Annotated in this window: 58 protein-coding genes and 5 tRNA genes (2 of these 63 cut by a window edge); 40 read left to right on the forward strand and 23 right to left on the reverse strand. The window is 30.9% G+C overall.

Annotated elements, in window-relative coordinates; translation table 11 throughout:
* The 11 genes from CCUN_RS00310 to CCUN_RS00360 form a co-directional block, all read right to left on the reverse strand.
* Positions 1-156 carry the 5' end (the start) of a GspE/PulE family protein gene (locus tag CCUN_RS00310; protein WP_035175584.1) on the reverse strand. It extends 1,455 nt beyond the left edge of the window, so the window shows 156 of its 1,611 coding nt (coding positions 1-156); it begins with the start codon at positions 154-156; its stop codon lies beyond the left edge, outside the window.
* Positions 153-743 (reverse strand): CDC27 family protein, encoded by a 591-nt coding sequence (locus tag CCUN_RS00315; RefSeq protein ID WP_027304965.1) that lies wholly within the window; start codon positions 741-743, stop codon positions 153-155. The genes CCUN_RS00310 and CCUN_RS00315 overlap by 4 nt, the downstream gene beginning before the upstream one ends.
* A gap of 2 nt (positions 744-745) precedes the next feature.
* Positions 746-1,360 carry an ATP-binding protein gene (locus tag CCUN_RS00320; protein WP_027304966.1) on the reverse strand — a complete coding sequence of 205 codons (615 nt, stop codon included), beginning with the start codon at positions 1,358-1,360 and terminating at the stop codon, positions 746-748.
* The gene (mshL, locus tag CCUN_RS00325) at positions 1,353-2,768 is read right to left on the reverse strand and encodes a pilus (MSHA type) biogenesis protein MshL (protein WP_027304967.1); all 1,416 of its coding nucleotides are present in this window, start codon (positions 2,766-2,768) and stop codon (positions 1,353-1,355) included. The genes CCUN_RS00320 and mshL overlap by 8 nt, the downstream gene beginning before the upstream one ends.
* On the reverse strand, positions 2,746-3,081 hold the full coding sequence (locus CCUN_RS00330) for a hypothetical protein (protein WP_051521659.1): 336 nt from the start codon (positions 3,079-3,081) through the stop codon (positions 2,746-2,748). Before CCUN_RS00330 ends, mshL begins: the two co-directional genes overlap by 23 nt.
* Positions 3,082-3,084: 3 nt before the next feature.
* Positions 3,085-6,645: a pyruvate:ferredoxin (flavodoxin) oxidoreductase gene (gene nifJ / locus CCUN_RS00335; RefSeq protein ID WP_027304969.1), complete on the reverse strand. Its 3,561-nt coding sequence runs from the start codon at positions 6,643-6,645 to the stop codon at positions 3,085-3,087.
* A 108-nt stretch (positions 6,646-6,753) separates the two neighbouring features.
* A complete protein-coding gene (locus CCUN_RS00340; protein ID WP_027304970.1) occupies positions 6,754-7,395 on the reverse strand; it encodes an HAD family hydrolase in 642 nt (213 codons plus the stop codon).
* 6 nt (positions 7,396-7,401) lie between these two features.
* Positions 7,402-8,364, reverse strand: a complete 963-nt coding sequence (locus CCUN_RS00345; protein ID WP_027304971.1) for an OmpA family protein — start codon at positions 8,362-8,364, stop codon at positions 7,402-7,404.
* An 88-nt stretch (positions 8,365-8,452) separates the two neighbouring features.
* Complete coding sequence (rpsI, locus tag CCUN_RS00350) at positions 8,453-8,842, reverse strand: 30S ribosomal protein S9 (RefSeq protein WP_035175585.1); 390 nt, start codon at positions 8,840-8,842, stop codon at positions 8,453-8,455.
* Positions 8,843-8,844: 2 nt separating this feature from the next.
* Positions 8,845-9,270, reverse strand: coding sequence for a 50S ribosomal protein L13 (gene rplM / locus CCUN_RS00355; RefSeq protein ID WP_035175586.1), 426 nt, complete (start codon positions 9,268-9,270; stop codon positions 8,845-8,847).
* 496 nt (positions 9,271-9,766) lie between these two features.
* Positions 9,767-10,363 carry a peroxiredoxin gene (locus tag CCUN_RS00360; RefSeq protein ID WP_027304974.1) on the reverse strand — a complete coding sequence of 199 codons (597 nt, stop codon included), beginning with the start codon at positions 10,361-10,363 and terminating at the stop codon, positions 9,767-9,769.
* Between the two features lie 300 nt (positions 10,364-10,663).
* On the opposite strand from CCUN_RS00360, the gene CCUN_RS00365 reads away from it, so the two are divergent.
* The 6 genes from CCUN_RS00365 to CCUN_RS00390 all read left to right on the forward strand — a co-directional run bounded on the left by CCUN_RS00365 (position 10,664) and on the right by CCUN_RS00390 (position 13,987).
* A complete protein-coding gene (locus CCUN_RS00365) occupies positions 10,664-10,948 on the forward strand; it encodes a DUF362 domain-containing protein (protein ID WP_027304975.1) in 285 nt (94 codons plus the stop codon).
* A gap of 135 nt (positions 10,949-11,083) precedes the next feature.
* Positions 11,084-11,497, forward strand: coding sequence for a nucleoside-diphosphate kinase (ndk, locus tag CCUN_RS00370; protein ID WP_027304976.1), 414 nt, complete (start codon positions 11,084-11,086; stop codon positions 11,495-11,497).
* Positions 11,498-11,854 (forward strand): hypothetical protein, encoded by a 357-nt coding sequence (locus CCUN_RS00375; protein WP_027304977.1) that lies wholly within the window; start codon positions 11,498-11,500, stop codon positions 11,852-11,854.
* 20 nt (positions 11,855-11,874) lie between these two features.
* Complete coding sequence (rpmF, locus tag CCUN_RS00380) at positions 11,875-12,021, forward strand: 50S ribosomal protein L32 (RefSeq protein ID WP_027304978.1); 147 nt, start codon at positions 11,875-11,877, stop codon at positions 12,019-12,021.
* Positions 12,022-12,024: 3 nt separating this feature from the next.
* Positions 12,025-13,011, forward strand: coding sequence for a phosphate acyltransferase PlsX (plsX, locus tag CCUN_RS00385; RefSeq protein WP_027304979.1), 987 nt, complete (start codon positions 12,025-12,027; stop codon positions 13,009-13,011).
* Entirely contained in the window at positions 12,986-13,987 is a 1,002-nt protein-coding gene (locus CCUN_RS00390; protein ID WP_027304980.1) for a beta-ketoacyl-ACP synthase III, read from the forward strand. Before plsX ends, CCUN_RS00390 begins: the two co-directional genes overlap by 26 nt.
* Before the next feature lie 527 nt (positions 13,988-14,514).
* On the opposite strand, the gene map is transcribed toward CCUN_RS00390, so the two are convergent.
* The 8 genes from map to folE all read right to left on the reverse strand — a co-directional run bounded on the left by map (position 14,515) and on the right by folE (position 21,169).
* Positions 14,515-15,273: a type I methionyl aminopeptidase gene (gene map, locus CCUN_RS00400; protein WP_027304982.1), complete on the reverse strand. Its 759-nt coding sequence runs from the start codon at positions 15,271-15,273 to the stop codon at positions 14,515-14,517.
* A complete protein-coding gene (gene murI / locus CCUN_RS00405) occupies positions 15,270-16,031 on the reverse strand; it encodes a glutamate racemase (RefSeq protein ID WP_027304983.1) in 762 nt (253 codons plus the stop codon). Before murI ends, map begins: the two co-directional genes overlap by 4 nt.
* A 12-nt stretch (positions 16,032-16,043) precedes the next feature.
* Complete coding sequence (locus CCUN_RS00410; protein ID WP_027304984.1) at positions 16,044-16,517, reverse strand: C40 family peptidase; 474 nt, start codon at positions 16,515-16,517, stop codon at positions 16,044-16,046.
* 9 nt (positions 16,518-16,526) lie between these two features.
* A complete protein-coding gene (gene nhaA, locus CCUN_RS00415; RefSeq protein ID WP_027304985.1) occupies positions 16,527-17,690 on the reverse strand; it encodes a Na+/H+ antiporter NhaA in 1,164 nt (387 codons plus the stop codon).
* Positions 17,687-18,835, reverse strand: coding sequence for a Na+/H+ antiporter NhaA (gene nhaA / locus CCUN_RS00420; RefSeq protein ID WP_027304986.1), 1,149 nt, complete (start codon positions 18,833-18,835; stop codon positions 17,687-17,689). Before nhaA (CCUN_RS00420) ends, nhaA (CCUN_RS00415) begins: the two co-directional genes overlap by 4 nt.
* 126 nt (positions 18,836-18,961) lie before the next feature.
* Entirely contained in the window at positions 18,962-19,156 is a 195-nt protein-coding gene (locus CCUN_RS00425) for a putative motility protein (protein WP_027304987.1), read from the reverse strand.
* Positions 19,157-19,229: 73 nt separating this feature from the next.
* The gene (gene fliI / locus CCUN_RS00430; protein ID WP_027304988.1) at positions 19,230-20,597 is read right to left on the reverse strand and encodes a flagellar protein export ATPase FliI; all 1,368 of its coding nucleotides are present in this window, start codon (positions 20,595-20,597) and stop codon (positions 19,230-19,232) included.
* Positions 20,597-21,169 carry a GTP cyclohydrolase I FolE gene (gene folE / locus CCUN_RS00435; RefSeq protein ID WP_027304989.1) on the reverse strand — a complete coding sequence of 191 codons (573 nt, stop codon included), beginning with the start codon at positions 21,167-21,169 and terminating at the stop codon, positions 20,597-20,599. Before folE ends, fliI begins: the two co-directional genes overlap by 1 nt.
* Before the next feature lie 131 nt (positions 21,170-21,300).
* Here folE and tig point away from each other — a divergent pair, with 131 nt between their 5' ends.
* The 7 genes from tig to purN are packed head-to-tail and all read left to right on the forward strand — an operon-like array spanning position 21,301 to position 28,522.
* Complete coding sequence (gene tig / locus CCUN_RS00440) at positions 21,301-22,614, forward strand: trigger factor (protein ID WP_027304990.1); 1,314 nt, start codon at positions 21,301-21,303, stop codon at positions 22,612-22,614.
* Positions 22,614-23,204, forward strand: coding sequence for an ATP-dependent Clp endopeptidase proteolytic subunit ClpP (gene clpP / locus CCUN_RS00445; protein ID WP_027304991.1), 591 nt, complete (start codon positions 22,614-22,616; stop codon positions 23,202-23,204). The genes tig and clpP overlap by 1 nt, the downstream gene beginning before the upstream one ends.
* A gap of 14 nt (positions 23,205-23,218) precedes the next feature.
* Positions 23,219-23,755: a peptide deformylase gene (gene def, locus CCUN_RS00450; protein ID WP_027304992.1), complete on the forward strand. Its 537-nt coding sequence runs from the start codon at positions 23,219-23,221 to the stop codon at positions 23,753-23,755.
* Positions 23,742-25,256, forward strand: coding sequence for a YifB family Mg chelatase-like AAA ATPase (locus CCUN_RS00455; protein WP_027304993.1), 1,515 nt, complete (start codon positions 23,742-23,744; stop codon positions 25,254-25,256). The genes def and CCUN_RS00455 overlap by 14 nt, the downstream gene beginning before the upstream one ends.
* The gene (locus CCUN_RS00460; RefSeq protein WP_027304994.1) at positions 25,243-26,553 is read left to right on the forward strand and encodes a DNA recombination protein RmuC; all 1,311 of its coding nucleotides are present in this window, start codon (positions 25,243-25,245) and stop codon (positions 26,551-26,553) included. The genes CCUN_RS00455 and CCUN_RS00460 overlap by 14 nt, the downstream gene beginning before the upstream one ends.
* Complete coding sequence (locus tag CCUN_RS00465; protein WP_027304995.1) at positions 26,550-27,923, forward strand: bifunctional ADP-dependent NAD(P)H-hydrate dehydratase/NAD(P)H-hydrate epimerase; 1,374 nt, start codon at positions 26,550-26,552, stop codon at positions 27,921-27,923. The genes CCUN_RS00460 and CCUN_RS00465 overlap by 4 nt, the downstream gene beginning before the upstream one ends.
* Positions 27,914-28,522: a phosphoribosylglycinamide formyltransferase gene (purN, locus tag CCUN_RS00470; RefSeq protein ID WP_051521660.1), complete on the forward strand. Its 609-nt coding sequence runs from the start codon at positions 27,914-27,916 to the stop codon at positions 28,520-28,522. Before CCUN_RS00465 ends, purN begins: the two co-directional genes overlap by 10 nt.
* Positions 28,523-28,781: 259 nt before the next feature.
* Here purN and CCUN_RS00475 read toward each other — a convergent pair whose 3' ends face one another.
* Together CCUN_RS00475 and CCUN_RS00480 are read right to left on the reverse strand one after the other, a co-directional pair.
* Complete coding sequence (locus tag CCUN_RS00475) at positions 28,782-29,156, reverse strand: hypothetical protein (RefSeq protein ID WP_051521661.1); 375 nt, start codon at positions 29,154-29,156, stop codon at positions 28,782-28,784.
* A 281-nt stretch (positions 29,157-29,437) separates the two neighbouring features.
* Complete coding sequence (locus tag CCUN_RS00480; RefSeq protein WP_035175589.1) at positions 29,438-30,013, reverse strand: molybdenum cofactor guanylyltransferase; 576 nt, start codon at positions 30,011-30,013, stop codon at positions 29,438-29,440.
* A gap of 68 nt (positions 30,014-30,081) precedes the next feature.
* Here CCUN_RS00480 and CCUN_RS00485 point away from each other — a divergent pair, with 68 nt between their 5' ends.
* The 27 genes from CCUN_RS00485 (at position 30,082) to CCUN_RS00630 (ending at position 54,440) form a co-directional block, all read left to right on the forward strand.
* The gene (locus CCUN_RS00485) at positions 30,082-31,392 is read left to right on the forward strand and encodes an NFACT RNA binding domain-containing protein (protein WP_027304997.1); all 1,311 of its coding nucleotides are present in this window, start codon (positions 30,082-30,084) and stop codon (positions 31,390-31,392) included.
* Between the two features lie 2 nt (positions 31,393-31,394).
* The gene (locus CCUN_RS00490) at positions 31,395-31,730 is read left to right on the forward strand and encodes a hypothetical protein (RefSeq protein ID WP_027304998.1); all 336 of its coding nucleotides are present in this window, start codon (positions 31,395-31,397) and stop codon (positions 31,728-31,730) included.
* Positions 31,731-31,739: 9 nt separating this feature from the next.
* Entirely contained in the window at positions 31,740-32,468 is a 729-nt protein-coding gene (locus tag CCUN_RS00495) for a phosphatidate cytidylyltransferase (protein ID WP_027304999.1), read from the forward strand.
* Positions 32,465-33,532: a 1-deoxy-D-xylulose-5-phosphate reductoisomerase gene (dxr, locus tag CCUN_RS00500; RefSeq protein WP_027305000.1), complete on the forward strand. Its 1,068-nt coding sequence runs from the start codon at positions 32,465-32,467 to the stop codon at positions 33,530-33,532. Before CCUN_RS00495 ends, dxr begins: the two co-directional genes overlap by 4 nt.
* A complete protein-coding gene (pgp1, locus tag CCUN_RS00505) occupies positions 33,529-34,923 on the forward strand; it encodes a peptidoglycan D,L-carboxypeptidase Pgp1 (protein ID WP_027305001.1) in 1,395 nt (464 codons plus the stop codon). The genes dxr and pgp1 overlap by 4 nt, the downstream gene beginning before the upstream one ends.
* Positions 34,920-35,927 carry a tRNA (adenosine(37)-N6)-threonylcarbamoyltransferase complex transferase subunit TsaD gene (gene tsaD, locus CCUN_RS00510; protein WP_027305002.1) on the forward strand — a complete coding sequence of 336 codons (1,008 nt, stop codon included), beginning with the start codon at positions 34,920-34,922 and terminating at the stop codon, positions 35,925-35,927. Before pgp1 ends, tsaD begins: the two co-directional genes overlap by 4 nt.
* Positions 35,928-35,929: 2 nt before the next feature.
* On the forward strand, positions 35,930-36,445 hold the full coding sequence (locus CCUN_RS00515) for a prepilin-type N-terminal cleavage/methylation domain-containing protein (protein ID WP_027305003.1): 516 nt from the start codon (positions 35,930-35,932) through the stop codon (positions 36,443-36,445).
* Positions 36,442-37,725, forward strand: coding sequence for a DUF2920 family protein (locus tag CCUN_RS00520; RefSeq protein WP_085296594.1), 1,284 nt, complete (start codon positions 36,442-36,444; stop codon positions 37,723-37,725). The genes CCUN_RS00515 and CCUN_RS00520 overlap by 4 nt, the downstream gene beginning before the upstream one ends.
* A gap of 134 nt (positions 37,726-37,859) precedes the next feature.
* Positions 37,860-38,909: an alginate O-acetyltransferase AlgX-related protein gene (locus CCUN_RS00525; RefSeq protein WP_164502900.1), complete on the forward strand. Its 1,050-nt coding sequence runs from the start codon at positions 37,860-37,862 to the stop codon at positions 38,907-38,909.
* A 129-nt stretch (positions 38,910-39,038) separates the two neighbouring features.
* Positions 39,039-39,116: transfer RNA gene (locus CCUN_RS00530), tRNA-Pro, on the forward strand.
* A 14-nt stretch (positions 39,117-39,130) separates the two neighbouring features.
* Positions 39,131-39,207, forward strand: a tRNA-His gene (locus CCUN_RS00535).
* Between the two features lie 4 nt (positions 39,208-39,211).
* Positions 39,212-39,288 (forward strand) — tRNA-Arg (locus tag CCUN_RS00540).
* Between the two features lie 9 nt (positions 39,289-39,297).
* Positions 39,298-39,374: transfer RNA gene (locus CCUN_RS00545), tRNA-Arg, on the forward strand.
* 2 nt (positions 39,375-39,376) lie between these two features.
* Positions 39,377-39,461, forward strand: a tRNA-Leu gene (locus tag CCUN_RS00550).
* 704 nt (positions 39,462-40,165) lie between these two features.
* Positions 40,166-40,600 carry a flagellar basal body rod protein FlgB gene (flgB, locus tag CCUN_RS00555; RefSeq protein ID WP_027306041.1) on the forward strand — a complete coding sequence of 145 codons (435 nt, stop codon included), beginning with the start codon at positions 40,166-40,168 and terminating at the stop codon, positions 40,598-40,600.
* Positions 40,601-40,609: 9 nt separating this feature from the next.
* The gene (gene flgC, locus CCUN_RS00560) at positions 40,610-41,140 is read left to right on the forward strand and encodes a flagellar basal body rod protein FlgC (RefSeq protein ID WP_027306042.1); all 531 of its coding nucleotides are present in this window, start codon (positions 40,610-40,612) and stop codon (positions 41,138-41,140) included.
* Positions 41,141-41,145: 5 nt separating this feature from the next.
* Positions 41,146-41,451 carry a flagellar hook-basal body complex protein FliE gene (gene fliE, locus CCUN_RS00565; protein WP_027306043.1) on the forward strand — a complete coding sequence of 102 codons (306 nt, stop codon included), beginning with the start codon at positions 41,146-41,148 and terminating at the stop codon, positions 41,449-41,451.
* 6 nt (positions 41,452-41,457) lie between these two features.
* Positions 41,458-43,245 carry a peptidoglycan D,D-transpeptidase FtsI family protein gene (locus CCUN_RS00570; RefSeq protein ID WP_027306044.1) on the forward strand — a complete coding sequence of 596 codons (1,788 nt, stop codon included), beginning with the start codon at positions 41,458-41,460 and terminating at the stop codon, positions 43,243-43,245.
* Between the two features lie 351 nt (positions 43,246-43,596).
* Complete coding sequence (locus CCUN_RS00580; protein WP_085296596.1) at positions 43,597-44,055, forward strand: hypothetical protein; 459 nt, start codon at positions 43,597-43,599, stop codon at positions 44,053-44,055.
* Positions 44,055-44,528 (forward strand): hypothetical protein, encoded by a 474-nt coding sequence (locus CCUN_RS00585; protein WP_051521731.1) that lies wholly within the window; start codon positions 44,055-44,057, stop codon positions 44,526-44,528. Before CCUN_RS00580 ends, CCUN_RS00585 begins: the two co-directional genes overlap by 1 nt.
* The gene (locus tag CCUN_RS00590) at positions 44,518-44,982 is read left to right on the forward strand and encodes a hypothetical protein (RefSeq protein WP_027306046.1); all 465 of its coding nucleotides are present in this window, start codon (positions 44,518-44,520) and stop codon (positions 44,980-44,982) included. Before CCUN_RS00585 ends, CCUN_RS00590 begins: the two co-directional genes overlap by 11 nt.
* Positions 44,983-45,002: 20 nt before the next feature.
* The gene (locus CCUN_RS00595; RefSeq protein WP_027306047.1) at positions 45,003-45,563 is read left to right on the forward strand and encodes a hypothetical protein; all 561 of its coding nucleotides are present in this window, start codon (positions 45,003-45,005) and stop codon (positions 45,561-45,563) included.
* Between the two features lie 3 nt (positions 45,564-45,566).
* The gene (locus tag CCUN_RS09940) at positions 45,567-47,561 is read left to right on the forward strand and encodes a lipase family protein (protein ID WP_232087693.1); all 1,995 of its coding nucleotides are present in this window, start codon (positions 45,567-45,569) and stop codon (positions 47,559-47,561) included.
* Between the two features lie 7 nt (positions 47,562-47,568).
* The gene (locus CCUN_RS00615) at positions 47,569-48,972 is read left to right on the forward strand and encodes a hypothetical protein (RefSeq protein WP_085296597.1); all 1,404 of its coding nucleotides are present in this window, start codon (positions 47,569-47,571) and stop codon (positions 48,970-48,972) included.
* 3 nt (positions 48,973-48,975) lie between these two features.
* Positions 48,976-51,198, forward strand: a complete 2,223-nt coding sequence (locus tag CCUN_RS00620) for a hypothetical protein (RefSeq protein ID WP_027306076.1) — start codon at positions 48,976-48,978, stop codon at positions 51,196-51,198.
* Between the two features lie 51 nt (positions 51,199-51,249).
* Positions 51,250-52,698, forward strand: a complete 1,449-nt coding sequence (locus tag CCUN_RS00625) for a hypothetical protein (RefSeq protein WP_027306075.1) — start codon at positions 51,250-51,252, stop codon at positions 52,696-52,698.
* Positions 52,698-54,440 (forward strand): hypothetical protein, encoded by a 1,743-nt coding sequence (locus CCUN_RS00630; RefSeq protein WP_085296598.1) that lies wholly within the window; start codon positions 52,698-52,700, stop codon positions 54,438-54,440. The genes CCUN_RS00625 and CCUN_RS00630 overlap by 1 nt, the downstream gene beginning before the upstream one ends.
* Before the next feature lie 4 nt (positions 54,441-54,444).
* Here CCUN_RS00630 and CCUN_RS00635 read toward each other — a convergent pair whose 3' ends face one another.
* Positions 54,445-55,344, reverse strand: a complete 900-nt coding sequence (locus CCUN_RS00635; protein WP_085296599.1) for an FHA domain-containing protein — start codon at positions 55,342-55,344, stop codon at positions 54,445-54,447.
* Positions 55,341-57,671 carry the 3' portion of a type VI secretion system membrane subunit TssM gene (gene tssM / locus CCUN_RS00640; protein ID WP_027305845.1) on the reverse strand. The gene runs 1,197 nt beyond the window's last position, so the window shows 2,331 of its 3,528 coding nt (coding positions 1,198-3,528); its start codon lies beyond the right edge, outside the window — the gene reads right to left on this strand; its stop codon occupies positions 55,341-55,343. Before tssM ends, CCUN_RS00635 begins: the two co-directional genes overlap by 4 nt.

A 57,671-nucleotide genomic window follows, 5' to 3' on the forward strand; every position in this document is an offset into this window, starting at 1 on the left:
TAAAAATTCCTCACTCTCTAAACCTAATTTTAAATAAAGCTCATCTAAACTAAGCTTGTCTTTAAGATACAAATCAAATAAAAACTCTTGACATTTTACATCCTTAAAATCAAAATTTCCACCACTAAAACCAAGTTTGGATAAAAATTCTCTCATCCCTCTTTATCCTCTAAAAATCCATAATATTCTTCCCAAAATTGCATTGCTTGCTCGGCTTCTTGTATCTCACCCAAAGCCTCTTTAGCCTTAGCAAATAAAAACCACGATTCTTTTAAGCTTTTATCCAACTCATTTGCCTTTAATGCCCAAAAAACAGATTTTTTATAATCTTTATTTTCATAATACATTTTAGACATAAACAAAGCCTTTTCATAACTCGGATTTTCATAAAAAGCCTTTTTTAAAAGCCCTATATTTAAGGAGATTGAAGTGATTTGAATTTTATTTAATGATTTTAGCTCCTCTTCATTTTGTTTTAAAGTTTCTAATTCTTTTTTCATTTTTTCTTTAGAAATTTTATTTTTTTCTTGTGCGATTTTAAGGTCTTCTAACTTCTTTTCTAAACTCTTCTTTTCTTCTAAAGCCTTTGCAAAAAGTTGCTTTTTTCTTTCATAAAAATCAAAGCCAAAATAAGCTCCTGATAAAATAAAAAACAAACAAATTCCTAAAAATAAAGCTTTCACACGTTTTTTTATCAAATATTTTTGATAATTTAATTCTAATTCTCTCACCCGCTCTTGCATTTTTATCCTAACAAAGCATTTTCAAAAGCACTTAAATTTAAAATATATTTTACACTTTTTTGCCCCTTGTAAAAGCTGTGAAGCTCTTTAAAACTCTTAAGCATTTTGTCGATATTTCTTAGATTTCCTTGATAAATTTTATAAATTAATTTCAATTCTTTTGGAAAAAAATCAAGCCCATGTTTAATTTTTATATAATCCTTAAGCTCCCCAAAGTCCAAATTCTTAAGTTTAAATTCTGCTTGAAAGCGGCTTTTAAAATGCTCCTTGTTAAAGATTTTAGGTTTTTTATGAGAACTTAAAACAAAACTTAAGTCATCACTATAAATTCTTATGCTTTCAAGAGTTCTTTCATCATACATTCCCACTTCATCGAGTAAAACAATAGGTTTGCTTTCACTTTGTAAAACGGGCTCTATAAAATTTTGAAATTCTTTTTGATTTTTAAAAATTTGAGTCTTATGCAAGGCTTTAAATTCCTTGCAAAGCTGTCTAAGAAGTGCGGTTTTACCACTTCCACTTTGACCTAAAAGCAAAATGAAACTCTTTTGCTTTAAAAGCTCTTTAATCCTTGATAAAACCCTTTCTTGACTTTGTATGCTTACAAATTCACTCATAATATCTAAATCCTAAATCCTTAAGAGAGGGAGTATTTTTGATATTATCAATAATGCTTGGAGTGATGATAAAAACAATTTCAGTTGCTTGAGATAATTCATTTGAGCCTTTGAAAAATAAGCCAAGAAGCGGAATTTTAGACAAGAAATTCACAGAAGAATCGTCTTGAGTTTGGTTATGAGAGATGAGACCTCCTAAGATTAGAGTTTGGTTGTTTTCAACCTGCACGACGGTGGAAAGCTTTTTTTGTATGGTATCTGGTGCTATAGTGCGAGGCTCTTTTTGTTTGACATTGTCTTCGGGATATTTAAAATCACTCAAACTAGGATTAATTCTTAGCATAATTTTATCATCATCCGAAATTTCAGGCAGGATATTGAGTAAAATTCCTATGAAAATAGAATAATTATTAAAACTTTCGCTCACTGTTGAGCCGTTTTCAGTGCCTTTAGAACTTTCTTTGATTTGATAGTTGATTGTATCTCCAACAGAAATAATGGCTTGTTGGTTATTCAGTGCCATAAGCTTAGGATTAGATAAAACCTTAGTTTTTCCACTTTGTGAAAGAAAATTAAGAACAGAATCAAAATTTAAATCCGCCCTTAAGCCTAGATTTTTTACAAAACCTTGTCCGCTTTGAAGTTGAATGAAAGAACCACTTCCGTCTGAATTTGTAGAATTTAAACCTAAGTTAAAATTTTGCCAATTAATCCCACTAGAATGCTTTTTATTTAAAGATACCGCGATAATACTCACATCGATAATGGCTTGTTTTTTAAGTCTGTATTCAAGTTTTTGGAGATAGTTTTTAACTTTTTGAAGTTGAGAATTTGTGCCTATTATTGTGATGATACCTGCATTTGGATTGATGATGGCTTTACTTTCATAACCCTTTGTGGAGATTAAAAGAGCATTGATTTCATTTTCTATATTTTGCCAAAAATCGAATTTTTCCATACTCTTAATCATATTATCCTCTATATCTTCGTTTTGACTGAATTCATTTTGCTTAGGTTTTGCATCGACTGAAGCCTTTGTGATGCTTTGTCCTTCACGTACTGAAGTGATATAGCTGATTTTAAAAATCTTTGTTTGAAGGGCTGAAATTTTAAGAACCTTGCCATCAAATTCATAGCCAAGGTCATTTTCTGTGATAAAAAGCTTAAAAATTTCATCAAGATTCATTTGGTGGATATGGATATTGTTTTGATTTGTTAAAAGTTTTTCTCTAGCAAATTCGTCCTTGATGACTATGCTAAAAGAGCAATAATTCGCCAATTCTCCTAAGCTTTCTTCTATGCTTAAATTTTCGTTGATATTAATATTAAAAAGCTTTTTTTGACAATCTTCTATGCCATAAAGAAAAATCGTAAAAAAACAAAGCTTAATCAATATAAATTTTATCATTTGACTTCAATTTTAAAGGAATGATAATGTTATCATATTCAAGTATAATTTGCTTTGATTCTATGGATTTAATCTGTGCTTGATTGATCCAATCATCTTGTTGATACCAAGCATTATTAATCTTGACTTTATCTGGAAAAATCGCTTGAATTTTAAGTGTGTAAATTTGCTCTAAGTGAGGATTAGAAAAAGGGTTATGAAGCTTTGAAAACTCTATATCAAACCTTTTTTCTAAATGCGAAAAATATTCTTTAAAATCACTTTGTGCGTTCAAAATACCAAAGCATAAAAACGCACAAAGAATTTTTTTCAAAATTTATCCTTGTTTTTCATTGCTATAATCTGCTGCGGCAATTCTTACAAGCTGTCTGTATCGATGTTGAGCGTCTTTTTTATTGCGTTCAAAAAGCTCTGCAGCATGTTTAGGATTTGATTTTTTCAAAGAATTATAACGCACTTCATTCATCAAAAATTGCTCATAAAGCTCCCATTGCGGTTCTTTACTAACAATATTTAAAGGATTTTTTCCCTCCACTTCAAGACGAGGGTCGTAAGTATAAAGAGGCCAATACCCGCATTTTGTCGCCAACTCTCCTTGAGTTCCAGAATACCCCAATCCACCCTTAATGCCATGTGCAATACAAGGAGAATAGCAAATCACTAAAGAAGGTCCATTATAAGCTTCAGCAGCAATTAAAGTTTTAATCAAATGACTATAATTTGCATTTGAATTCACTTGTGCAACAAAAATATAGCCATAGGTCATAGCAATCTGCCCTAAATCTTTTTTCTGTATAGGCTTACCTGCTGAAGCAAATTGTGCCACGGCACCTGTTCTTGAAGATTTCGAGCTTTGTCCCCCTGTATTAGAATAAACCTCCGTATCCAGCACTAAGATATTCACATTTTCCCCACTCGCTAGAACATGATCAAGTCCGCCATAACCTATATCATAAGCCCAACCATCGCCACCAAAAATCCAATGCGATTTTTTACTTAAAAAGCTTTTTAAATTTAAAATATCTTGCACAGCTTTTATGGATTTATTTTGTTCTAAAATCGGCAACATTCTGTCTTTAATCTCAACCGATTCCACGCCTTTGTCTTTATTTGCAAGCCATTCTTTAAAGAGTGCTGATAAAGAATTTGGCACTAAGTCCATATTTTCATTCATAATATTTTCGATTCTGTGTCTTGTATTTTCGGTTGCAACTTTCATCCCAAGACCAAATTCAGCATTATCTTCAAATAAAGAATTTGCCCAAGCAGGTCCGTGTCCATTTTTCACGCTTTTTCTATAAGGAGTAGAAGGTGCTGAACCACCATAAATCGAGCTGCAACCTGTAGCATTTGCAACAATCATTCTTTCTCCAAAAAGCCTTGTTACAAGAGTGATATAAGGGGTTTCTCCACAACCCGGACAAGCTCCGTGAAATTCAAAAAGAGGTTGAGAAAACTGCACACCTTTAACATTTTCTTTGCTTAAAATATCATCTTTGTAGCTTATCTTTTTAAACAAATAATCCGCATTTTCTTGCTCTCCAAAGTCCATTTCTTCTTGCAAAGGAACCATAACTAAGGATTTTTCCTTTGTTGGACACTCTTGAACACAAAGCTCACAGCCTGTGCAATCAAGCGGAGAAACTTGTATTTTGAAATTTAATTTTTGTCCCTTCGTGCCTTTAGCTTCTAAGAAATGTTCTTTAACACCTCTTGGAGCATTGTTTAATTCTTCTTCATTGATTAAAAATGGGCGGATGACAGCGTGCGGACAAACTGAAGCACATTGATTGCATTGAATACAATTTTCTTCTATCCATCTTGGCACCATAATCCCTACGCCTCTTTTTTCATATTCTGTCGTTCCGTGTTCAAAACTTCCATCTTCATATCCTAAAAATGCAGAAACAGGTAAATCATCACCTTTAGCAGCATTCATAGGTTTGACAATTTTTTCTACAAATTCTGTGCCTTTATAAACATTGCTTTGTTCTTTTTCTTTGATTTCTAAATTTTTCCACGCAGGATCAACCTCTACTTTTATGAGTCCTTGTGCTCCTACATCAATGGCTTTATAATTCATTTCAACTATAGCATCACCTTTTTTGCTATAAGATTTGTAGGCAAGTTCTTTCATGTATTTTTGTGCATCTTCGTAAGGTATGATTTGAGCAAGTTTGAAAAAAGCAGATTGCATAATGGTATTTGTGCGGTTTCCAAGCCCTATATCTCTTGCGAGTTTGGTTGCATTGATGATATAAAAATTCACTTCTTTTTCTGCTAAGGTTTTTTTAACAAAATCAGGAAGCTGCCTTATGGTCTCTTTTTCATTCCAAATGCTGTTTAAAAGGAAGGTTCCGCCCTTGCGAATTCCATTTAAAACATCATAAATTTCCAAATATGCTGCCACAGAACAAGCGATAAAATGCGGAGTAGAAACAAGATAAGTTGATCTTATAGGTTTTTTAGAAAATCTTAAATGGCTTCTTGTGTAACCTCCGGATTTCTTAGAATCATAAGCGAAATAAGCCTGTGCGTAAAAATCTGTTTTATCACCGATGATTTTAATGGAATTTTTGTTTGCTCCTACAGTCCCATCAGCACCAAGTCCATAAAATAGACATTCTATGGTGCTCTCATCACTTAAAGAAATTTTTTCTCCCGTTTCTAAAGAAGTATGAGTTACATCATCGACAATACCAATGGTAAAGCCGTTTTTAGGTTTATCGCGTTTAAGATTTTCAAATACAGCAATCATTTGGGCAGGATCAACATCTTTAGATGAAAGTCCATAGCGTCCGCCCACGATAATAGGAGAAATTTCACTATCATAAAAAGCCGCTCTTACATCTAAATAAAGTGGCTCTCCAAGACTTCCGGGCTCCTTAGTCCTATCCAAAACAGCAATCTTTTTCACAGATTTTGGCATAACTTCAAAAAAGTATTTTAAGCTAAAAGGGCGGTAAAGATAAACTTTGAAGACGCCGACTTTTTCACCCTTTGAATTAAGATAATCCACAACCTCTTCAAGAGTTTGAGTCACAGAACCCATTGCAATGATGATTCTATCCGGCTCTTCATGTCCATAATAAACAAAGGGCTTATAGGTCCTGCCTGTAATTTTAGAAATTTCTTGCATGTATTCATTGACAACATCAGGTAAGGCATTATAAAAAGAATTTGTAAGTTCTCGGGTTTGAAAATAAATATCATCATTTTGAGCTGTGCCTCTTGTTTTAGGATTTTCAGGACTTAACGAGGAATTTCTAAAGGCTAAAACAGCTTCTTTGTCAAGCAAACGACTAAAATGTGCATAATCCATCACTTCAATCTTTTGAATTTCATGGCTTGTCCTAAAGCCATCAAAAAAATGTAAAAAAGGAATGCGTCCTTTAATTGCGGCTAAATGTGCAACTCCAGCTAAATCCATAGTTTCTTGCACAGAATGAGAGCAAAGCATTGCAAAACCGATTTGTCTTGCAGCATAAATATCTTGATGGTCTCCAAAAATAGAAAGGGCTTGAGCAGCTAAGGATCTTGCTGCAACATGGATAACACAAGGGAGAAGTTGTCCCGCAATTTTATACATATTCGGAATTTTAAGCAACAATCCTTGAGAGGCGGTGTAAGTTGTTGTTAAAGCTCCTGTTTGAAGTGAGCCATGAACTGAACCCGCAGCTCCAGCTTCGCTTTGCATTTCGACGATTTTAACAGGCATTCCAAATAAATTTTTCTTCCCTGCAGCTGCCCACATATCTGTATAATCAGCCATAGGAGAACTAGGGGTAATAGGATAAATTCCAGCCACTTCAGTAAAAGCATATGCTGCGTATGCAGCTGCTTCGTTTCCATCCATAGTTTTCATAATCTTATTCACTATTTTATCCTTAAAAATTTTACATAAATCTTAAAAAATATAATATATATACTATACTTAAAAAATTATTAATAAACAAAAAATAAAACCCAAATATTTGGGTAAATCCTATAAATATTTTATATAGCATACAGCTTCATAGGCATTTTGCTTAATAAGCTCACTATAATTTTTCAAACTTTCTTTACTCTCATAGCCACAATTTAGTGCTATGTAAGATATTTCAGCCGCCTTTGCTGCCAAAATGTCAAGTTTTGTATCTCCTATCATAAAGGCGTTTTTTCTGTCTTTATTAAGAATCGATAAAGCTTTAAAAATAGATTCCGGATGAGGTTTAGCAAATCGAACATCATCATAGCAAACTAAAGCCTTGAAAAAATGATTGATTTTTAAAAATTCAAGCAAAGGCTTAGTAAAACAAGAATGCTTTGTGGTTACGACGGCTAAGTCAGCAAATCCATTTGCTAATTCCAAAGCTTCTTTTACTTGAGGTAAAAGATGAGTTTGCTCAAGATAAATTTGATGATATTTTTTACGATACTCTTCGATAAAATCCCCAGCGAGTTCTTCTTTGTCTTTATAAAGTTTTATAAAAATTTCATCTAGAGTAAAACCTATTAATTTTTTAATATCATTATCTAAAGCAGGTTTTAAACCCAAAATTTTAAAGGCACTTTTGCAAGAATCTAAAATGGCAGTGGTAGAATCTACCAAAGTGCCATCTAAATCAAACAAAAGCGTCTTTTTCATAGAAGCTTATTGTAAAAAGAATTTAGCTTCAACCCTTCTATTATCGGCTCTACCTTCTTTAGTAGCATTGCTTGATCTTGGTTTATCTGGTCCATAGCCCTTAGTTTGAATACGACTTTTTTCTACCCCAAATTTTTCAAGTTCTTTAGCCACGCTTTCAGCTCTACGTTCAGAAAGTTTTTGATTGTAAGCTCTTGCACCTGTATTATCAGTGTGTCCTTCTAAAATTGTATTGTATTTTTCGTTTTCATCTAAAATTTTAGCAATCTCTTTGATTCTTTCTTCAAAAACCGGATTAATATTAGTTTTATCAAAACCGAAATGTCCCTCTAAATGAATGGTTTTTTCGCAACCATTTTCGTCAAGCAAAGCTCCATCTCTTGGAGGAGTAGGGCAGATTGGTTTTTGAATCGCTTGAGTTGTTGGAGCAACAGCTTCTTGTTTGCCTCCAAATCCAAAACTAATTCCTACGCTAGAAATCCATTGATGATGTGCATCGTTAAAACCAATTTGGTCTCTTGTTTCAAGTCTTAAGGCTACAGAATCAGTTAATCTGTATTTTAAACCCGCACCATAATGACCAAAACCACCATCTTTATTATCTCTTGAAGTATCTAAATCCGGATTAGAAAAATTCTCATAACCTGCACCTATTAAGCCATAGAGATAAAAACTTTGTCCCAAATCAATACCTTTAATAACACTTAAATAAGTCTTAGTTAAGTCTGTATCTTGAGCAACATTATTGTATTTTATCCCTGAATAATGCTCAAGTCCAAGCTCAATTTGATCAAGGAAAAAATCATCAAAATGATACCCAAATCTTATGCCCGGAGCCCCTCTATCATCAAGGTCTAAATTTCCTTCAAAAACTCCATAACTAAAAGTTGGAGTGATTTCAAATTTAACATTAGAGTCTGCTCCAAATAAAACACCTGCCAAACCTAAACATAAAAACACCTTTTTCATTAAAGAATACTCCTTGTAAAAATTTAAATGTAAAAACATGCCACAATTATAGCATAAAAAATAAAAATTAAAGTAAAAAACTGAAAAATTATCGTTTAGAAAATTGCGGACTTCTCCTTGCTTTTCTACGACCATATTTCTTACGTTCAACGCTTCTGCTGTCTCGAGTGAGCAATCCTACAGGTTTAAGTAAAGCTCTAAAATCTGCATCTATAGCTGCTAAAGCTCTTGAAATTCCATGTCTTAAAGCTTCAGCTTGAGCACTATAACCACCGCCTAAAGTTGTCGCTTTAATGTCTATAGAATTTTCTTGTTTGGTGACGAGCAGAGGTTGAATCACTTTAAGCTTAATTGCTTCATGCCCTCCAAGCCAAGTGTTTAAATCAACACCATTGACACTGATTTTACCACTACCTGATTTTATCCAAACTTTCGCAATAGCGGTTTTCCTTTTACCTGTTGCGTATGTTGTTGCCATAATCATTTTCCTTCTTTAGCAAGTTGTGCAGTGTGTGGATGCTCACTGCCTGAATAAATTTTAAGTTTTTTAAGCATTGCCCTGCCTAAATTTGTTTTAGGAAGCATACCCCTGACAGCTAATTTATATAATTTTACGGGATTTTTTTCAAGTAAATCTCCAAATTTTTCACTTTTAACACTCCCAAAATACCCTGAATGTCTATGATAAAGTTTATTTTGAGCCTTATTAATTCCTGTAAAGATAGCTTTTGAAGCATTGATGATGATGACATAATCTCCGCAATCAACATTAGGAGTGAAATAAGGTTTGTTTTTACCTCTTAAAATTGCTGCAACTTCAGTTAAAAGACGCCCGAAAATTTTACCTTCAGCATCTAAAACAATCCATTCTCGTTTTATTTCGTTTGGCTTTGCTATTTTTGTCATAATTTTACCTTTGCCAAAAAATTTTTTAGAAATGTGATTATATTTATTTTTTCTTATATTAAACTTAAATTAAGTATATTTTAAGATATTTTTGTATTAAAGCTTTTACTTTATTTAAGACCATGATTTTTATATTTTTAAAATCAGCAGGAATTTATGTCATTAAGCCGTATTTAGTCCATTTTTTGATTTTTCAATCAACGATTTCAATGTATAATTATAACCTAAAATAATATAAAAATCGATTTTCTAAAATTTTAAATAAACCAGACATAAAAAAGGGCGATGAAATGATAAATAAGTCTTTATTTTCTCGCTTTTGTTTTTAAAATTTAACATTATTAAAATAAGATTTTTAAAAAATATTATTTTTTAACATTTTAATACAAACTTCTAAACTTTTTTAAAAAAATTCTTAAATAAATTATAGAAAAATAATAATCACAGCCTCTCTAATCTAAAAAGCTGTGATTTAAATGTGATTTAAATTTAAAAATTATAATTTTCCTTCATTTTTACCAAGATAATCAGCCACTCCCTTAGGATTAGCCTTCATTCCTTCATCGCCCTTGTGCCAGCCTGCTGGACAAACTTCTCCATGTTCATTAGTGAAGAGCATAGTATCAACCATTCTGATCATTTCATCAATATTTCTACCAAGAGGCAAGTCATTGATAACTGCATGACGCACAGTGCCGTCTGCATCTAAAAGGAAAGACCCGCGAAGTGCAACAGCCTCACCATACAATACATCAAAATTTCTTGCAATTTGTTTGGTTAAATCTGCAACCAAAGGAAATTTGACTTGTCCTATACCCCCTTGATTTACCGGAGTATTTTTCCAAGCAAAGTGTGAAAATTCATTGTCTCCAGAAATTCCTATAACTTCAATCCCTCTATTTTTAAATTCTTGATATCTTTTATCAAAAGCTATAATTTCTGAAGGACATACAAAAGTAAAATCTTTTGGATAGAAAAATACCACAGCACCTTTTGGACCTATATTTTTGTAAAGATTGAAATCCCCAACGATTTCATTGTTTCCTAATACTGCTGGAGCAGTAAAATCTAAAGCTTTTTTTGTAACAATCATTCTTGTTTCTCCTAAATAATAAATTTTATTGATGGCGAAATTATATCGTTTAAAACTTTAAAAACTTTTAAACAAGAAAAATAATGTTGATTTTTTGTGTTGTATATTTTTTTAAAAAAATATTTTTTGAATTTTTTGATAAATTATCTTTAAACAAAGCCTAAATTTTGAGAAATATTTGGCTTAAGAATTTAAATATTATCAAAATATTATTTTTTTGATTATCAAAATTTAAGAATTGATATATTAAAATATATCTTCAACAATAAAAATTTAAATTTTGCTAAATAAGGAGAAAAAATGGCGGTAAAGATTACAGATATTTGTATAGCTTGTGGTTCTTGTATTGATGAGTGTCCGGTTTCTGCTATTGTAGATGATAGCAATAACCCTGAAGGTGCAGACAGATATTATGTCTATGCAGACAAATGCGTTGAATGTGTAGGGCACAATGACCAACCAGCCTGTGCAAGTGCTTGTCCAACAGATGGTTGTATCGTTTGGAGTGAGGTTGTATCAGGACAACCAAGTCGCGATAATATAGGTGCTGATATGAGAAAAGGAGACACTCCGGTTTTTGCTTAATCTCAAAAATCAAAATAAAGCTAGTTTTTATACTAGCTTTATCCTCGATTTTAAAATCAAATTTTAACTTCTTTTAAAACAAAATTAATTATAATCCAAATTTTAGTTTAAAATATTAAGGAGTATGATTTAATCATGGAAAGAACTCTATCGATTATTAAACCTGATGCTGTAAAAAAAGGAGTGATAGGAAAAATCTTAGATCGTTTTGAAAGCAATGGACTAAGAATAGTAGCGATGAAAAAAATTCAATTGAGCAAAGAGCAGGCTCAAAATTTTTACGCTGTGCATAAAGACAGACCTTTTTTTAATGATTTGGTAAAATTTATGATTAGCGGTCCCGTCGTTGTTTCGGTTTTGGAAGGCGATAATGCTGTGCTTAAAAACAGAGATTTAATGGGAGCAACAAATCCAAAAGAAGCTAAAGCCGGGACAATAAGGGCTGATTTTGCTGAAAACATCGATGCAAATGCTGTGCATGGAAGCGATAGTTTGGAAAATGCAAAGATTGAGATTGAATTCTTTTTCAAAGCTGATGAACTTTCTTAAATGAAAATTGCTTTTTCTAAGCTCAATAATACACCTTATCCTTTCAAACTCGACCTTGAAAATATAGTTTTTGAAGGGAATATGGTTAAAATAAATCCTAAGCTTGTTAAAATCAATGCTACAATGAAAGGATTTGTTTATAGACCTTGCGATCGATGTGGAGAGGAGTTGGAGCTTGATATTGATGAAGAGTTAGAAATTTTTGCAAGTGATGGTTTATTTAAAGATATACAAAATGAATTGAGCAATACCATTGAATTTTTTGATTCTCAAATCGATTTAATGGAAATTGCTGTCAGTGAATTTGAAGCTTATTTGAGCGATTATTTTTATTGCAAGAATTGCAGTGAAGACTAAATTGACAAAAAGGAGAAAAAATGGCAGTGCCTAAAAGAAGAGTGAGCAAAACTCGTGCAGCTAAACGGAGAACTCATTATAAAATCACCCTTGTTAAGCCTGTGAAAGATAAAGATGGAAGCTATAAAATGCCACATCGTATCAATCCTGTAACTAAGGAATATTAATCGATGATAAACATTGCCATCGATGCAATGGGAGGAGATTTTGGAGAAAAGCCTATTATACAAGGTGTTGTGGAGGCTTTAAATCAAAAGCCTTTTCATGCTATCTTAGTTGGAAATTCTAAGCTTTTGCAAAGTCAAATTCCAAAACATTTGGAGCAATACATTAAATACGAAGAGGCTGATGAAGTTTTTCTTATGAACGAAAATGCTACCGATGTTTTAAAACGCAAAGAAACAACGATTTATAAAGCTATAGAGCTTGTAAAAACCGGAAAAGCTCAAGCTGTGGTTTCAGCCGGGCATAGTGGTGCAAGTATGTCTTTAGCGACCTTGAAACTTGGACGGCTCAAAAATGTTTTAAGACCAGCGATTGCGACCTTAATGCCAAATATTTCGGGTAAGACTTTGCTTTTAGATGTGGGGGCAAACGCGGATTGTAAGAGTGAAAATTTATTTCAATTCGCGGTTATGGGAGAAACTTATGCAAAAGAAGTGATGAAAATCACAAAGCCGAGATTGGCTTTGCTTTCAAATGGAGAAGAAGATTGCAAAGGCAATGAATTGACTAAGGAAACACATCGGTTAATGAAAAAACTTACAAATTTTGTAGGAAATGCTGAAGGCAGAGATATTTTTAATGGAAATATTGATGTATTAATATGCGATGGTTTTAGCGGAAATATCATTTTAAAATCTTGTGAAGGGGTTGCAGGTGCAATTTTTCAAATTTTAAAGGATGAAATCAAACAATCTTTGCTTTCAAAAATCGGAGCAATTCTTCTTAAGCCTTGTTTTTACAGACTTAAAAAACACATAGATTGGCAAGAATATGGCGGAGCACCTTTGCTTGGAGTTAAAGGCTGTGTGATTATCTCTCATGGCAAAAGCGATTCAAGAGCTATTAAAAATGCTATTTTTCAAGCTATAAATTTTAGTCAATCCCAAATCAATGAAGTTATAGAAAATGAACTCGAAAAATTTAACACCTAAAGCTTCGCTCAAAAGTATAGCTTCTTATATCCCTGAAAAAATTTTAAGCAATAAAGACTTTGAACAATTTATCGATACAAGTGATGAATGGATAGTGCGTCGCACGGGTATTAAAGAGAGAAGAATCGCTAAAGATGATGAAACAAATAGCGATCTTGGCACTAAGGCTGCGATTAAAGCCATTCAAAGAGCTCACTTAACTCCAAAAGATATTGATGCTATCGTTGTAGCAACTCTTAGTCCTGATTATTTTACTATGCCTTCAACAGCTTGTAAGATTGCTGCAAATTTAGGTTTAACAAATATCACAGCTTTTGATATTTCTGCAGCTTGCTCGGGTTTTATTTATTTGCTTGAAGTTTCTAAGGCTCTTGTAGAGAGCGGGGCAAAAAAAAATGTTTTGATTGTAGGAAGTGAAAAAGCAAGTTCGATTATGGATTATACTGATAGAAGCATTTGCATACTCTTTGGAGATGGTGCTGGAGCAGGTGTGGTGAGCTTAGACACTCAAAATCCTATCATTGATGTGCATACAGCAAGCAATGGGGAATTTGGAGAACTTTTAATGACCAAACGCTCTCCTAAGGCAAAGCTCTGTGAGCCTCTTGCAATGAAAATGAAAGGAAATGAGGTTTTTAAAATCGCTGTAAATACCTTGTGCAACGATGTCATTGAGCTTTTAAACAAAAACAATATAGACTCAAATCAAATCGATCTTTTTATCCCTCATCAAGCAAATCTTCGCATCATCAAAGCTGTGCAGGAAAAATTGCAATTAAGCGATGAAAAATGCGTCATCACTGTAGAAAAATTTGGGAATACTTCAGCCGCTTCTATCCCTATGGCGATGAATGAGGCTTACGAGGAAGGCAGACTTAAAAAAGGGAGTTTAATTTTGCTTGATGCTTTTGGTGGAGGATTTACTTGGGGGAGTGCTTTACTTCAATTTGGTGGAGAAAATTTTACTCGTTTTTAAGAGCAGTAAAATAAATTTTTAAAAAGTATATATAAAAACTAAAAAATAAATTCTTAAATTTTTTCTTATAAATTGATTTTTATCTTTTTAAAAGAATGAGAATTTTACGAATTTTTATTTTTGAAAATCGAGTTTAAAATCCTTATCATACAGACTTTAAAGCATTTTTTTGAAAATACTCAACCCCTATAAATTGCTACCACGTAGATATTTCAAAGGTAATAACCCTTTCAACATATGGAAAAAAGAGCAAAAAATTCACTTAAATAAGACACTAAAGAAGAAATCCATTAAACAATGGCAAAAATCAAAAAATTTAAATTTTAAGTTTAAAAAGCCTAAAATTTAGATATAATACCATCTTAATATATACTTACTATGTTTTTTCATAGTCAGCCTTTTATAGAGTTTTTGTCCCTAAATTAATAGGGACAATTTATTAAAGTTAAAATAACTCAAAATTTTTTAAACGTTTGCTTAATTTTTAAGAATTTAGAATGATTTATCTTCAACCTTTTTTTAAAAAATTAAGCCAAAGAAAGAATTTCAGCCTTTCCTCCTATAATGGCAACACAATGCTCATAATGAGCTGTATTCAGTCCATCAGCACTTCCTGCATCCCATTTACCATTATAATGCTTAGGTGTGCCGTCCTTTTGACAAATCATAGGTTCAATACAAAAAACCATACCATTTTTGATTTTAGGTCCGCTTTTTGCATTCACACCCTTTTCGAGATAATTAAGAATTTCAGGTTCATTGTGTGGCTTGTTTCCTATACCATGTCCGCAATATCCCTTTAAAGGCACAAAACCTCTATGCGTTATAAATTCACCTAAAATTGCAGAAAGTTCTTTAAAACGCATACCCTCGCGTATAGAAGCTATGGCATGATAGAGTGCGTCTTTAGCACAAGCGATTAAATGTTTATCTGTGTTTGAAATTTCACCTATGCCTATCGTTCTGGCTGCATCACCATAATATCCCTCCACCAAAGTTCCTACATCAAGCCCTAAAACATCACCTTCTTTGAGAATTTTATCATCAGGGATTCCATGAATGCAAACTTGATTTAAAGAAGTGCAAATGGCTCCGGGAAAACCATAAAGCCCTTTAAATGAAGGTTTAGCCTTGCAAGTTAGGATGAAATCTTCAGCCATTTTATCAATTTGCTTAAGACTCATCCCAATTTTAATTTCTTTTTCTAAATAATCCAAAGTTTGAGCAACGATTTGATTTGCAATTCTTAATTTTTCAATTTCTGCGGGTTTTTTAAGTTCTATCATTGAATGTCCTTTGTATTTAAACCAAGCCAAATTTTAGCTGTATTTTTTAAGCTTTGCACATCACTTGAAGCATAAAATTCAAGTTTGGCTTTTGTTTTTAAAGATTTTAATTGAGAATGCGTTTTTAAAAAATTCACAATCGCATCACCTGAATGTATGAGTTTGGTTTTAGCTCCAAAATACTCACTCAAAGACTTAGCAAGAAGAGGGAAATGGGTGCAAGCTAAGATGAGAGCATCGGGGCTTTGTAAGCCTTTAAAATAATAGTTAAAAGCGCTTTGCAAAAATTCTCCCTCAAAAATTTCCTCTTCAACCATAGGCACAAAAAGTCCGGTGGCTAAGGCTTTAACATTTTTAAAACCTTCTTTTTTTAAACGCAATTCATATTCTTTAGATTTTATCGTAGCCTTTGTCGCTATGACTAAAATTTCTTTATTTTTATCTAAAATTTCTCTTTTTGTAGCCTCAACTCCTGCATCAATAACCCCATAAATAGGAAAATTCGCTTTTGAACGCAAAATATCTAAGGCATAAGCACTTGCAGTATTGCAAGCAATGATGAGCATATCAATCTTAATGTTTTTAAAAAATTCCAAAGCTTCAAGACAAAATTTAATGATAGTGTCCTTATCTTTCACTCCATAAGGCACACGAGCTGTATCTCCGTAATAAACCACCTCTTCAAAAAGTCTTGCTTCATAAAGAGCTTTTAAAACACTAAGTCCGCCCACTCCGCTATCAAAAACACCGATTTTCATTGCTTTTTTCTTTTATAAACCATACCTTGCAGCTCCTATATATTTGCTTTTCCAGTAAGAATCATTTAAAGAAACCTCTTTCACTCCGCCTTTTGTTGATAAATGAATGAAATGATTATTACTCAAATAAATTCCTACATGCATTGCATTAGGACCACGACCTGTTTTAAAAAAGACTAAATCTCCGGTTTGAAGGTATTTTTTAGAAATTTTTTTACCTGAATGAAGCTGTGCCTTTGTGGTACGTGGAATTTTGGTATGAAATTGTGCAAAAACATTTTGAGTAAAACCTGAACAATCTGAACCTTTTTTATTTGTGCCACCTAAAACATAAGGGGTATTTTTCCATTCTCTTGCTATACTTCTAAGTTTTTCTTGAGAAAAATTCTTACTTTGATAATTTGTGGATTTGAAATTTTGCTGATAAAAACTACAACCTGAAATTAAGAACATTATCATAAAAACTAAAAAAATATGAATTCTCATTCCACTCCTTTATTTTGTAAAAAATTTCAAATAAATAAAACCAAAAATTCCCGAACAAAAAGAGGCTGCAAGTATGGCAAGATTATCCACATAATGAAAAATATCACTCACTTCATAGGCTAATCCATCGATAAATAAACTCATTGTAAAGCCTATACCCGTTAAAATGCAAACCCCATAGAGTTGCTTGAGATTTGAATCTTGTGGTAAAGAAGAGAGTTTAAATTTAATGGCTAAAAAAGAAAACAAAAATACGCCCACTTGTTTGCCCAGAAAAAGCCCTAAAAAGATTCCTATACTCACACCTGAAAAAATTAAATCAAGATTGATATGAGATAAATTCACACCCGCATTTGCAAAAGCAAATAAGGGCAGGATTACAAAGCTTATCCAAAATTTTAAACCTTCATTGATTTCTTCTAAAAAGGCTACTCCTTCTTTAGTATGCATAGGGATAAAAATTGCTGTGATGATACCTGCTAAAGTCGCATGGACTCCACTTTTTAAAACACTCACCCAAAGCACAAGAGAGCAAACAAAATAAACAGATTTTTTAGTAATTCTTAGTAAATTAAGTATAAGCATTGCAAAAATTGCAAGTGAAGCTATTACAAATGCGGCTGTGGAAAGCTCTGTGGTATAGAAAATTGCAATGATTAAAATCGCACCCACATCATCAAAAATGGCTAGGGATAGTAAAAAAATCTTAAGAGAATGCGGGATATGTTTTCCTGCCATTATCAAAATCGCCAAAGCAAAAGCCGTGTCTGTTGCTGTAGGAATCGCCCAACCTTTAAGAGTGTAAGCATCACCTATATTTACGAGTGCAAAAATCAAAGCGGGGATTAAAATTCCTCCTAAAGCTGCAGAAAAAGGCAAGATAATGTTTTTAGGATTTCTAAAATCACCTTCAATAAATTCTTTCTTAAGCTCAAGTCCTATGCAAAAAAAGAAAATTGCTATCAAACCATCATTAATCCAAAGTAAAAAAGGTTTATTAAGCTCAAATTCATTAATGCTGATTCCAATTTTTAAATCTAAAAAATTCTCATAATAAACACTAAAAGAGCTGTTTTGAACAAGCAAAGCAAGGAGGGTAAAAAATATGAGTAAAATTCCACCAAATGCTTCATTGTGCGATAGGGTTTTAAGTTTTAAGAGAAAATCATTCATTTTATGAATTTCAGATATAAATAGCCAATGATAGCACTTAAAAAACTTGCTATCAAGATGGCAAGTTTATCAGAGTATTGGATAAAATCGCTATTTTTATAAGCAAGAGTATCGATAAATAAACTCATCGTAAAGCCTATACCTGTTAGAATGCAAATTCCATAAAATTGCCTGTATTTAACATTTTCTGGAAATTTTGCGAGTTTAAATTTAATGGCTAAAAAAGAAAACAAAAATACGCCCACTTGTTTGCCCAGAAAAAGCCCTAAAATAATGCCAAGACTTGTAGGTGAAAGAATAAAAGAAAAATCCATATTTCTTAAATCCACGCCGGCATTTGCAAATGCAAATAAAGGCAGGATAAAATAAACCACCCAAGGTTCTAAATCCTTATAAACCTTATGCAAATAAGGCTGATTTTTTTTTGTATCCAAAGGGATAAAAAGGGCGATAATCACTCCCGCTAAAGTCGCATGGACTCCGCTTTTTAGCATTGCAATCCAAAATATCACTCCCACTAAAACATACAAAGAAAGATGAGTCACATGAGAGCGGTTGAGTAAAAATAAAGCAAAAATACAAATCAAACAAAGCACGATGGCTAGTGTTGAAAGTTCAGCTGTGTAAAATAAAGCGATAATGACGATGGCACCCAAATCATCAAAAATGGCTAAAGATAGTAAAAAAAGCTTAAGACTCGTTGGGATTTTTTTACCCAAGAGCATTAAAATTCCTACAGCAAATGCAATATCTGTTGCTGTAGGAATCGCCCAACCTTGCATAGCAAAAGCATTGTTAAAATTGATAAGAGTAAAAATCAATGCAGGAGCTATCATCCCACCAAGAGCACCAAAAATCGGTAAAGAAACTGACTTGATATTTTTAAGCTGCCCTCTTAAAATTTCGTATTTAAGCTCAAGCCCTATATAAAGGAAAAAAATTGCTATCAAACCATCATTAATCCAGAGATTTAATTTCTTTGTAAGATGAAAATCATCAAAGCCTATTGTAAAATTTGCATGAAAAAAATTTGTATAAATCATATCCAAAGAAGAATTTTGAAAAACCAAAGCGAGAAAAGTAAAAAATATCAGTAAAATGCCCGGAAAAACTTCACTTAAAATTATTTTTTTTATAAATTGCATGGATAAAACCCTTGATTTAATATTATTTTTAAATTATATTATAACGAAAAATACTTAAAAATAGGGTTTGTTTTTATAAAATTTCTTTAAAGATACAAGGAAAAACCTTGTATCTTACTTCAAAATTTAAGCGTAAATGTCTAAGCCTCTTGAGTCTGAAGTTTGCACCGGAGCTTCTACTGGAGCATTACTAGAAGGAGTTTGTAAAGTGGCACCTTCTATAAGATTTGTCATTAAAGCCTCGTTAGTATCCATTGTTTTTTTAAGCAAAGAAGTATTTACGCTTAGCATTAACGAAGCATTTGTTGCATCTGATATCATTATATCTCCTTTATCTCAAGATATTTAGTATATCGACATTCTTTTAAAAATTTAAATAAAAATTCTAAAAAATTTAATGCTGATTCGGATTTGGCAAGATGGCAACACTTGCAGGAGGAGGTGGAGGAGGTAAATTGACATCAATTTGACTTAAAGTTTGTATTGTTTCTTCAAATTCAAAATTTTCTTCGGGATTTTGTGCTAAAAATTTTTCCATAAAATCTTTTTTATTAATCGCTTCATCGAGTTCTTTATCACTTCCTTTTTGATACGCTCCTATACGAAGTAAAACTTCATTTTCTTTCAGTAAAGAATTCAATCTCTTGAATTTGCGTGCCCAAAGTTTATGTTCAGGGCTGATAATATCATTCATCACCCTCGAAGCAGAATTTTGTATATTGATAGGAGGATAAATTCCCAAATCAGTTAAATCTCTGCTTAAAACAATATGCCCATCAAGGATGGAGCGACTTTGGTCTGCAATAGGATCACTCATATCATCTCCATCAACTAAAACCGTGAAAAATGCTGTGATTGTCCCTTTTCCCTCTTCTTTACCCGCTCGTTCCATTAATTGAGGTAAAAGACTTAAAACGCTTGGCGGATAGCCTTTTGTCGTTGGTGGTTCGCCGAGTGCAAGTCCTATTTCTCTTTGTGCCATAGCAAAACGCGTGATACTATCCATAATAAAAAGCACATCTTTACCTTGTTCTTTAAAATATTCTGCAACACTCATTGCACAAAAGGCTCCGTATTTTCTCATCAAAGCACTATCATCACTTGTTGCGACAATCAAAACTGTGTTATCAAGTTTGCCCCCTAAATTTTTTTGAATGAATTCAGGAATTTCTCTGCCCCTTTCACCGATGAGTGCTACAACTTTTATATCAGCCTTAGAATTTTTAACAATCATTCCCATTAGAGTGGATTTTCCAACCCCACTTCCTGCAAAAATTCCAAGTTTTTGCCCCACTCCACAAGTTAAGAGGGCATCAATGCTTTTAATCCCAACGGGAAAGACTTTATCAATGAGTCCTCTTTTCATCGCATCAATAGGGGGACGCATAATGGGTATAAATTTACTCACTTCAATGGTTCCTTTTCCATCTTTTGGGTGCATAAAAGGATTCACAACGCGACCTAAAAGTTCATCACTAACACCTATATGCATTCCAGAATCTGTCATAAAAGCTTTATCGCCGATTTTAAAACCTTCGATGAAAGAAAAAGGGCTAAGATAGCTTAATTGTTCTTTAACTTCAATCACCATTGCTAAAGTTTGTAAATTTTCATCTTCATTTGAAACGAGCTTAATAATATCTCCCACCCCTGTTTTTAACCCGCGAATTTCTATATTTGTGGCTGAAATTCGTGTAATTTCTCCAAAAATTGAAGTGAGATTTTCTTTGCTAACTTTTTGTCTTAATTTTTCTAAATTCATTAAAAACGAACCTGTTTGGGGGAATTAATCAATGTAAAAAATTCTTCACGTGTTTTTTCATTTTTTAAAAAAAGTCCGCGTAAGGCTGAAGTGCTAGTTGTGGAATTAGCCTTTTGTATCCCTCGCATTTCAATGCACATATGTCTTGCTTCAATCACCACTCCAACGCCTTTTGCACCAACATTTTGCATTAAAGCATCTGCGATTTGCTCGGTAAGCTGTTCTTGAATTTGAAGTCTTCGAGCAAAGACCTCAACAAGTCGTGGAATTTTACTCAATCCCACGACTTTAGAATTTGGGATATAAGCAACATGGACTCTGCCAAAAAAAGGCAAAAGATGATGCTCACAAAGGCTATAAAATTCAATATCTCTGACCAAAATCATTTCATTATTTGAACTTTCAAATAAAGCACCATTTAAAATTTCATCAATATCTTGTTTATAACCGCTTGTAAGGAATTCATAGGTTTTAAAAATTCTTGTTGGAGTTTTTAAAAGTCCCTCGCGTTGAGGATTTTCTCCTATAAGTTCAAGTATGGTTTTGACGCAATTTTCAAATTTTTTTTGCAATATAAACCCCGCTTTATTATAAATTTAACTTTTTGAATCATTTTAGCATAAAATGCTTTAAATTTTTATGCAAGCAATAAGGAAAAATTTGCTATGATTATAAAAATTTTATTTTTTTAAGGAAATAAACAATGGAAATAAAAGCAAAGCAACTAGATTCTGTTAATGCAAGTGCTCATATAAAAATCCCTTCACAAGAGCTTAAAAACGAAGTGCAAAATTTAGCAAAAAAAGCTTCTAAAACTCTCAAAATTGATGGTTTTAGACCCGGACATGTCCCTGTGGCTGTGATTTTAAAAAGATACGAAAAACAACTTCAAAATGATGCGGAGCAAAATCTTTTAAAAAACGCTCTTAATAACGCTTTAAAAGAGCTTAAAAAGGACAGCAAGGAGCTTGTTGGTGAGCCTTATTTTGAAAAATTTGATAAAAAAGATGAAGAAATTGATATTGAATTTATACTTTCTTTTAAGCCCGATTTAAAGCTTGATGATTATGAAAAATATATCCCTCAATACAGCGAACCAAAAGCAACGAAAAAAGAAATGGACGAAAAAAGAAAAGAGCTTTTAAAAACCCATGCTTCTTTAGAACCTATTAAGGGTAAAAGGGCTTTAAAAGAGGGTGATTTTGCTAAATTTGATTTTGAAGGTTTTATCGACGGCAAAAGCTTTGAAGGCGGCAAGGCAAATGATTATGTTTTAGAAATTGGCTCAAAGCAATTTATACCGGGTTTTGAAGAAGGTATGATTGGGCTAAAAATAGGCGAAGAAAAAGACTTAAATTTAAGTTTTCCTAAAGAATATCCAGCACAGCATTTAGCGGGAAAAGAGGTTGTTTTTAAGGTAAAACTTCACGAAATTGAAGAGCTTAAAATTCCGGAGCTTAATGAAGAATTGCTTAAAAAAATTCTCCCTAATGAAAAAGAACCAAATGCCGAACTTTTAGAAGAAAAAATCGAAGAGCAGATTAAAAACGAAAAGCTTTTAAAGCTTGTTGATGAGGAGTTAAAGGCTAAATTTGCGGATGCTTTGATTGAAAATTATAATTTTGATTTACCAAAGGGCATAGTTGAGCAAGAAACGGATATGCAGTTTAGAAGTGCTTGGCAAAATTTCAGTGAAGAAGAAAAAAAAGAATTATCTCAAAATAGGGAAAAAGCTAAGGAAAAAAGAGACAGCTTTAAGGAAGAGGCTCAAAAAAGTGTTAAACTGACTTTTATCATCGATGGCCTTGCTAAGCTTAGAAAGATTGATATTAATGACCAAGAACTCATCCAAGCGATTTATTTTGAGGCTTATCGCAACGGGATTAATCCTAAAGAGCATTTTGAAAACTATAAAAGACAAGGAGCCTTACCGGCTGTGAAAATGGCTTTAATCGAACAAAAGCTTTTTAATGACATTTTCTTTTTTTCAAAAACAAATAAAAAAGGTGAAAAATAATGAGTCTTTATATCCCCTATGTGATTGAAAAAACAAGTCGCGGAGAAAGAAGTTATGATATATATTCTAGACTTTTAAAGGATAGGATTGTCATGTTAAGCGGTGAGATTCACGATGATTTGGCTTCTTCTATTGTTGCACAGCTTTTATTTTTAGAGGCTGAAGACCCACAAAAAGATATTTATCTTTATATTAATTCTCCGGGCGGGGTGATTACAAGTGGTTTTAGCATTTATGATACGATGAATTATATCAAGCCTGATGTTTGCACGATTTGTATAGGGCAAGCTGCCTCTATGGGAGCTTTTTTGCTCAGTTGCGGTCAGGAGGGCAAACGTTTTGCTCTGCCAAATTCACGCATTATGATTCATCAGCCTTTGGGCGGAGCTAGAGGACAAGCAAGTGATATAGAAATCCAAGCTAAAGAAATTCTAAGACTTAAATCAACACTCAATGAAATTTTAGCCAAAAATACCAAGCAAAAACTTGCTAAAATCGTTAAAGACACAGAAAGGGATTTTTTTATGAGTGCTTTTGAAGCCAAAGAATACGGGCTTGTGGATAAGGTTTTAGAAAAAAGCTTTAAATAATTTTTGAGGTTTTTATGGTAAGAAAAATCATCACTTATCCTAATAAAAGACTTTTTTTAAAATCCAAAATTGTGGAAAATTTTGATGAAGAACTCCATACACTCTTAGATGATATGTATGAAACGATGATAACAAATAACGGCGTGGGTTTAGCAGCCATTCAAGTGGATATACCCCTTCGCATTTTTCTTGTTAATCTTCTTGATGAGGAGAGCAAAGAGCAAAAAAAAGAGGATTTGTTAGAGATTATCAATCCTCAAATCATTCCTTTAGATGAAGAAAAAATTATTTGCACTGAAGGTTGCTTGAGTGTGCCTGATTTTTTTGAAGAAGTTGAAAGATTAGAGCATATTTTACTTAAATATCAAGATCGTTTTGGAGCCTTTAAAGAGCTTGAAGCCAAAGGTTTTTTAGCTGTAGCAATTCAACATGAAAATGACCATTTAAATGGGCATTTATTTATAGAGAAAATTTCTTTTCTTAAAAGACAAAAATTTGATAAAGAATTTAAAAAACAAAAAAAATTGAAAAAACTCAATGAAAAAACTTAAATGTATAAGCTTTGACGAAGAATTAGAACTTATCGATGTGGAATCCACTTTTACAAGAGGTTTGCCAAATTTAAGCATAGTAGGACTTGCAAATACAGCTATAAAAGAAAGCATAGAGCGTATCAAGGCTACTCTTTTAAGTTGTGATTTTAATTTTCCAGCTCGCAAAATCACAATCAATCTCAGTCCTTCAGGCATTCCAAAACGTGGCTCTCATTTTGATTTAGCGATTGCAGTTTTGATTTTATGTCAAAATGAAGAGCTTGATGAATTTTTTGTTGTCGGTGAGCTTGGACTTGATGGAAGTATTAAGAGTACAAATGAGCTTTTTTCTTTGCTTTTATTTTTAAGTACTAAGGTAAAAAAAGCCAAAATTGTTGTCCCAAAAAGCATAGCCATAAAGGCTGCAATGATACCAAATTTAGAAATTTATGCTCTTGAAAATTTAAATCAAGTTCTAGAATTTTTTAAAGAAAAAAAATATGAAAAATTCAAGCTCAAACAAACCCATCCTTTATTTGAAAATCCTTTGATTTTAAATGATGAAATTTTTATACGCAATAAAGATTTTACACTAGATTTTATCGATGTTAAGGGACAAAATCAAGCCAAAAAAGCTTGTTTGATTGCAGCTCTTGGAATGCATAATGTGCTTTTTGAAGGAAGTCCGGGAAGTGGTAAGAGTATGTGTGCAAAAAGACTTGTTTATATTATGCCTCCTCAAAGTTTAAATGAAGTTTTAATGCAAAATGCTTATATGTCTTTAAATTCTAAGGATTGCGAATTTAAACAAATGCGTGTTTTTCGCCATCCACATCATACAAGTACAAGAGCAAGTATCTTTGGTGGTGGGGCTAAAAATGCAAAAATCGGAGAAGTGGCTTTAGCAAATGGTGGAGTCTTGTTTTTTGATGAATTTCCGCATTTTAGCAAAGAAGTGATTGAGAGTTTAAGAGAGCCTTTGGAGGATTGTAAAATCCATATTTCAAGAGTCAATTCAAAAATCACTTATGAGACTAAATTTGCCTTTATAGCAGCTCAAAATCCTTGTCCTTGTGGAAATTTATTTTCTAAAGAACTGACTTGTCATTGTTCTGAAAATGAGATTAAAAAATACAAAACTCGCATTTCTTCGCCCATTATGGATAGGATAGATTTGTATGTTGCGATGGATGAAGTGGATAAAAACGACAGAGCAAGTTTGAGTTCTAAAGAGATGAGCGATATGGTTTTTGAAGCCTTTGTTTTTCAAAAAAAACGCGGACAAAGAGAATTTAATGGCAAACTCAAAGATGAAGACTTAAAGAAATTTTGTCTGCTTGAAAATTCCGCTAAAGATACGCTTGATTTAGCTATAAATCGTTATAAATTCTCACAAAGAGCCATTAATAAAATCTTAAAAGTTGCAAGGACTTGTGCTGATTTTACTCAAAGTGAAAGTATAGAAAAATCACACATTTTAGAAGCTTTGAGTTTTAGGGTTAAAAATGAATTTTTATGAAATTTCGCCTCTGCTTTTTTCTGTATTTACTTTACTCGGAGTTTTTTTATGGCTTAAAGCTTCTAAAAAAATTTTTGAAAATGAAAAAATCCTATTGAAAGAAAAACTGAACGAATTTTCAAAGCAAAATGAGCTTTTAAAAGAAAATGAAAAACAATTTTTAGAAGAAAAAATCAAACTTTTATCTCAATGTGAAATTTTAGAAACAAAACTCGAAGAAAAAAGATTAAACTACGAACAAAATTTAAAAAATCACGCAAAAGAAAAAGAAAAACTAGAATTTCAATACAAGCAAAATTTAGAAAATTTAGAAAAAAAATTCAATGAAAACTTAAAAAATCAAAATCAAAGCCTTTTAAATCAAAATAAAATTATGCTCAATGATGATATTAAAAAGCTTTTAGAAGAAATTTTCATTCCTGTTAAAAAGAGCGTCAAAGAATACAACGAAAAACTCATTCAAAATGAAATTTCACTCAAAACCAGCATAGAAAATATGTTTAAATTCAGCCAAAATATAGGACAAAATGCCGATAAATTAGCTAAAATTTTAAAGGGAGATAAAAAAATCAGAGGAAATTTTGCTGAACTTCAGCTGAAAAATGTGCTTGAAAATAGCGGTTTGATAGAAAATGAACAATACAAACTTCAAGTGGCTTTTAAGCAAGATGAAAAAACCTACATAGCCGATGCTATTGTGTTTTTAGACTCTAAAAAAAGCATAGTCATCGATGCAAAATTTTCTTTGCCAAATGATTTTAGCTTTGAGGAGCTTAGCGAAACGCTTTGCAAAGAACTCGCTTTTAATCTCAAAGCAAGGATTGATGAGTTAGCTAAAAAACCCTATGCGAATTTTGATTCTCATACTTATGATTTCATCTTGCTTTTTATCCCCTATCAAAATATTTTGGATTTGATTTTGAGCGTGGATTTAGAAATTTATCAATACGCTTATAAAAAAAAGATTTATCTTACAACTCCAAATACCCTATTTATGGCACTAAACACGATAAATATTTCTTGGAGGCAGGTTAAGGGCAATGAAAATATTCTTAAAGCTTTTGAAGAATTAGGAAGATTTTATGATAAATTTACAGGAGTGCTTGAAGATTTTGAAAATATTAAAAAAAGTCTTTTAAATCTTGAAAATCATATCGATAAAATGGAAAATAAACTCATCACAGGTAGAGGAAATCTTAGTTTGAAATTTGAGAATCTTAAATATTTGGGAGCAAAAACAAGCAAAAACATTCCTATAGAATTCAATAAAGAAGATACAGAAAGGCTCAAGCAATGAAAGCGGTTTTTAAAGACATTAAAGAACTCGAGCAAAGAGCGATTGATTTGGGTTTGGATGAGATTTTACTGATGGAAAATGCAGGATATGAACTTGCAAGAATCATTGAAAAAAAGATAAAAAAACGCAAAAAAGCTCGTATTTTGTTTTTATTAGGTGGGGGAAATAACGCAGCTGATGCCCTTGTTGCAGCAAGACATTTAAAGCAAAAATATTTTAAAAATATCAATTTATTTTGTGTCAATGAAGGATTTAAAAAAAGCCCTTTATTTTTAAAACAAGCGGAAATTTTAAAAAAACTTGATTTTAAATTTTTGTTTAAAGAGCCTGATTTTAAGGAATTTGATTGTATAGTTGATGCAATTTTTGGAAGTGGGTTTAATAAAAAATTAGATCAAAAAACCTCCGCCATAATTCAAAAAGCTAATCTCTCAAAAGCCTTTAAAATTTCTTGTGATATTCCTAGTGCTTTGGGGCAAAAGCTTTGTTTTAAGGCGGATTTGACGCTTTGTATGGGTGCTTTGAAAGAACTTTTGCTTGAAGATTTTGCTAAGGAATTTGTCGGTGAGATTAAACTTGCTCACTTAGGGCTAACTCACAAAAAATTTGCCCCGCATTCTAAGACTTTCTTGCTTGAGAAGAAAGATTTAAAAATGATTGAACGTAGAATCGATTCTCATAAAGGAAGTTGCGGTCATATTTATATCGTTGCAAGTGCAAGTGCTGGGACTTTAGCAGGGCTTGGAGCTTTAAATTTTGGAGGCGGACTTGTTTCTTTGCTGAATGATAAAAGTTTCTCCCCTCTTTTAATGCTTAAAAATGAAATTCATACAGAAGCTGACGCTATTGCCTTAGGAATGGGACTTGAAAATTTAGAACTTTTAAAAGATAAAAGGCTTTTAAAAATTCCCCTTGTTTTGGATGCAAATTGTTTTTCAAGCAAAGAAATTCTTAGACACTTAAAGCGTAAAGATGTGGTTTTAACCCCACATCCTAAAGAATTTTCAAGGCTTTTAAAATTATGCTTTGATGAAGAAATTAGCGTGAATGAAATTCAAAAAAATCGTTTCTTTTATGCAAAAAAATTTGCAAAGGCTTTTCAATGCGTTTTGCTTTTAAAGGGTGCAAATCCTATTGTGATTCAAGATGAGGAAATTTTTGTGGTAAATTGTGGCAATCAAGCCTTAGCAAAAGGCGGAAGTGGCGATGTTTTAAGCGGAATGATAGCTGCACTTTTAGGGGCTGGTTTTAAAGCCTTAGATGCGGCTAAAAACGCAACTTTAGCCCATGCTTTGGTTGCGAAAAAATACAAATTTAACAAAAACAGCTTTGATGCACTCAAACTTATTAAAGGATTAAAATGCTTGTAAAACTTGCTGTGCTTTTTAGTGGAAATGGTAGCAATCTTGAAAATCTCTTAAAAACACTCCATCAAAAAAGTTTTAATGGGGTAAAATTTGAAATTGTGCTTTGTTTGTGCAATAAAAAACATGCCTTTGGCATACAAAGAGCTAAGAAATATGGGTTTGAAACAAAGATTATTGAGCATAATCATTTTGCGACTCGAGAGGAGTTTGATAGCCTTCTTGTGAGTGAGATTAAAAAAAGTGGAGCGGATTTGACGATTTTAGCGGGTTTTATGCGAATTTTAAGTCCTATTTTTACACAAAATATCAGTGCAATCAATGTGCATCCTTCTTTGCTTCCACTTTTTAAGGGTGCAAATGCGATAAAAGAAAGCTTTCAAAGCGATATGAAAATTGCCGGAGTGAGCGTGCATTGGGTCAGTGATGAACTTGATGGCGGAAAAATCATTGCTCAAAAGGCTTTTGAAAAGGGAACATTAACTTATGAGGAATTTGAAAGCAAAATTCATACTCTTGAATATGAGCTTTTGCCTCAAAGTATTATCGGACTTTTTTCAGACACTTCGCGTTATGATTTAAAACCTATGTTAAAAAATACCTAATTAGGTATTTAAATATATATTTTTGAAAATTTGAAGCTAAGTGTATGATTGAATTATTTTTTAAATTTATTTTATTGAAATTTTTAAATTTACACTCTATCAACCGGACTACCCTAAAGACTTTTAAATCTTTATCGAACTTCAAATAACAGAACTAAAGCAAAAATCTAAACCAAATTTTAAAAAATGTTATAAAGAAATTATACTTTATATAATTTCTTTTAAAATTTAAATTGATTAAAGTTTAAAAATCACTCGTTTAATCTGTCTCTAAATTGATACCACGATCGAGTATATAATTTGCAGCTAAATCCAAAAATTTCGAACGATTGCTTACTTTTTCTCCGATTCTTTTTAAAGTGTTTTGACGCATTAAAATCATCACTTTAACCTTCTTTTCTTTCAAAATCGGCTCTTTGATTTCTACATTATTTTTTAAACATTGTTCTATGAATTCCTTAAAAGCCTTTTTAAGTTCGGTTATGGCTTTGACTTCACTTTTACCAATTCCTGTAATTTTTGGATATTCTTTGTAAAATGCAACAAATTCTTCTTCGTTGTATTTACTTTTTTCTATCTTTTGCACAATCATCTTGTAGGGTAAAGAGGTGTAATATTTTTGTCCTTTTTTCATTTTTTCTCCTTAAAAAGTATGGGGTAACATATATATTTGTTTTAAATTAGTTTAATATATATTTACTTAATATATACTTAAAGATATATTTAAATAAATTCAATTTGTTTAAATTTTGAGAAGATTTAATCTTAATTTTTGGTATCATATTCTTTATTTTAAGACTTTTATACAAATTTGAGTTTTTAAAATGATTTAGCTTAAGACTTATTTTTTCAAAAAATATCGCTTTAGATTTTAAATAGATATAGAATAAAATTTAAATATAAAAAATTATATCTTTAAAAATTTTCTGTAAATTTTTTATATTCTTCGTAAAAATTGAGATTTAAGAAGGCTTTTTCATCTTCAAATTCGACAAATTGAGTTTTAACCATGCTGAATAAAATACCGATTTTTTGTTCGTTTTTTTCAAGCAATTCTTTGCAAATTGGAGCTAAAGAGCTATGATAAAAGCCACACAAAGAATGCTTGTGATTTTGAGTTTTAGCGATGATGATTTTAAAATCCTTGTTTAAAAATTCAGCCATTTTTGAAAGCTCATTTTCACTCAAACAAGGACTATCCACTGCGATGATAAAGACAAATTGATTGTCAAAATGCCTAAGGATAGAATAAAGTGCCAACATAGGCGAGTGAATTTTATAATGTTCATCATCTTTAATCAAAGCAAATTCACCATTCCATTTGTCTTTTTTTGTGCTGATAAAAATTTGCTTAAAGAAAGGAGAGAATTTTTGAACCTGAAAATGAGTTAAACTTTGAGAACCCAAAGGCAAAATGCTTTTATCCTGTCCCATGCGAGAGGATTTGCCCCCGCATAAAATCACGCAATTTAATTTTAAAAGCTCTTTCATAAATTTACCTTAAAAAATTATCGAAAATTTTAGCATAAAATTTGCAAAAAATATCTTATAATTTAAAAATGAAATATAAAGAACTTTTGCAGATTAAAGATTTTTTCAGCGTTTTTAAAAAGGTTGATTTTATCAAACGCATCGATGATAATGTTTTAGAAATAAGTCTTGATAAACAAAAATTTATTTTTGATTTAAACCGCAATCAAAGTGCTATTTATACTGCAAATCTTCAAAGTAAAGAATACAACGCTCCTTTTGATTTTATGCTTAAAAAATACTTTAGCAATGCTTTTTTAAAAAAAGTTGTGGTGCTAGAAAACAACCGCGTTTTGCGTTTTTTTGTAACAGCTCTAAGGGCTTATAAGAGTTTTGAAAGTGTTATTGATTTTGAATTTACGGGAAAAAATACTAATGTCATCCTTACAGATTCTAAGGGTGTCATCATCGAGGCTTTAAGGCATATGGATAAAAATTATAGAATCATAAAACCCCATCAAAATTTAACAGCTTTAAAACCCTATAAAATGGACGAAGAATTTAAAGAAATTTTAGATTTTCAATCTTATTTTGAGAAAAAATTTAAAGAATTGTATGAAAAAAAACTTCAAGATTGTAAAAAAACAAAACTCTCTCAAATGCATAAAAGAATTCAAAAGCTTCAAATTCTTTTATCGCATTTAGAAGATGAAAAAAATCTGCTTATCGATGCTACAAATTTAAGTCAAAAAGCAGACCTTTTGTTTGCAAATTTAAGTCATTTAAGAGATTATCAAAGAGAATTTAAACTCAAAGATTTTCAAGGCGAAGAAATAGAATTTAAACTCATTTTAAGTCCAAAACAGAGTGCAAATGATTTTTACAAACAGGCTAAAAAACTCAAACAAAAAGCCAAAAATATGCATATTCAAAGGCAAAATTTAGAGGATAAATTAGAATTTTATAGGCATTTAGAGAAGCTTTTAAAGCAGAGTGAAAGTATTTTTGAGCTTGAAATTTTACTCCCTAAAAAAGATAAAAATTCATATAAAAAAGATGATGAAAATCATTTAGGCATAGAAAATTTTTATTTTAAGGATTTTAAAATCAGTATAGGAAAAAATCAAAAAGGCAATGAAAATTTACTCAAAAAGGCTAAAAAAAACGATATTTGGTTGCATATTAAAGAACTTCCAAGTGCTCACACTCTTATTTGCTCAAATAAACAAAAAATCAGCGAAGAAGTGATACAATTTGCTGCAAAACTTTGTGTGAATTTTTCAAATTTAAAGCAAGGTGCTTATTTGGTCGATTATACGACTAGAAATTTTGTAAAGGTGAAACAAAAGGCGTTTGTAGAATATACAAATTTTAAAAGTGTTAAAATTTTAAAGGATTAAATATGCCGGTTAGCCCATTAGGAAATGTGAATTTTGTCAATCAAAATGTTTCTTATCAATCCACACAAGTGAGCAATGAAGTTGCTAAAGAAGGTTTTGCAACTTTGATGAATATGGCTGAATTCAATGAAAAAGAAAAAGCAGCTGCAAAACTTGAAAAAGTCAATGAGTCTTTGGAAGTGCAAGAAGAAATCAAAGAAAAAAGCGAAGAGGAAAAGAGAAAAAAAGAAGAAAGACAGGCTAAAAAAGAGCAAACAGAAGAGGAAAAAGAAAATTCACAAACAGAAGAAAACAACGAGATAAAAGAGAGTATTCATCGTTTGGATATGAGTATTTAAAGGAGAAAAATGTTTAACGCAACGAGAATTTTTTGGGGTTTGGGCATAGTTTTAGCGGTCATTCTTATGGCTTTAATTGATAAATTTTTTATCAATTTTATCGTTTTTGCAGCTTTATTTTATGTCGCTTTTGAAGAGGCTAAAAAGCTTTTTAAGCTCGAAAATGAGTCCATTATCCCTCTAGTCCTTGCTTTTTTAATAGGAACTTTTAGCAAAGAAGCCTTGCTTTGCGGAATTTTAGCCTTGCTTTTAATGTTGGGCTTTTTAGTGTATAAAAAAGCTCAAAATTTAAATCCTGCTTTGCTTTATTTGTATCCTAGTTTGCCTTTATTTGCACTTTGGCAATTGTATTTAGACAACGGAATGTTTGCGGTGTTTTGGCTCATCATCATCGTTGCAGCTTGTGATAGCGGAGCCTATTTTATCGGAAAATTTATGGGCAAAACTCCTTTTTCTCAAACAAGTCCAAATAAAACTTTAGAAGGCGTTATAGGCGGAGTGATTTTAGCTGTTATTTTAGGAAGCATTGTGGGGCTTTTTGTGTATGATTTTTGGTTATGTTTCTTTTGCTCTTTTGCGGTTGCGATTTTTGCAGTGATTGGGGATTTGCTTGAGAGTTATTTTAAAAGACAAGCTGGGGTTAAAGACAGCGGCAATCTCATACCCGGACACGGCGGAATCTTAGATAGAATCGATGCACTACTCATCGCTACTTTTGCAATGGTTACATTTTTATGATAGTTTTTGGAAGCACAGGAAGCATAGGGGTCAATGCTTTAGCCCTTGCTGCCACTAAAAATATGAAAATTTCAGCCCTTGCTTGCGGTGAAAACATCAAGCTTTTAAACGAGCAAATCGAACGCTTTAAGCCCGAATTTGTTTGCATTAAAAATCATAAAGACAAATCTTTAGTCAAACATAAAAGAGTCTTTGTGGGACAAGAGGGATTAGAAAAAATTTTAAAAGAATGTGAAGATGAGCTTTTTCTTAATGCCATCGTTGGTTTTGCAGGACTTAGAAGTTCTTTAAAGGCTAAAGAATGCCATAAAAACATAGCCTTAGCTAATAAAGAAAGCCTTGTTGTCGCGGGAGAATTTTTAAAAGGAGCTAAAATCATTCCTATAGATAGCGAACACTCGGCTTTGAAATTCTTGCTTCAAAAGCATAAAAATGTTAAAAAGCTTTACATCACAGCAAGTGGCGGGGCTTTTTGGAAAAGCAAGATTAAAGATTTGCAAAAGGTCAGTGCTAAAGATGCTTTAAAGCACCCTACTTGGGAAATGGGGGCTAAGATTACAATCGATAGTGCAACTATGGCAAATAAGCTTTTTGAGATTATAGAGGCTTATCATCTTTACGGCTTTAAAGACATTGACGCATTAATCGAACCAAAATCAATCATTCACGCTTTATGCGAATTTAAAAATGGTTCCAGCACAGCGTATTTTTCCTATGCTGATATGAAATTAGCCATTTCTCAAGCTATTTTTAAAAAACACAATACAAAAATTCTTGAATATATAGACTTTGTTAAACTTTCTGGTTTAAAATTCTATAGAGTTAATGAGAGAAAGTATCCTATTTTTAAACTCAAAAATGAGCTTTTAAATTATCCTAGTTTGGGTGTTTTAATCAATGCAGCCAATGAGGTTTTAGTCTATAAATTTTTAAAAGGAAAATGCGGATTTTTGGATATTTCTAAAGGAATTTTTAAGGTGCTTAACCATTTTGGAATACCAAAACTTGATAATATTTTAGCGGTATTTGAGTATGATACCAAAGTTAGAGAGTATTTAAGATGAGATATATAGTAGTTTTTTGGATTTTTTTATGTAGCATGTTTGCTTTTGAGCTTGATTTTAGCGTTGGTGAAAATGGTAAAAGTTTAGATGATAATAATACGGTTTTAATCTTTGGTGGAATTCAAGGTGATGAGCCCGGTGGCTTTCATGCTGCGAGTTTATTGTTGAGTGATTATAATATTACTAAAGGAAAAATCATCGTCGCACCTAATTTAGCCTTTGATAGCATCATTAAAAGAAGTCGTGGAACTAATGGGGATTTAAACCGAAAATTTGCAAACATTAGTCCTAAGGATCCTGATTTTAAAACCATACAACGTATTAAAGAATTAATTTTAAAGCCGGAAGTGAGTATGGTTATTAATTTGCACGATGGTTGGGGTTTTTATCGTCCTACTTATGAAGATGCCCTTAAAAATCCTAATCGTTGGGGAAATTCAAGTGTGATTGATACAAGTGAGATTAATGCAAGTAAATATAAAGACCTTGAAAATATAGCCAATACAACTATAGATAGTGTCAATGCCTCCTTAACCAATCCTAAGCACGAATATCATCTTAAAAACACCAAAACCGAAGAGCTTAAAGATACAGAAATGCTCAAGGCTTTAACTTATTTTGCCATTTCAAATAATAAAGCAGCCTTTGCCAATGAATCGAGTAAAAATTTGCCTGTGCATTTAAGGGTGTATTATCATCTTTTGGCAGTGGAAAATTATCTCAAAACTGCTGGAATCGAATTTACAAGAAGCTTTGAACTCACTCCCGAAGGTGTGAAAAAAGTCATCAATCGCGAACTTGAAATCAAACTTTTTGATAATAAAATTCTACTTTTTCTTAATAGCCCAAGAAATGTTATAAGATATGTGCCTTTTCCTATTAATAAAGAATTAAATTATAATACAAGCAATGAACTCACAGTGGTTATAGGAGATAAAGATTCTTTCTTTGTGCAATATGGCAATAATTTTCAAGCAAGAATTTATCCTGAATACTTTGAATTCAGCGATGCCTTTAATGAAGTGGATATAGAGCTTGATGAAAATCGCACTTCTGTGCCTTTTGGGACTAAGGTTAAGGTTAAAAAAAGCTTTCTTATCCCAAAAATTCAAAATGCGAGAGTGAATATCATAGGCTTTAATCATTCTAAAGATGAAAGCAATATTTTAGTGAGCAAAAAAGATATGCAAAAGCAGTATTCTTTAGACATGTCGGGTAAAATTTATCGTGTGGAATTTTATGAGTTAAAAGGAGCGGATTTGCCTCAACTTTTAGAATATGATAGCGGAAGTAAGATTATAACAAATGCTCCGGATTTAGACGAAAAAGATATAATAACGGCAAATTCAAAGGATAAATTTCTAGGCTCAATCCTCGTTGAATTTGAATGAAAAATCTTATTTTAGGCATTGAAAGCTCTTGTGATGATAGCAGTATCGCTATCATCGATAAAGATAATTTCAGCTGTGTTTTTGACAAAAAAATTTCTCAAGATGAATCACACTCTGTTTTTGGTGGAGTCGTGCCTGAACTTGCTGCCAGACTTCATAGTACAGCTTTAACAAAGATTTTAGAACAATGCAAAGAGTATTTTCCTAAACTTTGTGCTATAGCTGTAACAAATGAACCCGGTTTGAGTGTGAGTTTATTGAGTGGAATTTCTATGGCAAAAATTTTAGCCTTAGCTTTGAATGTGCCTCTTATAGCTGTCAATCATCTTAAGGGACATATTTATTCTCTTTTTTTGAATGAAAAAATTTGCCTTGATATGGGAATTTTGCTTGTTAGTGGTGGGCATACTATGGTTTTAAAGATTGACAATAGGGGTTTTTTAAAAATTCTAGCAAAAACTTATGATGATAGTTTTGGCGAGAGCTTTGACAAACTTGCAAAAATGATGAATTTAGGCTATCCGGGTGGAGAAAAAATCGAAAATTTAGCCTTGAAAGCCAAAGAAAAAAAAATCAAATTTTCTGTTCCTATGAAGCATTCTAAAGAACTCAATTACAGCTTTTCAGGGCTTAAAAATCAAGCAAGACTTGAAATTTTAAAATATGAAAAATTAGATGAGAATTTAAAAAGTGAAATTGCCTATGCCTTTGAAAATGCGGCTTGTGAGCATATTTTAGATAAACTTGAAAAAATTTTCAAACAAGAAAAATTTAAAATTTTTGGTGTGGTTGGAGGAGCAAGTGCGAATCTTAATTTACGCAAAAGACTTCAAAATTTATGCGAAAAGAATGAATGCGTGTTAAAACTTGCCCCGTTAAAATACTGTGCGGATAATGCTTTGATGATTGCAAGAGCGGGGGTGGATTGTTTTGAAAGAAGGGAATTTGTCCGCATAGAAGATGAAATTCTAAGCCCTAAAAATAAAAATTTCATAAGGATTTAAAGATGAAAAAAGCTTTTACGATTTTAGAACTTGTATTCGTGATTATCATATTAGGCATTTTAGCAGCCATTGCCCTGCCTCAATTTGGTTCAAGCAAAGACGAAGCTGAAATCAGTAAAAGCTTAAACAATCTTAGAACCTTAGTCAATGATATTAACATTTATGCTTTGAAAAACGATGCTTTAAATTCTATAAAAATAATGAGCAATGTGAGTGGGGTTGCAAATGTTAATCCAAACAATGCTAATATACAAGCAGGTTTTAAAGTGGGCGATGATGAGGAGTGTGTTAAGCTTGTTTTTATACACAAGGCTGATTTTGTTATGATGGGAATTTCAAGCAATGATAATGTAAAAAATGCCCTTGAAACCATCGCAAATGGTGGAGATAAAGAGCTTTTGGATAGGATTGATTTTACAAGCACTTCGCACAATAAAAGCTGTGTGGCTTTGAGTAAAAAAGAAAATTTCAAAGCCTTAGCGAGTAAAATTTATGTCTTATTAGGAGCTTTACCATGATTGTCAATCAAACTTATGAGATTGATTCTTGTGATGATGTTGAACTTGAACTCAAAAGAGAATCTAAACTTGAATTCAGACTTTGTTTTGATGATGAAAAAGTTATAGAAGCTTTGTTTTTCATCATACCCGGACTTGGAGGGGACGCAGATTCAAATTATAGAGAACATCTAGCTTCTTTTGTGGCTGAAAATTTCAATGTGGCTGTGGTGAGTGTGAATTATCATTGTATAGGCAATCGCCCTCAAACAGGAGCAAAGGCTTATTTTGATGAGATTGACAGACTCATTTTAGAAGAATCGTGTAAAACACTGGGTATAAAACTTCCTTTTGATGTTTCAAACATTCGCATTCAATTTCCAAAAACTTCATCAGCTTTTAATCTCAAAGAATTCTCAAAAGAATTTCATTTCATCAATGAAGTCTTAGAAGCAAAAATAAAGAAAAAAGAGCTCTTTGAAAATTTTGAATTAAAGACTCATCTTACTTTTGAGCCCACCAAAAACGAATATCAAAATTTTGGCATTATGCAAGCACAGGATTTAATCAATGCTCTGCTTTATATCAAAGCTAATCCACCCTTTAGTCTAGGGGGGGGGGATTTGCGTGTGATTATGCTAGGAAGCTCACACGGAGGATATTTAGCTCATTTAACTGCTAAGATTGCACCCTATCTCGTTGATGCTGTGATTGATAATTCTTCTTATGCGAAAATTCTTTGGAGACTTGTAGGTTTTGGAAAGGAGATTGATTTTATAAAATATGCTGAATGTTCTATAGGAATTTCTCCACACATCATCGCTTTCTTTTCATCTAAAACCCTTTGGACAAGCAATCAACATTCTAAGAATTTCTTTTCTCCTACAAGAAGGCAAATCAGAAATATTTTAGAACCTCATCATCTTAAAATTCAAAGCAAATATCCTAAGCCCTATTATGTCAGCTATCATTCTTTATATGATACAATCATAGCACCACCACAAGAAAAAGCTGAACTCTATAAAATCTTAAAAGATTTAAATTTCAATGCAAGATTAAGAATGATTTGTTCTGCTGATGAAATTGATGGGAAATTTATAAAAAATTTAAGTCATGGAATGGGAATGAGTCTAAAGACTTTGATTTTAAAAGAATTGCCCTTAATGCTTGAAAATTTAAAACAAAATCCTAAACAACAATGGGACAATACAAGCATTAGCTATCCTTGTGAAGATACAATCTATCATTTTAGTCAAAAAGAAGCTAAGATAGTTTTAGAATGCGAGGAGTTAAAATCGTAAAATTAAAGATTTTTAAAATTTAATTCTCATTTTATAATTATTCTGTTTTTAAAGAGTGTTGATGTTTTAGAAAGTTTGATTTTACTGAATATTTACTTTAATTATATTTAATTATAAAAATCAAAGGAGTTAAGTTGAAAATAAATCATCAAGCTATAGCACAAAAGACCAAAGAATCAATAAATTCTATATATAAAGAAATTGAAGCATTCGGTAGTTTTAAATATCAATACAAACAGCTAAAAAACTTTAGAAAAGATTTGAGAAAATTTTATCGTCAGACTTTTTTGAATAAGATTTTCTCTTATAAAGTTACTAAAATTTCAAGCGGAGACAACTTGGATCATCATTGTATAGGTTATTTTGCACCTCTTTCATTCAAAAGAAGGTCTTGGGGGGGGGATTTGCGATGTGCAGTTGAGCACATTGCTTATTTAAGCAAAGCCTTATGGCAACATAAAACCCGTTTGATTTATGTTGCTTTGCCGTGTAAAAAAACAATTTACCCAGAATTAATAAGTTCTTCTTTCAGACAAGGTGCAACGACCGCTCCACAATGGCGAAAAATGGTTTTAGAGCTTTTGCAAAAAGATGTGGAAGTGATTGATATGTTTCCTCATTTTATGCAAAATAAAAATACAAATCATCTTTTTGATTTTGAACATTTTATTTCTTATGAAGGAGCGAAATTAACGGCAAAAGTGATTGCTGATTATCTCAAAGAAACAAGCTTTTTTGAAACAAAAACAAATTCTCAATTTGAGTTGGTAGAGAAATTAAAAAATAGGTCAAATAGACTTTATAGAGTCAATTTTGTATTTAAAGACGAGAAGCCTTATATCCCTTATAACGAAAATTTATCAAATATTTGTATTTTTGGAAATTGCAATCTTCAAGCTTTTCATAAAGAAGGAGCAGGAATAGTTGCTAATCTTGCATATCAAATGAATCAAGAAATTGATTATATAGGACGCAAACTCATTTTTGCAGCAACCACAGAAAAATTTGACAAACAAGCCTATGAGCAGTGTTGCAAAAGAGATATTGCAATTTGCATTAGTTTTCCTTCGGGTTCATTTGTGCGAACCTCTGCTAAAAGAAATGTATCCATTGTATCCGTCTTAAAAGAGCTTTTGAAAAATAAAAGTATATATGGAAAATGGAGTGATATAAATTTATCATAAAAATAAAAGTTTTATTTGTAAAGAATTTATAAAATTTAAATTGACAAAAATAAGTAAATTAATTTTTTAGAATTTAGAAAACTTGACTTTCTTTTAATTTTATGATACTATATAAACTTTATTTTTTCTCGGGGTGTAGCGCAGTCTGGTTAGCGCACCTGGTTTGGGACCAGGGGGCCGAAAGTTCGAATCTTTTCACCCCGACCATTTTTTTAAAAATGGTGAGTGTAGCTCAGTCGGTTAGAGCATCAGATTGTGGTCCTGAGGGTCGTGGGTTCAATTCCCATCACTCACCCCAACGAGCGCTCGTAGCTCAACTGGATAGAGCGACAGACTTCGGATCTGTAGGTTATGGGTTCGATTCCTATCGGGCGCACCACCAAACTATGCGCTCATAGCTCAGCTGGATAGAGCAACGGCCTTCTAAGCCGTAGGTCAGAGGTTCGAATCCTCTTGAGCGTACCATAGCGGATGTGGTGAAATTGGCAGACACGCCAGACTTAGGATCTGGTGCAGTAATGCGTGAAGGTTCAAGTCCTTTCATCCGCACCACAATAACTACATATTTATATTTTTCTTAGATTTATTGTTTTTTAATACATTCAAGCATAAATTTCTTATTAATTCTAAATTTAAAGCAAATGAGAAATAAATAGCCATTGTAAGCAGACAGATTGTTTATAATTTATCTTTTGCCTTTTTCATTTTTAAATATTACGATAACACTCACTTTTGTTTTATAAACCTTTTATTTATATTTTGCAATACGGCAAATAGCAAAGGAAAATCAAAAAATTTTGACAATATTTTATTTGTTTTAACAAATCAACAAAAACTTAGCTATAAAATATTAGTTTGGTATTTTTAAGCAAATGTGCTATTAGGTAGTTAGAATTTAGTGAAATTTGTGTATTTGATATTTTAAGGAATTTATTATATATTTTCTTACAATCTAAGATAAATCTTTACGATATATAATGAACTTAAGCTATGAAAAAATATTTTGGAGTAAATATTTATGAGTGCTTTTTAAAATTGTTTTTAAAATATACAACCTAAATTTAATTTTTAAGTTGTATAATGCTCGTTTTTATGTTTTATAAAATTTTTACGAGTGTTTATTGTCAATCTAAAATTATTTTAAAGATGAGAAATTTGACACAGAATTTTTGAAAAATTATTTTTTATAATGATAAAACTTGGAATACTTTTTGCTTTATATCTCGTTAAGTTTTATATTTTAAAAGGGAGAAAAAATGCTAATCAATCCATTTAAATCAAAAGAACTCGTTGTTGGTGCTTTAGCGGGTAGAAATTTGAGGAGTCAAATGATTAGCTCAAATCTTGCAAATGTTGATACTCCTTTTTATAAAGCAAGAGATATAGAATTTGAAACAGCACTCGTAAATCGTGCAGATGAAATTTTCAAAACAAAAAATAAAAAAGAACTAGAGCTCGCTATAACAAATGAAGAGCATCAAAAACCTTGGAAATTCCCAGACCCAAATAAATCAACAATTTATCTAAGAGATGGGCATCTAGCAAGAAATGATGCAAACACTGTTGATTTAGATGTTGAAACTTCAGAAATGAGTAAGAATGCTATGATGATTACGGCTCTTGATGGAGTTTTAAGAAGACAAGGAAATATTTTTACTTCTATAATTGATGCAAGCTCTAAATTAAGTTAAAGGTAAAATATGGCATACTTAAGCGATTTTGATATTAGCGGATATGGATTAAGTGCTCAACGTTTTAGAATGAATGTCATAAGTTCAAACATAGCTAATGCTAATACAACAAGGACAGCCGAAGGCGGACCTTATAGAAGAAGAGAAGTGATTTTTAAAGCGAAAGATTTTGACCAGCTCGCAAATAATTTCAAAACAAAAGATTTTGATAAACTTTTGAATGAGCAAATCAATAAGGACAATAATTTCTTAGAATATGAAAATCCACTCAACGATCCTTCTTCTCCTAGATACGCTAAGCCGGCTATTATGGGCGTAGTTGTGGATAAAGTGGTTCGCGATGATAAAGAATTTCGTATGAAATATGAACCCTCACACCCCGATGCAAATGCAGAAGGTTATGTGGCATATCCTAATATAAATCCGGTCATTGAAATGGCTGATTTAATTGAAGCAACAAGGGCTTATCAAGCAAATGTAAGTGCTTTTACAAGCACGAAGGCTATTGCTCAAAGTGCGATTGAATTATTAAGAGGATAAATAAAATGAATAATATTAACGATTTAAAACAGCTTAATAATGTAGCTCATACAAGCACCACTCAAAATAAAAGTGAAAATTCTAGTATAGGCGAGGAATTCTCAAAACTTCTTAAGAATTCCATAGAGGATCTTAATAAAGCTCAAGTTGAAGGTGAAGCCGCGATGACAGATATAGCTACAGGAGAGGTTAAGGATTTGCATCAAGCAGCCATTGCAATCACTAAGGCTGAAAGCAGTATGAGATTTATGCTTGAAGTGCGAAATAAAGCGATCAATGCTTATAAAGAAATCACAAGAACACAAATTTAAACCTTGATGCAAGAGGCTAAAAAAAACAAGGTTTCAAAGGTTGCCTTTGCTTTTTGCATGGCACTTTTGTTTATGATTATTTTTCTTGTATCAACTTTCTTTTTAACTTCTAAAAGATTGATTCCAAATACTGAAAAAGACCAATATTCTTTAGCTTTAAGGGGAAGTATCATCACTAAGGATAATTTCACCATTTCAAACTCAAGACAAATTTATCGTGCTGAAATTGATCTTAGAAGTATAAATAAGGATAAACTTGATTTTTTCCTAAAACTTTTTCAAATTTATAGCGGTATTGATGATAAACAATTAGAAGATATAAAAAAAAGAATGAGAGAGCAAAAAAAGAAAAATTATAACTTCATTCTTTTACAAAATTTAAATTCCAAACAAGCAAGTCATTTAAAAGATTTATCTAAGAAACTCTATGCTCAAGGTTTTTTCAAGGCTTTCACAAATAGCAACAATCGCGTTGAAACGCGAGGGCTTAGCATCATAGAGCATCAAGAAGATAGAAACTATATGTCTCATGATACATTAACTCCTGTTATAGGTTATACGAAAGGGATTTTAGACAAAGAACACAATATCCTTAAAAATGTGGGTGTTAAAGGACTTGAAAAATATTACGATGAATGCCTCAATCCCTTGCAAGATGAGAAAATTCAAGGACTTAAAGATATAGGTGGAAATATCATTTTAAATTTAAATTCTTTAAGACAAAGCAAAGTCAATGGTTGTGATTTATATCTTAATATCTCTTTAAAACTTCAAAAAACCATAGAAAATGCGATAGATGAACGTAATGAAGACCTAAAAGCCAATGAAATTCTCGTAGCTGTTATGGAAAGCAAAACGGGCAAAATTTTAGCCCTAGCAAGCTCAAGAAGATATGACCCGCAAAATCGCAGCAAAGATCTTTCCTTGCTCAATGCAAGTGTTATAGAATACGGATACGAAGCAGGCTCTGTAATCAAACCTTTTATTTTCACCACCGCTTTAAGGCTTGGAAAAATTAATGTAAATGAAGTTGTCAATACTTATTCTGGACAATACAAGCTTGGAAAATTCATCATTCAAGATAACCATAAACTTGATAAAATGACTATGGCGGAAGTGATTGTGTATTCTTCAAATATAGGAATGATACAAATTGCTAAAAGGCTTAAGAATTTAGAAATCATTTCTGGTCTTAAAATCTTTAAATTTGGTGAAAAAAGCGGAGTGGATTTACCCTATGAACAAAAAGGAGAACTTCCTCATTCAAACAAATTAAGGGATATAGAAAAATCTGTTTTAAGCTATGGATACGGGCTTAAAACCACCTTTATGCAACTTCTTGCAGCCTATAATGTTTTTAATAATGATGGTGTTTATATCACCCCAAGAATTGCTGAAAAATTTTATCAAAATGGGCATTTTGAACAGCTTGATGAAGATATTAAAAAAGAAAAAATTCTTTCAAGTGAAGCAGCAAATACAATGAAAAAAATTCTTATTGATGTGATAGAAAAAGGCACAGGAAAAAAAGCCTTAACCAAAGGCATTGTTTTAGGGGGAAAAACAGGAACTGCGAGAATTGCGGAAAAGCAAGGCTATACAGCCAATCGCTACAATGCGTCTTTTTTTGGTTTTGCAAATGATGCAAAACATTCTTATACCATAGGAGTTTTGGTAAGAAATCCAACAAAACCCTATAGTTATTATGCGGCACAAAGTGCTTTACCTATGTTTAAAGATGTGGTGGATATTTTAATCGATGAGGATTTTTTACAACCTATGCAAGAGTCTTAAATTCTTTTTATGATAAAGAAAAAGATAAATTTATAATAGGGTTTAGGGGGACAGAGTGAGAGCACTAAAATTTTTATATATTGTTTGGATGGTATTTTGGATAATTGGACATGTAATTTTTTTGCCTACAGCACATGGATTTGATAATATGGGTTTTACAGATTTTTTCATACTTGCTTTACAATTTGTAGCTATAATTTGTTTGCCCCCATTATTTATTTTTAATATCGCATATTTTGTGATAAAAAAAGAAAGAAAATATATTATAAATGCATTATGGATATTATTATATTATCCTGTAGCTTTTATTATTTTTTTAATAATTGTTCGTTCAAGTTTTTAGGTGACTAAATGAAAACTCAAATTAATAATTTAAAAGATTATGCAGAACTAGCCCAAGCTAGTTATTTTTATTTTAATTTTTTAAATACTAGAAATATATTTGAGTTAGATTCTAATCAAGAAAAAATTCAAGATAAAAATTCTCTTAGAGGCTATAGAGAAATAAAAGTAAATTTAGAACATGTTGTAAGTCAAAAATATAAAGATAAAGAAGTATTGATTGATTTAAGACAAGATGATGCTTGGCAATCAAAAATGTTAAATTTCTTTGATGAAAAAACAAATTTTGATAAACTCAACGGAGAATTTAGTGAAATCCAAGCACAAAACTTTGCAAAACGCTATACAATCAAATTTCACCAGCCTAATACTTTTAGTGGTTTTTCTGCTACTTTGTTTGAAGATACTAAGGATAATAATCAAAAGATTATAGTCATACGAGGAACAGAGCCTAAGGAAGCTAAATAATGAAAAAGTTTCTTACGCCTAAAAAGATTATCTTAACTTTTATTGTATGTAGTGGAATCTATTTTATAGGTATTCCTCTTGGCTTTGTGCCATTTTGGTGGATACAACCTAATTATTGGGAGTTTAGGAAACTATGCAAGATTAATGATTTACCAAATGGTGAGGAAAAATACAATAAAATTTTGGGATATTTTGGATTAAAACTGGGGGATAAATATGTCTTTCTTAAAAACACAACATACAAAGATAGTATAGTGTTGCGTGCTTATACAGACTTAAAAGACAATAATAATAAAATTTTTTCTATAGATAATATCACTAATATTGAATTTTCTCCGAGTTGGATTGTCTATTATCCTCAAGTATTTGGCAATGAAGGCAATATGGATTTTAGAATAAATTGGAAAACTTCTGTAGAATGTAGATATTTCAAAAGGGATTTGCTTTTTAAAGGAACAAATAATGAACAATAAAGAACAGATTAAAAAGCTCAAAGATAATGCAGAATTGGCTTGGGCAGCATATGGATATTTTCACTATTTTTTAGAACAGCAAAAAAAGTCTTACGCTGTTTGGCTACAAGATGAATCAGGCAAAAATAGAATAGATGAAAATAAAAAAGCAATCACAAAATCCATTGATTTAAACGATGTATTAGATATTGAATATAAAGGGGTCGAAGTTATTAAACTAGATATATTTGGAAACCCAGAAAAAATTGGCAAACTCGGTGGCAACTTCTCCCCACTCCAAGCCAAACAATTCTTTGAAATATATGATTTATTAAAACATTGCCCTAATACAGATTCAGGTTTTTCTGCTACACTATTTGGAGAAAAAAGAAAACAAATTAATAGTAAAACAAAAGAAAAAAGCTATACAAGTGAATATGGCTATATCAATTATATTTTAATTTTAATGAGATAGAGAATCTAAGGAGATAACCCATGACATACATATTACTTCTTATTATAATTTCTATTATTCTTTCTTATCTCATTCTTAAGTGTATATATACAATCATCTTTAAATCTAAAAAAAATGTTTCAAAGTTTTTAGTCTTTCTTGGAAGTATAGGTTTAATTATTTTTTACTACACACCTTATTCTTATTATTTAGAACCTAGCTTTTATGAGTTTAGAGAAATATGCCAATTAGACCCAGAGATTTACCAAGCTAATGGTGGTAAGATAGATGAGGAATATTATAATAAAGTGCTAAGGCATTTTGATATGAGTTGGGATGCGATGGATTGGAAAGATATACAGCAAAAATCACGCATTAATGATTATGGAGATTTCTTATATAAAATTAAGAAATATGATAATAGGGTATATTATTCCTTTACATTATTTTTTAAAAATAATCAAGCAAGAAGAGACAATATTGAAAAGATAATGTTGTATGCTAATTGGGATAAAATGAGACCCCTCCCAGCAGGTAATGAGGGGACGGGATTTTTTTTAGGAAGTGTCCCAATAAGTTGTATATATTTCAAAAAGGACTAAACAATGAAGAATAAAGCAGCGATCAATAAATTAAAAGACAATGCTGAACTTGCTTGGGCAGCGTATGGATATTTTCATCTGGCTAATCCAAGGTATGATTTTAATAAAGATAGCACAGATAAAGAGAGATTAAAATATTTTAGAGATATTAAAGAAGATAAAACCCAATCTACATTCCCCACCTACACGGATATTCTCAACCTAGAACACAAATATTTTAAAAACAATAATGATAAACCTAAAGATTCTTGGCATCATAAGCATTTCTTAGGTGGCGACTTCTCCCCACTCCAAGCACAAAGATTTTTTCAAAGATATGATTTATTAAAACATTGCCCTAATACAGATTCAGGTTTTTCTGCTACACTATTTGGAGAAAAAAGAAAACAAATTAATAGTAAAACAAAAGAAAAAAGCTATACAAGTGAATATGGCTATATCAATTATATTTTAGCCCTTCGTGGCACAGAAATGAGTTCTTTTAAAGATTTGTTTATAGCTGATGCTTCTTTAGCTGTAGGCTCTATACCCAAAGCACAATATGATGATATGATAAACTTTTATGAAACTTGTATTAAAGATTATCCACAAATCAAAGAAAAAGATTCTCTTGTTATTACAGGACATTCTCTAGGAGGTTGTCTAGCACAATTACTTGCTTTAAGTTTATGTGATGATAAGAATAAAAATAATATCAAAGCTTTATATACTTACAATGCACCTGGAGCTAGAAAAATAGCACCTCCTTATGATTATATAGTAAAACTCTTTGTATTTCATAACAAAGAACAACAAGAAAGATTTATAAAAGAAGAAATAGAAAATATAGCAAATAGAGCAAGAGATTTAGGCAAAAATGATGCTTTCTTAGAAAGTAAGATACAAGAGATATTACACAAGATAATCCAAGAAAAACAAAGTCAATACTATGGGATAACAATGAGTATTTCTACTAATACAACAATGATGACACTCAATATTAATGCTATTCCTATTTTAGCAGATGTTGCACCATATTATAGACAACTTGCTTATAATTATTGGCAACATTTTAAAGAAGATAGGAGAACATCTCAAAATTTTAGACTTAAAGGAGATGAAAGATATACATACAAACTCTCAATTCAAGATTCTATATATCATTGTGAATCAAGCAATAATGAATACAAAAATGAATGGTATATAGGCTCTCCTATATCAAAACTAGGGATTAAGCTAGGATTGCATCAAGACAATCAATATAGTGATACAACATTGCTTCATACAATCAATACAAGCTCTGGAATAACAGGGGATCACTCCATTATCCCCCTCACTCAAACCCTCTATTTTTATTCTTATCTTTTAGAATTAGATGCTAACTATAACAAAGTCAAAGATAAAAGCCTTAGCGAGTGTATAGAGTATCTTAATCATTTTATGAAAAATATTCAAATATATACAGAAACTTTTGTGTTAAAAAATAATGCGATTAATAATAAAAATTTTACTCTTAAAAATGGACCTCTTGGTCCTTTTAGAACTTCCCCAGAAAAAATCAATTATTTTGAATACTTTCTTTCATTAATAGCAACTATAATGCAAGAAACAAATGATATTTTAGAAGTAGTTGGGGATAGTTATTATACAAGCTATAACGCTCCTGTTATTAATCAAACAAAAATCATAGATTTTATTTTAAAGGTGCAAGAAAAAGAAAAATACATTTTAATTCTTGATAAAAATGATTTTAATAAATACAGAAAAGATTGTTCCTTTGTTAATAATCAAGAAAATTTAGCCTATAAAATTGCCATTGGGGAATTTAGAATTTTTATTGTAGTTTATAAAGATATGAAATGTCTTGAAAATATTAATAATATAACAAAAATATACGGATATAATTCAAAAAGTTATAAAACAAAAGATCAAATTTGGAATGAGCAGTATTTAGGTGGAGTTTGTAAAATATCACAAGCTTTGTATTTTAGTGGAAAAGCCAAAATAGGTATTATTTAGGAAAATTATGATAAGTAGAGACTTTTTATATTCTATTCATAGAGATAAAAAAAGTATTTATTTATTTTGTGAAAATAAAAGTATAATTGATTGTCAAAGTATTTATGAAGAGCTTTATAAATTAGAAGCAACGACAGATTTTACTTTTAAAGAACTTCAAAATTACCAAGCTTATATCTTCCTAAACTCCACCCTCCTTACAGGCTCAACCGAACTTCCTAATAATCCTTTTTATTTTGGAGAATTAGATAAAGATAATATTATAAAACAAGACAGACCCAGTTATTATTTTTCTCCTAAAGATGAAAGCAGTGGTTTAGGAAGACTTAGTATTTTTTATAAAAATGATGAACTTTGCTTACTTAATTATTCTATCATAGAAAATTCTTTAAATATCAAATTAGAATGCTTAAGTAAGCAAAGCTTAGAATATAAAGATTTAATTTCAAACACTATAAAAGAACAAAAAACCACACAAGTAGATAAAAAACAAAGTATAGCTAAACTTCATGCCCTTTTAGAAAATCAAAACCTAGAATGCATCCATGGAGGTAAAGTCATACTTCAATCAAATAAAGGAAAATCTTTTAAAGACAATAACATCCCTATTATGCTAGAAAGTGATTTGCTTAATTCTAGTATAAGTGCTTGTCCTAATACTATAGCAGGTGTAAGTGTTCCTTGTAGTAAAGTTGCGAATGTAAAAGGAGCCTTATCTCAAAAGAAAGTCAATAATGAATATGCTATATTACAAGAACTAATCTCAGCTTGTATCACAGACAAAGGCTTTCCTTTAAAAGTAAGCTTTACTCCTACTCAGTTTAAATTCGATCATAGTTTTGATCCTAAGGAGGGTTTGGGAGGTGAGAGTAAGGAAAGTGGTTTAGGATATGAAAAACCTATTTTTTATATTGATTATAAAATTGATTATGAGCAAAAAGACTTTATACCTATTCATTCTATGAAAATTTTAGGTGAGGAATTAAGTTCAAATGATAATGGTATAAAAGAATACAAACTTGAAATCAGCAAAGCTAAAGAACTTGATGAGTTTTTAAAATCTCAAGAGCTTGTTAAAAACTTATTGCAAGATTATACTACTAAAGAAAATCTTTATAAATTCATGGATATTACACTGCAAAATCATACAAAATTTTATATTTTTATCATTCCAAAAAATATCCCAAAAGTTTTAAAAAAATATTATAAAGATAATGAAACTTATCAAAACAATAAAGATTATGGAGTAGGAAAATTTAAAATTGTAGATAAAGTTAATATCTATGATGATAAAACAAGTAAAAGTATTGAAATTTATTTAGCACCCTATGAAGCTAAGCATATAAAAATCATTTTTAATGAAAATTTATATGAAAAATTAACACAAACTTCAATTTTTTGCATAAGGTAAAACATGAAAGATACTATAAATATTCACTCTATTCTTCATAATCTTGATTTTAAAAATATAAAGCAAAAAATTGAAAATATCATTCAACATAAAGAGCCAGAAAAACTCATCGTTATAGCTCCCAATGCTTTTATAGCACAACGTATTTCTGATTTGCTTAAATATAATGATAGCAAAAAAGAAAAATTTAAATTTTATACTTGGGAAAATATCGATTTTAATACTCTTTTTGATAAAGAAATTGAAATGAGTTTGGAAACTAAAACACAAATAAAGAAGAAAGATTTTAAAATCACCATACCTATACAATACCTTAAAAATGAAGCTCATTCAAATCCTTTGGTGAAGTTTTATAAGGCAGTGGTAAATGATTCAAATACTAGAAGAATGATTGCTTATGAACATTCTAGAATTTCAGAAGCGTTGATAATCAAGAGACAAGATGAAATAACTAAACAATTTACTTGTTTTCCAGAAGATAACAGAACAGTTTCGTTGGCATGTCATTATGTCAATGGAGAATCTGATACATTAGAAAAAATGTTAAAACAATACCAACACCCTACTTTTCAGCTTTGTTTTACACTATTATTAAAACAAAGCAATTTGTGGGGTAAAGAAAATATTAGCAAAGAAGAGGCAGAAAAAAATCAAGCTTTTATCTATCTTAATAAACTTTGCGATGATATCAAAAATGATCTTGCATTACTTAGTCAAAAAAATATCTTTGCTAAAGAAGATAAGCAAAAATTTGAAAAAATCCTTGATGATACTTTTGATGAAATCAAAAAGAATTTAATTAAAGTCCTAGAAGATGGAGACAAAGATAAAACAAGAACCCTTTGGCTAATAGGTATAACCATAGCAACAGTTATTGTAGGTATTGTCATAGGTATTGCCACTCTTAGAACAGGTACTTTGGCTGTGGTAGCGACTTTAGGGGCAGTAGCTTTTGATATTGGGATGGGTATTAATGATATTATAGATTATGAAGAAGAATTAGAAAAAATGGAAGCAAGTAAATTTTATCTTCCTTTTGTAGTGCCCCTTATGAAAACTTTATTTGAGGATATTTCTTATATTAGTGCTCTTTGCTCAACGCAACTTTATTCTTGTATGATTTTTTATGATAATAAATTTTTGGATTTAAGTGCAATTGATTTTTCATGTTTTTTTAAAAAAGGCAAAGATATGCTTAATCAAAATACTCATATTATAGAAGGAGAATGTGATCAAGATTTAAAATGTCGTATTCTTCAAAATTTTGGTATCACTACAGACAAGCCAACGCAAACAAAAGAAAAAAAACAAGATGAGTTAGGAAATATCAGCACTCTTCATACTTTTAATCCTAATATTAATGATTTTTCAAAAAATTATCAATGTGCTTTAGATCTTTATGAAGAACAAGATAAAGATTTTAAAAATTTTGTGTTTGTAGAACAGCCTCAATTCTTATCAAGAGGTTTAGCAAAACTTATCAAAAATGACATCTCAAAAGGCAATGCAAGCTCTAAACAAAATAAAAACTATCTTTTAATCTCACAAGCACCACACAATACTATGGTAAATTTAAGTCAAAGTATTACCGAAGAGATCTTTAATACAAATATTGTAAGACCTGAAGCTCCAAAAGATCAAACACAAATAGATTATAGCAAATACGATCTTGAACAAGATGAAGATTCTAAAGAATTTGTTTTGCAACTTTCTCCTTTTGTAAAAGAAAGTGCCACTGAAGCTAAAGCTCTTAAAGAATGGTTTAAGAAAAAAAACAATAATGTAAAATTAAAAGAAATAGCCAGTCATTTCTTAAGTGCAGAATATAAAAAAAATATTGAAAATATTGAAAAAAAAATCAAAGAAAATCAAAAAAATCTTTATAAAACACTTTTGGATAATTTAACCCTTAAATCTTTTAATAAAAATCATCCTGATGGTCGGCTAAAGTTTTTGCCTATAGAGCAAATTTTACAAATTGGACTCATAATAGCTAGTGCAAAAATACAAAAGATTCCTATAAAAATCACATCTTCGCATTACTCTAACGATCACAATATCGATCTAAAAGAACTTAGCGAACTTTTTTATAAAATAGCTACAGATAAAGCTTTTTTAGAACAACTTAACAATAAACTTCAAATAGGTGATATAGAAATAGATCTTAGTGAAGATTATAAAAGCGTAGATGATTTTATTTTAAAAAATATTATCCCTAAGGAATAACTAGATTCTGCTTATGATGAAAACAATTTTAAAAATTTACGCCGTGAAATTTTGAAAAAAGCTTTTGAAGATTTTATCTCTTCTCTTGTCCCTTTTGCGGATGGTTTTGAAAAGGCTTTTGCGAAATTAGCACTTATATTTGCACTCACTAGTATTGCTGTTATAGTTAAAAATAAAGAACTGATTAAAAATCTTTCTTTACTTGGTAAAAATTTTAGCTCTATGTTGAGTAAAAAAGAATTAGCTAAAGGCTTTTTGCAAGATTTTTTAAAATTGAATGCAAAAGATCTAAAAACAGCAGGTAAAGAAATTCTCGATAGTTTTCATCCAAGTTTGGCTCTTTTGTTGGCTTTAAAGGAAGATTATAAAATTTTAAAAAATAATAAAGAATTTGTAAAAAAACTTTCACATTTTAGAATCGATGAAAATGTTATCAAAGATACGGTTGATAATTTACATTCTGACTCGAAAAAAAGATTGAATACAAACAAGAAAATAGAAGGACATCTTTTTACTTATGTAGATTTAGAAGGCGGTGAAGATAAAATAAAAGCGAGTGCATACACTAGAAGAAAAGGGGTAATGCAAGATTTAGGCTTTTATCATAGAATGCGTTTTTTCAAAACTTTAGCCTCTCCAAAAGAATTGGCTACAAGTGTTGGCATAAGTGCTATTAGCAGTATAGCTAAATATATTGCTAATGATGTATATAAAACCCTTACTCAAAATTTGCTTGCAGAATATGAAGATATATTTTTCCTTAATCTCGAAAGACATCACCGCCCTTATGCTACGATAAGAAATGAATTTTTAAGCTATCCTTTAGCCCTGCATTCAAATTTTGCTTCTTATAATTTTTCCACAGCCTTATTTGGCTCAAGACTTGAAGCACTTTCTTTAGAAATTTTTCCAAATATTATGCTTTATTCTTCAACATATAAAAAAGTAAGGCAAGAATTTAGCACTTCAGCAGTTTATACCATAAGAGAAATGGTGGTTAAAAAACTTCTTTCTTATATAGTGCCTGATGAATTAAGAGGAGGACTCGATGATAAAAGCTTTATGCAAAAAATTTTACAAAGACACATTACAAAGGAGGATATTGTGAAACAATATTATTTAGATGAAAATTTCATCCACGAAAATTTAGATATTCCTCAAAAGGAAATAAAACGAGCTTTAATTGAAAAATTTAAAAGCAGTAACGATGATAAAGATAGTGTTTTAAAAGCTTATAATGAACTCATCAAAATTCTTTCTGAAGTGATAAGTGGAAATCTAAATGCCAAAGGCAAACAAATACTTTCTAGTCTTAAAATCATAGGCAAAAATAATATCAAGGCTTTATATGTTGGAATTAATGATGAAAATAGTGAAGATGATAGTCTATTAAATAAAAATATAGAAATAAGCCAACAAGATAAGAATAAAACTTCTGAAAAACGCCCACCTTTTTTAGGCAGACTAGCCACCACTATCATAGCAGAAAGGACTTATTAATGAATAAATTATTTTTAGCCACCTTACTTATTTTTACCCTAAATGCTTGCAAAGGAGAGGATATGAACGATAAAGATATTAAAATGGTCCATACACCTAATGGAGGAGGTATAAAACTCAATACAAAAACCAATGAATTTTTATTCAATCAGCGAAAAAAACCCACTGGCAAATACACCCAAGAATACACCAAAGCTCTTTTAGAAGCTGTTCATATAGTCGATAATTCTCCTTATAAAAAATCTTATGAGCCTAAGTATTTAGATCCAGAATTTCATACAGGACAAAAATCCACTCTAGTGGAATTTAAAGATTGGCAAAAGATTTATTTAAAAGATCCTATAAAAGGAGCGATTGCTCCTTGGACTAAAGCAGAAAAAGCTTATTTTCATTCTTTAGATGGAGAAGGAAGGTATAATTATTTAGTAAAAAGAAGTGGCTTAGTATGCACTCCTGTAGATTTAAAAGATAGCACTTTAACAAGACCTAAAAGACCTAAAGAAAAAAGATTTATAAATGCTTATGAGCAAGGTATGAAAGATTATAAAGAAGCTAAGAGATTAGATTATAAAGGATATGATCTTTTTCAAAAAGCCATTAAGAATTTAAGCTATGCTTATGAAGAGGGTAAAGATTATAAAGCAGGACTTGCTTTAGCAGAACTTGGATATTCAAAAGATTATTTTAGAGCTATTATAGGTAAATTAGATCAAGATGAAAATAATGAAGCTTTATTGGATAAATTGATTAATGAATTTTTAAAGGCTAATTATAGAAGTATAAGGATTTATGAAGAACTTATAGAAAAGTATGACTTAGGGGATGCTTATTGGGGTTTGTATGTTTATTCGCGTAAGATAGAAGATACAGTATTTGATGATAGATTTTATTTTGTTCAGCTTGAAGATAGCAGTGAAGAGCTTTATAAAAATGCTTTTGAACATGGAGCTTATGGAGCTTTTGGTGCTAAGGCAAATACTATATATTCTGATCTAATTGCAGGAGAATATCAACTTTGCTTAGGTATCTTGGGTAATAAAAAGGCTTTTTATGATGCAGCCATAGGGCTTAGTGATTCTGGTTTAAAATCAAGAGGCTTTCAAGCTCTTTGGCTTGGAGTGCAATTAGGAGATAAAAAATGTTTAGAAAGATTGTATCATCCTTTATATGGAATACATAAAAATCCTTTAAAACAACAACTCATCAAAGACTTTGCTAAAAATCCTCCTTATGATAAATACGGAATGCTTCCTTTCTTAGATGAGTTAATCTCTACAGAATGGATTATAGATTCAAATGAATATGATTTTATTAGTGATGTCGATAATGGTGTAATGAGAACATTCTTAAATGAAATCGATGAAGGCAAAATAAAAGATCCAAGAGATGTGGATTCTACTCCTGAAAGTAGATGGGAATTCGATAAATATTTAACTGGCAACAAGACCGGCTTTGTAAGAGCTTATAGTTATGATATACCCAATCACTGGAGTGAAGCAGATGTAGAAATTTATTTAGAAGAGCTTTATTTACAAGCCAAACTCGCAGCCCTAACTCCTCCTCAAGGTTATCCTAATGCCCCTTATTATTTCACACCTGAAAGACTAGAATGGATTTATAAAAAAGGAGACTTAGATGCTAAACTTGATCCAAGAATCCCAGCTATTTATAGAGCTAACTTTCCTGAAGAGCTTAGAGCTAAGATACAAGCCTATGCTAAAGAGCATAATATAAAAGAATGAAGAATCACTCAAAATCTTTAATATACTTTTCCAATGCTTTTAGGGTAAGATTCTCAAAAAGAATCTTATCTTCTTTAATATTGTTTTGTATAGCAGCTTCAAGATATTTAATAAACATATTTTCTTCCATTTCTTCAAAGATAGGAGTATATAATTCTTTTGCGATTAAGCTAAGGGCTAAAATATTGATCAATCTTGTGGATTTGATTAAGGGTATATTATTAATAATACTTTCAAAATCTTTAATACTGATAGGAGAATAACCTTTATTTAATTTAGAGCTTTGTTGTTTTGTTTTAATATCTTTTAAATTTTTTACCAAACTTTTTAAAATATTTTCATATTCTAATGAATTTGGATTTTTTTGAATTATTTCTTTTAAAAAGCTGTCATCTGCCTTTTCTTCTTCGATAAACTTATAATTATTATTTTTTAAAATCTCTTTCAACTCTTCGTTTTTGTCAAAATTTATACTTGTTTTTCCTCTAGGCTTAATTTCAATTTCATCAAAATGATTGCGTTTTTCAATATCTTCTAAGTATTTTTTATTTTCTTTGATACTTTCTTCAATGCTTTTTGCATCCACAAATCTAAATTCCAAATTACCGATTTTAAAAATATCGCCTATGCTGATTATTATTCCATAGCCACTTGGCATTCTAGAAAAGGACTTGTTATAATAAATGTCAGAATCTTCAAAAGCTGCAATTGTAAAAGATCCTTCTTCATAAGATACTATGGCATGGGTATTTTTGATTTGTTCTAGTTTATCTTGAATACGAAAAGTGCAATCATCACCACTTCCTATAGTTCCACCCTTTGTGTTAAATACAAATGTTTTAGAACCACTAATACATTCGTCATAATTCTCAATAACAATTCCTATTTCTTCTTTTTCTATCATTGTTTATTTACTCCTGTGATATTTTCTACTATTTTAAGATTATTTAGAATATAAACTATATTATCTAAATCACTAGCACCGTTAATAATTTCAAAGTCAAAATATAAGTTTTTATTATTGTTAAATATAATGCTGTATGTAGAATTATTTTTATTATCTTTTATAAACTTATACCATGCCCATTCTCCTTTATATGATTTTGTATAATTTAAATTAGGATTAGAGTAATTATAGGCTGTAAAATTTAAACTTGTTCCATTATTGAATTTTTCTGCTACAATTTGTAGAGTTTGATTAAGAGTGTGATCGTATTGAATATTTCTATTATCATAGCCAAGCTTTACAAAGGAAAAATCCGCACTTAAATCAAGGCTTTGAATAGTAAAATTAACTTTTATATTATCATCGGCATTTAGTATGAGACTTGAGAGATTGCCTGCATTGGTGATAAAATCTAAAAATTCTTTAGAGAAATTTAATTTTGAAGCAAATTGAGAATTAATAGAATAGTTATTTTTTCTTTTTACTAAAACATTGTTCAAGTATTTTTTATAAAAACTATTTAATATCCCATTTCTTCCAAAAAATGTTTTAAAACTATCCATACTAAGATCTGCTACACTCTCCTCATTAAAAGGATAATATGGTGCAATATCATTAATAAATGGATTATACACTTCATTAATCCAAGCAGTATTAAATAAAGAAATACCATGATTTTCTATAAAATTCCACGAATAATTAGAAAGCTGACTATAATATCTTTCTAAATCATTAGGTAATTTTTTTATGTTCATTTGAAATACAGCAAAAGGATCATTAGCGTCTTTATTGCCTCCAAGAGCATATGAAATTTTTTCTTCGGCACTTTGGTTATTATTGGTGCTAAAATCTATAATTTTATTGGACACATTTGTAATATTTGTATTAAGAATATCTAATATTTTTTCATCATCAGTGCCTTTATCCACTTCTATATTACCAACACTTAAAAGTGTATTTTTGTTTACAAGCTTATGATATTGTGTGAAAGCATTGCTTACTCCAATAAAATTTGATCTAATTTCTCCAGCATTTAATCCTAAATTGTAGGCTTGAGTCAGTAAAACTGCATCATTTAAATTTGTATTAGAACTAACAATTTTTAATAAAGAATATAAGGGGTTTTCTTTTTTTGATAAGATATTAAGCTCATTAAGCATTGCCTCTTTGGTATTATACTTAACAGGCTGCAATGAAGCGAGTAGATTTTGCCAAGCATTTTGGTATTCACTTAAATATAATTTTAAAATACCCATAGTCAAAGTGTTTTTATTTTCTTTAAAATTGCTATCTAACATCCAAGATTCAATATTGATTGCGGTGTCAACTTGTTGATTTAAATCCTCTAAAAAGCCCATCATACCAACTTTTGTATATATTTTATCTATAGAAGTTATTTGAGGATTATTTGAAAATACACTATTTGCAACAAAACCTAAATCCTCTTTTATAAGATATTTTTCTTTAGGTTTGTCGCTATTTAAAAAATTAAGAAGAATGTAAATTCTTTGAGTTCTACTTATACTCTCAAGTTTTCTTTTTCCTATATTTATACTGTTTTCATCTTCTGTAAAAGATTTAAGATTAAATTGTTTAAGCTCATCCACCCCTTCTAGAAAGTCATCTTTAGAGATTGAATACTTACTTAAAGTATTCCAATTCTCGTTAATCCAAATTTTTAGTATTTCTTTATTAAAATATTTTTGCTCAAACAAAGATCTATACATATATAAGGTTTTGATTAAATTTTCTTTATTTGTATCGGTAAGTAAAGTATATTCCATTTCTTTTAATAAAGTATTTTTTAACACATCTTCATTCAGTTTATAATAAAGTTGTTTAGCTTCTTTAAATCCTTTATATGAGAGATTAAGATTTAAATATTGAAATATATTATTATCTTGCCAAAGTTCAGGATAAGTATTTAAAATATTTCTCAATTCAACTAAGAAGTCAGCTTTTTGTTTAATATTTAAATTTTGATAATCTTGATCTTTAAGAAGCGATTGTAAAGATCTTAAGGTGTTTTGGCTTTTTTCGAATTCTTTATTGTTTTTACTTATAAAATAAGAAGATATAGTATATGTTCCAAAGCTTATGATTAAAATCATAATTAAAAAAGATAATTTTTTGGGATAAGATTTCATAGTGCTTAAAGAATAATCTGTAAAAATTAAATCTTCAAGCAATGATTTAACAAAATAGCTTTGTTTATTATGTATAATACTAGATTTTGATAATACTTTTTTGCAGTTATATTTCTCACATATGGCATCGAGTAAGAA

This window comes from Campylobacter cuniculorum DSM 23162 = LMG 24588 (assembly GCF_002104335.1).
GTDB classification, from domain to species: Bacteria; Campylobacterota; Campylobacteria; order Campylobacterales; family Campylobacteraceae; genus Campylobacter_D; species Campylobacter_D cuniculorum.

What these genes read in the sequence shown, in the direction of transcription:
- tig (WP_027304990.1), top strand. Translation starts at nt 21,301, where the DNA reads ATGGAAATAAAAGCAAAGCAACTAGATTCTGTTAATGCAAGTGCTCAT.
- plsX (WP_027304979.1), top strand. Translation starts at nt 12,025, where the DNA reads ATGATAAACATTGCCATCGATGCAATGGGAGGAGATTTTGGAGAAAAG.
- pgp1 (WP_027305001.1), top strand. Translation starts at nt 33,529, where the DNA reads ATGAGATATATAGTAGTTTTTTGGATTTTTTTATGTAGCATGTTTGCT.
- fliI (WP_027304988.1), bottom strand. Translation starts at nt 20,597, where the DNA reads ATGAATTTAGAAAAATTAAGACAAAAAGTTAGCAAAGAAAATCTCACT.
- CCUN_RS00390 (WP_027304980.1), top strand. Translation starts at nt 12,986, where the DNA reads ATGAACTCGAAAAATTTAACACCTAAAGCTTCGCTCAAAAGTATAGCT.
- CCUN_RS00475 (WP_051521661.1), bottom strand. Translation starts at nt 29,156, where the DNA reads ATGAAAAAAGGACAAAAATATTACACCTCTTTACCCTACAAGATGATT.
- CCUN_RS00585 (WP_051521731.1), top strand. Translation starts at nt 44,055, where the DNA reads ATGAAAAAGTTTCTTACGCCTAAAAAGATTATCTTAACTTTTATTGTA.
- CCUN_RS00465 (WP_027304995.1), top strand. Translation starts at nt 26,550, where the DNA reads ATGAAAGCGGTTTTTAAAGACATTAAAGAACTCGAGCAAAGAGCGATT.
- CCUN_RS00375 (WP_027304977.1), top strand. Translation starts at nt 11,498, where the DNA reads ATGAAAATTGCTTTTTCTAAGCTCAATAATACACCTTATCCTTTCAAA.
- purN (WP_051521660.1), top strand. Translation starts at nt 27,914, where the DNA reads ATGCTTGTAAAACTTGCTGTGCTTTTTAGTGGAAATGGTAGCAATCTT.
- rpsI (WP_035175585.1), bottom strand. Translation starts at nt 8,842, where the DNA reads ATGGCAACAACATACGCAACAGGTAAAAGGAAAACCGCTATTGCGAAA.
- CCUN_RS00520 (WP_085296594.1), top strand. Translation starts at nt 36,442, where the DNA reads ATGATTGTCAATCAAACTTATGAGATTGATTCTTGTGATGATGTTGAA.
- rpmF (WP_027304978.1), top strand. Translation starts at nt 11,875, where the DNA reads ATGGCAGTGCCTAAAAGAAGAGTGAGCAAAACTCGTGCAGCTAAACGG.
- CCUN_RS00340 (WP_027304970.1), bottom strand. Translation starts at nt 7,395, where the DNA reads ATGAAAAAGACGCTTTTGTTTGATTTAGATGGCACTTTGGTAGATTCT.
- mshL (WP_027304967.1), bottom strand. Translation starts at nt 2,768, where the DNA reads ATGATAAAATTTATATTGATTAAGCTTTGTTTTTTTACGATTTTTCTT.
- CCUN_RS00485 (WP_027304997.1), top strand. Translation starts at nt 30,082, where the DNA reads ATGAAATATAAAGAACTTTTGCAGATTAAAGATTTTTTCAGCGTTTTT.
- murI (WP_027304983.1), bottom strand. Translation starts at nt 16,031, where the DNA reads ATGAAAATCGGTGTTTTTGATAGCGGAGTGGGCGGACTTAGTGTTTTA.
- CCUN_RS00425 (WP_027304987.1), bottom strand. Translation starts at nt 19,156, where the DNA reads ATGATATCAGATGCAACAAATGCTTCGTTAATGCTAAGCGTAAATACT.
- CCUN_RS00580 (WP_085296596.1), top strand. Translation starts at nt 43,597, where the DNA reads ATGAAAACTCAAATTAATAATTTAAAAGATTATGCAGAACTAGCCCAA.
- nhaA (WP_027304985.1), bottom strand. Translation starts at nt 17,690, where the DNA reads ATGAATGATTTTCTCTTAAAACTTAAAACCCTATCGCACAATGAAGCA.
- CCUN_RS00630 (WP_085296598.1), top strand. Translation starts at nt 52,698, where the DNA reads ATGAATAAATTATTTTTAGCCACCTTACTTATTTTTACCCTAAATGCT.
- CCUN_RS00455 (WP_027304993.1), top strand. Translation starts at nt 23,742, where the DNA reads ATGAAAAAACTTAAATGTATAAGCTTTGACGAAGAATTAGAACTTATC.
- CCUN_RS00320 (WP_027304966.1), bottom strand. Translation starts at nt 1,360, where the DNA reads ATGAGTGAATTTGTAAGCATACAAAGTCAAGAAAGGGTTTTATCAAGG.
- CCUN_RS00345 (WP_027304971.1), bottom strand. Translation starts at nt 8,364, where the DNA reads ATGAAAAAGGTGTTTTTATGTTTAGGTTTGGCAGGTGTTTTATTTGGA.
- CCUN_RS09940 (WP_232087693.1), top strand. Translation starts at nt 45,567, where the DNA reads ATGAAGAATAAAGCAGCGATCAATAAATTAAAAGACAATGCTGAACTT.
- ndk (WP_027304976.1), top strand. Translation starts at nt 11,084, where the DNA reads ATGGAAAGAACTCTATCGATTATTAAACCTGATGCTGTAAAAAAAGGA.
- map (WP_027304982.1), bottom strand. Translation starts at nt 15,273, where the DNA reads ATGATAGAACTTAAAAAACCCGCAGAAATTGAAAAATTAAGAATTGCA.
- CCUN_RS00365 (WP_027304975.1), top strand. Translation starts at nt 10,664, where the DNA reads ATGGCGGTAAAGATTACAGATATTTGTATAGCTTGTGGTTCTTGTATT.
- nhaA (WP_027304986.1), bottom strand. Translation starts at nt 18,835, where the DNA reads ATGCAATTTATAAAAAAAATAATTTTAAGTGAAGTTTTTCCGGGCATT.
- def (WP_027304992.1), top strand. Translation starts at nt 23,219, where the DNA reads ATGGTAAGAAAAATCATCACTTATCCTAATAAAAGACTTTTTTTAAAA.
- CCUN_RS00615 (WP_085296597.1), top strand. Translation starts at nt 47,569, where the DNA reads ATGATAAGTAGAGACTTTTTATATTCTATTCATAGAGATAAAAAAAGT.
- CCUN_RS00410 (WP_027304984.1), bottom strand. Translation starts at nt 16,517, where the DNA reads ATGAGAATTCATATTTTTTTAGTTTTTATGATAATGTTCTTAATTTCA.
- flgC (WP_027306042.1), top strand. Translation starts at nt 40,610, where the DNA reads ATGGCATACTTAAGCGATTTTGATATTAGCGGATATGGATTAAGTGCT.
- CCUN_RS00490 (WP_027304998.1), top strand. Translation starts at nt 31,395, where the DNA reads ATGCCGGTTAGCCCATTAGGAAATGTGAATTTTGTCAATCAAAATGTT.
- CCUN_RS00515 (WP_027305003.1), top strand. Translation starts at nt 35,930, where the DNA reads ATGAAAAAAGCTTTTACGATTTTAGAACTTGTATTCGTGATTATCATA.
- CCUN_RS00570 (WP_027306044.1), top strand. Translation starts at nt 41,458, where the DNA reads ATGCAAGAGGCTAAAAAAAACAAGGTTTCAAAGGTTGCCTTTGCTTTT.
- dxr (WP_027305000.1), top strand. Translation starts at nt 32,465, where the DNA reads ATGATAGTTTTTGGAAGCACAGGAAGCATAGGGGTCAATGCTTTAGCC.
- clpP (WP_027304991.1), top strand. Translation starts at nt 22,614, where the DNA reads ATGAGTCTTTATATCCCCTATGTGATTGAAAAAACAAGTCGCGGAGAA.
- CCUN_RS00620 (WP_027306076.1), top strand. Translation starts at nt 48,976, where the DNA reads ATGAAAGATACTATAAATATTCACTCTATTCTTCATAATCTTGATTTT.
- CCUN_RS00590 (WP_027306046.1), top strand. Translation starts at nt 44,518, where the DNA reads ATGAACAATAAAGAACAGATTAAAAAGCTCAAAGATAATGCAGAATTG.
- CCUN_RS00460 (WP_027304994.1), top strand. Translation starts at nt 25,243, where the DNA reads ATGAATTTTTATGAAATTTCGCCTCTGCTTTTTTCTGTATTTACTTTA.
- tsaD (WP_027305002.1), top strand. Translation starts at nt 34,920, where the DNA reads ATGAAAAATCTTATTTTAGGCATTGAAAGCTCTTGTGATGATAGCAGT.
- CCUN_RS00480 (WP_035175589.1), bottom strand. Translation starts at nt 30,013, where the DNA reads ATGAAAGAGCTTTTAAAATTAAATTGCGTGATTTTATGCGGGGGCAAA.
- fliE (WP_027306043.1), top strand. Translation starts at nt 41,146, where the DNA reads ATGAATAATATTAACGATTTAAAACAGCTTAATAATGTAGCTCATACA.
- CCUN_RS00635 (WP_085296599.1), bottom strand. Translation starts at nt 55,344, where the DNA reads ATGATAGAAAAAGAAGAAATAGGAATTGTTATTGAGAATTATGACGAA.
- CCUN_RS00595 (WP_027306047.1), top strand. Translation starts at nt 45,003, where the DNA reads ATGACATACATATTACTTCTTATTATAATTTCTATTATTCTTTCTTAT.
- CCUN_RS00315 (WP_027304965.1), bottom strand. Translation starts at nt 743, where the DNA reads ATGCAAGAGCGGGTGAGAGAATTAGAATTAAATTATCAAAAATATTTG.
- rplM (WP_035175586.1), bottom strand. Translation starts at nt 9,270, where the DNA reads ATGACAAAAATAGCAAAGCCAAACGAAATAAAACGAGAATGGATTGTT.
- CCUN_RS00360 (WP_027304974.1), bottom strand. Translation starts at nt 10,363, where the DNA reads ATGATTGTTACAAAAAAAGCTTTAGATTTTACTGCTCCAGCAGTATTA.
- flgB (WP_027306041.1), top strand. Translation starts at nt 40,166, where the DNA reads ATGCTAATCAATCCATTTAAATCAAAAGAACTCGTTGTTGGTGCTTTA.
- CCUN_RS00495 (WP_027304999.1), top strand. Translation starts at nt 31,740, where the DNA reads ATGTTTAACGCAACGAGAATTTTTTGGGGTTTGGGCATAGTTTTAGCG.